49 protein-coding genes (1 of these 49 running past the window's edge) are annotated in these 49,824 nt (G+C 69.8%); 30 read left to right on the forward strand and 19 right to left on the reverse strand.

The genetic code is table 11. The features are described from left to right. A protein-coding gene (locus KIT86_RS03935) for an FAD-dependent monooxygenase (RefSeq protein ID WP_297395217.1) crosses the window boundary here: on the reverse strand, positions 1-392 show its start. 1,213 nt of this gene lie to the left of the window's left edge; 392 of the gene's 1,605 nt are visible here — the first part of the coding sequence; it begins with the start codon at positions 390-392; the stop codon falls past the left edge of the window. A 17-nt stretch (positions 393-409) separates the two neighbouring features. Further along, positions 410-1,405 (reverse strand): tripartite tricarboxylate transporter substrate binding protein, encoded by a 996-nt coding sequence (locus KIT86_RS03940; protein ID WP_297395219.1) that lies wholly within the window; start codon positions 1,403-1,405, stop codon positions 410-412. Between the two features lie 65 nt (positions 1,406-1,470). On the opposite strand from KIT86_RS03940, the gene KIT86_RS03945 reads away from it, so the two are divergent. Next, entirely contained in the window at positions 1,471-2,397 is a 927-nt protein-coding gene (locus tag KIT86_RS03945) for a LysR family transcriptional regulator (RefSeq protein ID WP_297395221.1), read from the forward strand. Here KIT86_RS03945 and KIT86_RS03950 read toward each other — a convergent pair. Continuing rightward, complete coding sequence (locus KIT86_RS03950; RefSeq protein ID WP_297395223.1) at positions 2,394-3,338, reverse strand: LysR family transcriptional regulator; 945 nt, start codon at positions 3,336-3,338, stop codon at positions 2,394-2,396. The genes KIT86_RS03945 and KIT86_RS03950 overlap by 4 nt on opposite strands. Before the next feature lie 108 nt (positions 3,339-3,446). On the opposite strand from KIT86_RS03950, the gene KIT86_RS03955 reads away from it, so the two are divergent. The 8 genes from KIT86_RS03955 to KIT86_RS03990 are packed head-to-tail and all read left to right on the forward strand — an operon-like array spanning position 3,447 to position 13,112. After that, positions 3,447-4,409: a tripartite tricarboxylate transporter substrate binding protein gene (locus KIT86_RS03955; RefSeq protein WP_297395225.1), complete on the forward strand. Its 963-nt coding sequence runs from the start codon at positions 3,447-3,449 to the stop codon at positions 4,407-4,409. A gap of 2 nt (positions 4,410-4,411) precedes the next feature. Then, on the forward strand, positions 4,412-5,857 hold the full coding sequence (locus KIT86_RS03960) for an NAD-dependent succinate-semialdehyde dehydrogenase (RefSeq protein ID WP_297395226.1): 1,446 nt from the start codon (positions 4,412-4,414) through the stop codon (positions 5,855-5,857). Continuing rightward, the gene (gene mdlC, locus KIT86_RS03965) at positions 5,854-7,443 is read left to right on the forward strand and encodes a benzoylformate decarboxylase (RefSeq protein WP_297395228.1); all 1,590 of its coding nucleotides are present in this window, start codon (positions 5,854-5,856) and stop codon (positions 7,441-7,443) included. The genes KIT86_RS03960 and mdlC overlap by 4 nt, the downstream gene beginning before the upstream one ends. A 25-nt stretch (positions 7,444-7,468) precedes the next feature. Then, the gene (locus KIT86_RS03970) at positions 7,469-8,449 is read left to right on the forward strand and encodes a tripartite tricarboxylate transporter substrate binding protein (protein ID WP_297395229.1); all 981 of its coding nucleotides are present in this window, start codon (positions 7,469-7,471) and stop codon (positions 8,447-8,449) included. Further along, entirely contained in the window at positions 8,446-9,168 is a 723-nt protein-coding gene (locus tag KIT86_RS03975) for an aspartate/glutamate racemase family protein (RefSeq protein ID WP_297395230.1), read from the forward strand. The genes KIT86_RS03970 and KIT86_RS03975 overlap by 4 nt, the downstream gene beginning before the upstream one ends. A gap of 26 nt (positions 9,169-9,194) precedes the next feature. Continuing rightward, complete coding sequence (locus KIT86_RS03980; RefSeq protein ID WP_297395232.1) at positions 9,195-10,319, forward strand: mandelate racemase/muconate lactonizing enzyme family protein; 1,125 nt, start codon at positions 9,195-9,197, stop codon at positions 10,317-10,319. Between the two features lie 4 nt (positions 10,320-10,323). Further along, positions 10,324-11,463, forward strand: coding sequence for an alpha-hydroxy acid oxidase (locus KIT86_RS03985; RefSeq protein ID WP_297395233.1), 1,140 nt, complete (start codon positions 10,324-10,326; stop codon positions 11,461-11,463). Beyond that, the gene (locus tag KIT86_RS03990) at positions 11,460-13,112 is read left to right on the forward strand and encodes an FAD-dependent oxidoreductase (RefSeq protein ID WP_297395235.1); all 1,653 of its coding nucleotides are present in this window, start codon (positions 11,460-11,462) and stop codon (positions 13,110-13,112) included. Before KIT86_RS03985 ends, KIT86_RS03990 begins: the two co-directional genes overlap by 4 nt. A 101-nt stretch (positions 13,113-13,213) precedes the next feature. On the opposite strand, the gene KIT86_RS03995 is transcribed toward KIT86_RS03990, so the two are convergent. Then, the gene (locus KIT86_RS03995) at positions 13,214-13,912 is read right to left on the reverse strand and encodes a hypothetical protein (RefSeq protein ID WP_297395236.1); all 699 of its coding nucleotides are present in this window, start codon (positions 13,910-13,912) and stop codon (positions 13,214-13,216) included. 179 nt (positions 13,913-14,091) lie between these two features. On the opposite strand from KIT86_RS03995, the gene KIT86_RS04000 reads away from it, so the two are divergent. Further along, positions 14,092-14,571, forward strand: coding sequence for a MarR family transcriptional regulator (locus KIT86_RS04000; RefSeq protein ID WP_297395238.1), 480 nt, complete (start codon positions 14,092-14,094; stop codon positions 14,569-14,571). Positions 14,572-14,635: 64 nt separating this feature from the next. Next, positions 14,636-15,676 carry an aromatic ring-hydroxylating dioxygenase subunit alpha gene (locus KIT86_RS04005; RefSeq protein ID WP_297395239.1) on the forward strand — a complete coding sequence of 347 codons (1,041 nt, stop codon included), beginning with the start codon at positions 14,636-14,638 and terminating at the stop codon, positions 15,674-15,676. Between the two features lie 22 nt (positions 15,677-15,698). On the opposite strand, the gene KIT86_RS04010 is transcribed toward KIT86_RS04005, so the two are convergent. Further along, positions 15,699-16,247, reverse strand: a complete 549-nt coding sequence (locus KIT86_RS04010; RefSeq protein ID WP_297395240.1) for a hypothetical protein — start codon at positions 16,245-16,247, stop codon at positions 15,699-15,701. Beyond that, complete coding sequence (gene atpE / locus KIT86_RS04015) at positions 16,247-16,486, reverse strand: F0F1 ATP synthase subunit C (RefSeq protein ID WP_291119650.1); 240 nt, start codon at positions 16,484-16,486, stop codon at positions 16,247-16,249. Before atpE ends, KIT86_RS04010 begins: the two co-directional genes overlap by 1 nt. Before the next feature lie 263 nt (positions 16,487-16,749). Between atpE and KIT86_RS04020 the strand changes: the two genes are divergently transcribed. Continuing rightward, a complete protein-coding gene (locus KIT86_RS04020; RefSeq protein WP_297395242.1) occupies positions 16,750-18,168 on the forward strand; it encodes a HAMP domain-containing sensor histidine kinase in 1,419 nt (472 codons plus the stop codon). Positions 18,169-18,183: 15 nt separating this feature from the next. Here KIT86_RS04020 and KIT86_RS04025 read toward each other — a convergent pair whose 3' ends face one another. Genes KIT86_RS04025 through KIT86_RS04035 form a run of 3 tightly spaced genes read right to left on the reverse strand, consistent with a single transcriptional unit; the run spans position 18,184 to position 20,375 of the window. After that, positions 18,184-18,627, reverse strand: a complete 444-nt coding sequence (locus tag KIT86_RS04025; protein ID WP_297395244.1) for a MarR family winged helix-turn-helix transcriptional regulator — start codon at positions 18,625-18,627, stop codon at positions 18,184-18,186. Between the two features lie 6 nt (positions 18,628-18,633). Then, positions 18,634-19,581, reverse strand: a complete 948-nt coding sequence (locus KIT86_RS04030; protein ID WP_297395246.1) for an alpha/beta hydrolase — start codon at positions 19,579-19,581, stop codon at positions 18,634-18,636. Positions 19,582-19,607: 26 nt separating this feature from the next. Next, positions 19,608-20,375 (reverse strand): SDR family oxidoreductase, encoded by a 768-nt coding sequence (locus tag KIT86_RS04035; protein WP_297395248.1) that lies wholly within the window; start codon positions 20,373-20,375, stop codon positions 19,608-19,610. A gap of 143 nt (positions 20,376-20,518) precedes the next feature. Between KIT86_RS04035 and KIT86_RS04040 the strand changes: the two genes are divergently transcribed. The 4 genes from KIT86_RS04040 to KIT86_RS04055 all read left to right on the forward strand — a co-directional run bounded on the left by KIT86_RS04040 (position 20,519) and on the right by KIT86_RS04055 (position 24,396). Further along, entirely contained in the window at positions 20,519-22,129 is a 1,611-nt protein-coding gene (locus tag KIT86_RS04040; RefSeq protein ID WP_297395250.1) for an NAD(P)/FAD-dependent oxidoreductase, read from the forward strand. A 54-nt stretch (positions 22,130-22,183) separates the two neighbouring features. Beyond that, complete coding sequence (locus KIT86_RS04045; protein WP_297395252.1) at positions 22,184-23,227, forward strand: TRAP transporter substrate-binding protein; 1,044 nt, start codon at positions 22,184-22,186, stop codon at positions 23,225-23,227. Positions 23,228-23,332: 105 nt separating this feature from the next. Then, positions 23,333-23,764 (forward strand): hypothetical protein, encoded by a 432-nt coding sequence (locus tag KIT86_RS04050; protein ID WP_297395253.1) that lies wholly within the window; start codon positions 23,333-23,335, stop codon positions 23,762-23,764. 113 nt (positions 23,765-23,877) lie between these two features. Then, positions 23,878-24,396: a hypothetical protein gene (locus KIT86_RS04055; protein ID WP_297395254.1), complete on the forward strand. Its 519-nt coding sequence runs from the start codon at positions 23,878-23,880 to the stop codon at positions 24,394-24,396. 14 nt (positions 24,397-24,410) lie between these two features. Here KIT86_RS04055 and KIT86_RS04060 read toward each other — a convergent pair whose 3' ends face one another. Further along, positions 24,411-25,838, reverse strand: a complete 1,428-nt coding sequence (locus KIT86_RS04060) for a phosphatidylserine/phosphatidylglycerophosphate/cardiolipin synthase family protein (RefSeq protein ID WP_297395256.1) — start codon at positions 25,836-25,838, stop codon at positions 24,411-24,413. A 259-nt stretch (positions 25,839-26,097) separates the two neighbouring features. On the opposite strand from KIT86_RS04060, the gene KIT86_RS04065 reads away from it, so the two are divergent. After that, positions 26,098-26,973, forward strand: coding sequence for a hypothetical protein (locus tag KIT86_RS04065; RefSeq protein ID WP_297395258.1), 876 nt, complete (start codon positions 26,098-26,100; stop codon positions 26,971-26,973). 21 nt (positions 26,974-26,994) lie between these two features. Here KIT86_RS04065 and garD read toward each other — a convergent pair whose 3' ends face one another. Then, positions 26,995-28,581, reverse strand: a complete 1,587-nt coding sequence (gene garD, locus KIT86_RS04070) for a galactarate dehydratase (protein ID WP_297395260.1) — start codon at positions 28,579-28,581, stop codon at positions 26,995-26,997. 87 nt (positions 28,582-28,668) lie between these two features. On the opposite strand from garD, the gene KIT86_RS04075 reads away from it, so the two are divergent. The 5 genes from KIT86_RS04075 to glxR all read left to right on the forward strand — a co-directional run bounded on the left by KIT86_RS04075 (position 28,669) and on the right by glxR (position 34,108). Continuing rightward, the gene (locus KIT86_RS04075; RefSeq protein ID WP_297395262.1) at positions 28,669-29,703 is read left to right on the forward strand and encodes a LacI family DNA-binding transcriptional regulator; all 1,035 of its coding nucleotides are present in this window, start codon (positions 28,669-28,671) and stop codon (positions 29,701-29,703) included. Between the two features lie 236 nt (positions 29,704-29,939). Then, positions 29,940-30,890 (forward strand): tripartite tricarboxylate transporter substrate binding protein, encoded by a 951-nt coding sequence (locus tag KIT86_RS04080; protein ID WP_297395263.1) that lies wholly within the window; start codon positions 29,940-29,942, stop codon positions 30,888-30,890. A 129-nt stretch (positions 30,891-31,019) separates the two neighbouring features. After that, entirely contained in the window at positions 31,020-32,360 is a 1,341-nt protein-coding gene (gudD, locus tag KIT86_RS04085) for a glucarate dehydratase (protein WP_297395265.1), read from the forward strand. 39 nt (positions 32,361-32,399) lie between these two features. Further along, positions 32,400-33,188 carry an aldolase/citrate lyase family protein gene (locus KIT86_RS04090; protein ID WP_297395266.1) on the forward strand — a complete coding sequence of 263 codons (789 nt, stop codon included), beginning with the start codon at positions 32,400-32,402 and terminating at the stop codon, positions 33,186-33,188. Positions 33,189-33,223: 35 nt separating this feature from the next. Then, on the forward strand, positions 33,224-34,108 hold the full coding sequence (glxR, locus tag KIT86_RS04095; RefSeq protein ID WP_297395267.1) for a 2-hydroxy-3-oxopropionate reductase: 885 nt from the start codon (positions 33,224-33,226) through the stop codon (positions 34,106-34,108). A 14-nt stretch (positions 34,109-34,122) separates the two neighbouring features. On the opposite strand, the gene KIT86_RS04100 is transcribed toward glxR, so the two are convergent. Together KIT86_RS04100 and KIT86_RS04105 are read right to left on the reverse strand one after the other, a co-directional pair. Next, positions 34,123-35,085 carry an MBL fold metallo-hydrolase gene (locus KIT86_RS04100; protein WP_297395269.1) on the reverse strand — a complete coding sequence of 321 codons (963 nt, stop codon included), beginning with the start codon at positions 35,083-35,085 and terminating at the stop codon, positions 34,123-34,125. Between the two features lie 2 nt (positions 35,086-35,087). Beyond that, complete coding sequence (locus KIT86_RS04105) at positions 35,088-36,074, reverse strand: tripartite tricarboxylate transporter substrate binding protein (protein WP_297395271.1); 987 nt, start codon at positions 36,072-36,074, stop codon at positions 35,088-35,090. A gap of 110 nt (positions 36,075-36,184) precedes the next feature. Here KIT86_RS04105 and KIT86_RS04110 point away from each other — a divergent pair, with 110 nt between their 5' ends. Then, positions 36,185-37,423 carry a LysR family transcriptional regulator gene (locus KIT86_RS04110; RefSeq protein WP_297395273.1) on the forward strand — a complete coding sequence of 413 codons (1,239 nt, stop codon included), beginning with the start codon at positions 36,185-36,187 and terminating at the stop codon, positions 37,421-37,423. 15 nt (positions 37,424-37,438) lie between these two features. On the opposite strand, the gene KIT86_RS04115 is transcribed toward KIT86_RS04110, so the two are convergent. Genes KIT86_RS04115 through KIT86_RS04125 form a run of 3 tightly spaced genes read right to left on the reverse strand, consistent with a single transcriptional unit; the run spans position 37,439 to position 40,361 of the window. Beyond that, on the reverse strand, positions 37,439-38,515 hold the full coding sequence (locus KIT86_RS04115; RefSeq protein ID WP_297395275.1) for a histidinol-phosphate transaminase: 1,077 nt from the start codon (positions 38,513-38,515) through the stop codon (positions 37,439-37,441). Further along, positions 38,512-39,318 (reverse strand): trypsin-like peptidase domain-containing protein, encoded by an 807-nt coding sequence (locus KIT86_RS04120; RefSeq protein ID WP_297395277.1) that lies wholly within the window; start codon positions 39,316-39,318, stop codon positions 38,512-38,514. The genes KIT86_RS04115 and KIT86_RS04120 overlap by 4 nt, the downstream gene beginning before the upstream one ends. Then, complete coding sequence (locus KIT86_RS04125; RefSeq protein ID WP_297395278.1) at positions 39,315-40,361, reverse strand: PHB depolymerase family esterase; 1,047 nt, start codon at positions 40,359-40,361, stop codon at positions 39,315-39,317. Before KIT86_RS04125 ends, KIT86_RS04120 begins: the two co-directional genes overlap by 4 nt. A gap of 314 nt (positions 40,362-40,675) precedes the next feature. On the opposite strand from KIT86_RS04125, the gene KIT86_RS04130 reads away from it, so the two are divergent. From KIT86_RS04130 to KIT86_RS04150, 5 genes are all read left to right on the forward strand, one after another. Then, positions 40,676-41,641 (forward strand): ABC transporter substrate-binding protein, encoded by a 966-nt coding sequence (locus KIT86_RS04130; protein ID WP_297395280.1) that lies wholly within the window; start codon positions 40,676-40,678, stop codon positions 41,639-41,641. Then, the gene (locus KIT86_RS04135; RefSeq protein WP_297395281.1) at positions 41,638-44,289 is read left to right on the forward strand and encodes a PAS domain S-box protein; all 2,652 of its coding nucleotides are present in this window, start codon (positions 41,638-41,640) and stop codon (positions 44,287-44,289) included. The genes KIT86_RS04130 and KIT86_RS04135 overlap by 4 nt, the downstream gene beginning before the upstream one ends. Beyond that, complete coding sequence (locus KIT86_RS04140; protein ID WP_297395282.1) at positions 44,286-44,717, forward strand: response regulator; 432 nt, start codon at positions 44,286-44,288, stop codon at positions 44,715-44,717. The genes KIT86_RS04135 and KIT86_RS04140 overlap by 4 nt, the downstream gene beginning before the upstream one ends. Before the next feature lie 25 nt (positions 44,718-44,742). Then, entirely contained in the window at positions 44,743-45,189 is a 447-nt protein-coding gene (locus tag KIT86_RS04145) for a universal stress protein (protein WP_297395284.1), read from the forward strand. A 98-nt stretch (positions 45,190-45,287) separates the two neighbouring features. Continuing rightward, entirely contained in the window at positions 45,288-46,373 is a 1,086-nt protein-coding gene (locus KIT86_RS04150; RefSeq protein WP_297395286.1) for a hypothetical protein, read from the forward strand. A gap of 4 nt (positions 46,374-46,377) precedes the next feature. Here the strand turns inward: KIT86_RS04150 and KIT86_RS04155 are convergent, their stop codons facing one another. The 3 genes from KIT86_RS04155 to KIT86_RS04165 form a co-directional block, all read right to left on the reverse strand. After that, positions 46,378-47,079, reverse strand: a complete 702-nt coding sequence (locus tag KIT86_RS04155) for a helix-turn-helix transcriptional regulator (RefSeq protein WP_297395287.1) — start codon at positions 47,077-47,079, stop codon at positions 46,378-46,380. 248 nt (positions 47,080-47,327) lie between these two features. Continuing rightward, positions 47,328-48,230: a c-type cytochrome gene (locus KIT86_RS04160; RefSeq protein ID WP_297395289.1), complete on the reverse strand. Its 903-nt coding sequence runs from the start codon at positions 48,228-48,230 to the stop codon at positions 47,328-47,330. Between the two features lie 57 nt (positions 48,231-48,287). After that, positions 48,288-48,863: a DUF2889 domain-containing protein gene (locus tag KIT86_RS04165; RefSeq protein ID WP_297395290.1), complete on the reverse strand. Its 576-nt coding sequence runs from the start codon at positions 48,861-48,863 to the stop codon at positions 48,288-48,290. A gap of 101 nt (positions 48,864-48,964) precedes the next feature. On the opposite strand from KIT86_RS04165, the gene KIT86_RS04170 reads away from it, so the two are divergent. Further along, a complete protein-coding gene (locus tag KIT86_RS04170; RefSeq protein WP_297395292.1) occupies positions 48,965-49,474 on the forward strand; it encodes a cupin domain-containing protein in 510 nt (169 codons plus the stop codon). A gap of 130 nt (positions 49,475-49,604) precedes the next feature. Continuing rightward, on the forward strand, positions 49,605-49,824 hold a 220-nt coding region (locus KIT86_RS04175; protein WP_297395294.1), incomplete at its 3' end, for a hypothetical protein.

Here is a 49,824-nt window from a genome sequence, read left to right on the forward strand (position 1 = left end):
GGCAGTTGCGCGACGCGGCGGCGCAGCACGGCCTCGGTGGCGTACTGCGGCAGCCGCTCGTTGGTGGTGAAGTAGTACGATTTGACGAGGTCGCGCTGCAGCCAGTCATAGTGCGGGCCCAGCAGGGTGCCATAGGCCGTCAGGCCACCAATGCCGTATTCGGGGGGAATGGTGCGCGCGGCGCGCAGTGCCTGCTCCGCGCCCCAGGCATGGAAGTGCTCCATGGTGCGCTGGGTCAGGTTCTGGCCCTTGGGGATCGGCTGCGGCTGCGGGTAGCGCTCCACCACCACGCAGCGCACACCGCGCTGGCCCAGCTCGATCGCCAGGCCCATGCCCACCGGTCCGCCACCGACGATGACCACCTCGGTGTCGAACGTGTTGTCGTTGCTCATGTTCAATGGGTGCTTTCTCAGTCGGCGGTGATGCCCTGGGCCTTGATCAGGCTGGCCCAGCGTTGGGCGTCGGTCGCCATCAATTGCTGGAACGCTTCCGGGGTGGAATGGGCAGGCGTCATGCCCTGGGTTTCAAAGGCGGTCGCGATCGCGGGTTGCGCGAGGATGTCGCGCAGTTCCTTGTTCAGCTGATCGATCAGCGGGCGCGGTGTGCCCGCGGGCGCCAGCACGCCGTACCACATGTCCACGTTCAGGTTGCCCAGGTTTAGGCTGCTGAGCGGCGGCACGTCGGGCAGCAGCGGGTTCGCCTGGCTGGAGCTGATGGCCAGCGCCTTGAGCTTGCCCGCCTTGATGTGTTGCAGCGCCACGTGGATGGGCAGGAACATGAGCTCGATCTGCCCGCCCAGCAGGTCGGTCACGGCCGGTGCCGTGCCCCGGTAGCCGATGTGGGTGATGGAAATTTTGGCGCGGTTCTTCAGCAACTCCATCGCCAGGTGGTGCGGTGTGCCGGCGCCGGGCGAGCCGTAGTTGAGAGCGCCCGGGCGCGCGCGGGCGCGGTCGAGCAAGTCTTTGAGCGAATCGATCCTGGTGTTGGGATGGGTCACCAGCAACAGCTGGCCCCAGCTCGTGAGCGAGACGGCCGCCAGGTCCTTCACCGGGTTGAAGCCCGCGTTCGGGTACAGCGCGGCGTTCATCACCAGCGTGTTGACGCTCACCAGCAGCGTGCTGCCGTCCGGTGTGGCGCGAACCACCTCCTGGGTGCCGATGTTGCCGGAGGCGCCGGCCTTGTTCTCGACGAAGAATGGCCGCTTCAGGCGCTCGGCCAGCTGGGGTGCGATCTGGCGCGCGATCAGGTCGATGCCGGTGCCCGGGGTGAAGGGCACCACCAGGCGCACCGGCCCGTTCGCGGGGGCCTGGGCCTGCACGAAAGGCGCGGCCACTGTGGCCAGGCCACCGAGCACGAGGCGTCGTCGAAAAGGGGAGCGGGGAAGAAGCGTGGAAAGGCGGTTCATGGTGTTGTCTCCATTGGTGAGGGAGAATTAAAGCAACACCTTTGACATTCATCAAACGGAAGATTTTGAAGAACTCTTCAAGAAAACTGATCAATGTAGGCAGCCGGCAACTCCAGGCCTTCCTCGAGGTCGCGCGCCTGCGCAGCTTTGCCAAGGCGGCCGAACAGGTGCACCTGTCGCCCTCGGGCATGAGCATGCTGGTCAAGGAGCTGGAAGACCAGGTAGGCGCACGCCTGTTCGACCGTACCACGCGCTCGGTCACGCTCACCGACGCCGGGCGGCGGCTGCAGCCGGTGGCCGAGCGCATCGTTGCCGAGCTGCGCGCCATCGACGATGTGATCGGCGGCACGGAAGCGGCGGTGCGCTCGCGCATCGACGTGGCGGCCACACCCATGGTCTCGGCCAGCCTGCTGCCGGAGGTCATCAGCGCCTTCAACCAGAGCCATCCGCAGGTGCAGATCCACCTGGCGGATGTGGACGTGAGCGTGGTGCGGCAGCGCATCCTCGAGGGCGAGGCCGACATCGGCCTGGGCTTTTTCATCAAGCCCGCTGTGGGCCTGCAGCGCCAGCCGCTGTGCAAGTTCCGGCTGATGCGCATCAGCCCGCCGGGCAAGGGCGCTGGCGGCCTGGGCCCCAGCCAGATGTGGAGCAGCCTGGCGGAGCTGCCACTCATCAGTCTGCCGGTCGACAACCCGATCCAGGCGGTGATTGAGAAGCACCTCGCACGCCTTGGGCGCGCGCACGAGGAGCGCCCGCGCATGAACCTGATCGGCACCCTGATCGCCATGGTGCGCGCCGGCCGTGGCCATGCCATCGTGCCGTCCTTCGCCCTGGAGGACTGCCTGCGCCAGGGGCTCAAGGTGTCCATGCTCAGCAACCCCACGGTGCACATCGAGCTGCATGTGGTATCGCTGCGCGGCACGCAGCCTAAGCTGGCGGCCAAGGCCTTCGCCTCGGCCGTGCGCAATGCCGCGTCGCGCCTGCCGGGCTAGGCCCGGCCTTTGCCGCGCGTGGTGCGCGCCGGTCGCCGCGCCACCTCGCGCAGCGCTTCCAGCAGGCCGTCGACCGCCGCGAAACCGCATGCGTCCTTGCGCCAGTACATGGTCATGGCGCTGGGCGTCTCCAGCAGCAGCGGCAGGCGCTTGAGCATCTTCCAGCGCTCCGGCAGCTCGATCGCGCGCTCGGAGACCACGGCCACCATGTCGCTCTCGGCCACCAGGGCGATGGTGGCGAGCAGGGAGTTGGACTGCACGCTCGCAGGGGGGATGGTGCGGCCAGCAGCCGAGAGCGCCGATTCGAGCAGGTCGCGCGCAGGGATGTCGCGCGTCCAGACCACCCAGCGCTGGGCCAGCAGGTGCGACCACTGCAGCGACTTGCGCTGCGCCAGCGGGTGGTCCGGGCGCACCGCGAAATGCAACCGCTCCTCGTAGAGCACCTCCGAGGCGAGGCTCGGGTCGTGGTACTTGGTCGCCGGGCGGCCGACCGCGATGTCGATCTCGCGTTGCGTGAGTTGCTGGAACAGGCGGTCCATCGGCGCCTCGACCAGTTCCACGCTCGCGTTGGGCATGCGGGCCAGCAAGGCCAGCACCGCCTGCGGCACCACGCCTGCGATGGTGGCGCCCGAGGCACCGATCACCGCGCGCCCGCTGCCGCCGTCGCGCAGCGCGGCCATCTCGTCCCGCGCGCGGTCGAGTTCGTTGCCGATGTGCACCGCGAACTCGCGCAGGATCAGGCCATGGGCGGTGGGCCGAAGCCCGCGCGCGTGCCGCTCGAAGAGGGTCAGTCCGATGTCGGCCTCCAGCTCCTTGAGCCACTTCGAGAGCGCCGGCTGCGTCATGTGCAGCCGCTCGGCGGAGTGGCTGATGTTCTGCGTCTGCGCCAGGCTCACGAGGATCTGCAGGTGCCGCAGGCGCAATCGGTTCGTCCAGTCCATGGGCCGTCCTGCTATGTTCGAAATGTGATGGATCAGAGCAATTCATCATTTTACGTGGCATGGCATCGGCCAAATACTCGAAGCCTTCCAAGAACAGGAGACAAGACCATGATTCGCCGAACCCTTCTGGCCTGCGCCGCGCTGTCTGCCTTCGCCGTGGCGGCGCAACCCCAGGACACCTACCCGTCCAAGCCCATCAAGTTCATCGTGGGCTATTCGCCCGGTGGCTCCAACGACATCCTCGCGCGCATCGTCGCCAAGCGCCTGGGCGACAGCCTGGGCCAGCCGGTGGTGGTGGAAAACCGCCCCAGCACGGGCGCGATCGTGGGGGCGGTGGTGACCAAGCAGGCGCCTGCTGACGGCTACACGCTGATGATTGGCGCCAGCGGCCCGCTGGTGATCAATGCCGCCACGTACTCCAACCTGCCGTACTCGCCACAGAGAGACTTCATTCCGATCTCCACCATCGCGACCTTTCCGCTGATCGTCTCGGTCAAGGCCGACTCGCCCTTCAAGTCCATGCCCGACCTGGTGAAGTACACCAAGGAGAACCCGCAGCTCTCCAACTACGCCTCCAGCGCCTCCACTTTCCAGCTCGCCACCGAGCTGCTCAAGGAGCGCACCGGCATCCAGTCGCAGCACGTACCCTACAAAGGCAGCGGCGACTCGATGAAATCCGTGGCCGGCGGTGAGACCACGTTCAGCATGCTCGATCCCGGCCCGGCGGCCGGTGCGATCAACGGCAAGCTGGTGCGCGGCCTGGCGGTGTCGTCCGACGCGCGCAACCCGTCGTTCCCCGACATCCCCACGCTGAAAGAGCAGGGCATCGACCTGAGCATCCAGTTCTGGATCGGGCTGTTCGCCCCGGCCGGCACGCCCGCGCCCATTGTGAAGCTGCTCGAGCGCGAGGTGGCCAAGGCGGTGCAGCACCCGGAGACGCTCAAGAGCATGGCCCAGTTGGGCCTGACGCCGGCCTCCACTACCTCGGAAGCCTTCGCGCGCCAGATCGCGCAGGAGATTCCTGCCTGGACCGAGGTTGCCCGCAAGAACAACATCCGAGCCGATCAGTGAGCATGAACGAGGCCCTATATCGCGCGCCGCGCCTGTTCATCGGCGGGCAGTGGCGAGCCGGCAGCGCCGAGACCCGCAGCCCGGTCATCAACCCGGCGACCGAGGCCGTGCTCGACGAACTCACGCACGCCTCGGCGCGCGACCTCGATGACGCGCTCGTCGCCGTGGCGCAGGGCTTCAAGGTCTGGCGCGCCACGCCGGCGGCGGCACGCCAGCGCGTGCTGTTGCAAGGGGTGCAGAACCTGCGCACGCAGCGCGAGACCATCGCGCACCTGCTCACGCTGGAGCAGGGCAAGCCTCTGGCCCAGGCGCGCCTGGAGGTGGACGTGGCCGCCGACATGGTGCAGTGGTACGCCGAGCAGGCCCGGCGCGTGTACGGCCGCATCCTGCCAGCGCCGCAGCCGGGCGCGGACTACGAGGTGCGCAAAGAGCCCGTGGGCGCCTGTCTGCTGATGTCGCCCTGGAACGTGCCGGTGATCCTCGCAGCGCGCAAGCTCGGCGGCGCGCTGGCTGCGGGCTGCGCCTGCATCCTCAAGCCGGCCGAGGAAACGCCGGCCTCGGTGGCGAAGATGGTCGAGTGCTTCGTCGAAGCGGGTGCGCCCGATGGCGTGATCAACCTCGTCTTCGGCGTGCCCGCCTTCGTGTCCTCGCACCTCATCGCCTCGGATGTGATCCGCAAGGTCTCCTTCACCGGCTCGGTGGCGGTGGGGCAGGGCCTGGCCCGCCTGGCCGCGCCCGGCCTCAAGCGCCTGACGCTGGAGCTCGGCGGCCACTCGCCAGTGATCGTGTTCGACGACGCCGACGTGGACACCGTGGCGCGCCAGCTGGTCGCGGCCAAGTTCCGCAACGCCGGCCAGCTCTGCCACGCGCCCACGCGCTTCTTCGTGCAGCGCGGCGCCTACGCGCGCTTCGTGGATGCCTTCGCGGCCGCGGCCTCGCAACTGCGCGTGGGCGACGGCCTGGCCGACGGTACCGACATGGGGCCGCTGGCCAACGGCCGGCGCCTGAGCGCGATCCGCGAACTCGTGGCCCAGACGCGCTCCGAGGGCACGGTGGTCGCCGGCGGCGAGCGCGTGGGCGAGCAGGGCTATTTCCACCAGCCCACGGTCTTCGCCGACGTCAACGCTGATGCGAAAGCCATGCGCGAGGAGCCCTTCGGCCCGGTGGCACTGATCCGCGCCTTCGACACGCCCGCGCAGGCCATTGAGCTGGCCAACGCCACGCGCTACGGGCTGGGCTCCTACGTGTTCACCGACTCCGCGCGCCTGCAACGCCAGCTCATCAGCGACCTGGAGGTGGGCAGCGTGGCCATCAACAGCACCGTGGTCACGGTGGCCGAAGCGCCGTTTGGTGGCGTGCGCGACAGCGGCTACGGCTACGAGAGCGGCGAAGAGGGCCTCGACAGCTACCTCCACACCAAGTTCGTCAACCGCAGCTATTCCGCATGAGCCCCGCTTCCCCCACCCCTTTCACCGTGCGCGACGGCGTGTACGACGTGCTGCGCCAGTTCGGCGTGGACACCATCTTCGGCAACCCGGGCTCCACCGAGTTGCCCATGTTCCGCGATTTCCCCAGCGACATCCGGTACGTGCTGGGCCTGCAGGAAGCCGTTTGCGTGGGCATGGCCGATGGTTATGCGCAGGCCAGCGGCACGGTCGGCGTCGTCAACCTGCACTCGGCCGCCGGCGTGGGCCATGGCATGGGCAACCTCTACACCGCGTTCAAGAACCGCACGCCGCTGGTGGTCATCGCGGGTCAGCAGTCGCGCTCCATCCAGCCGCTGGATGCCTATCTGGCCTCCGAACGCGCCACCGAGCTGCCACAGCCTTATGTGAAGTGGAGCATCGAGCCCGCGCGCGCACAGGACGTGCCCCAGGCCATCGCCACCGCCTGCCGCCGCGCGCTGCAGGCGCCGTGTGGCCCGGTGCTGGTGTCCGTGCCCTCGGACGACTGGGACCAGCCCGCCGAACCGGTGGTGCACCGCGCCATGAGCCGGCGCACGGCGCCCGAGCCGCAGGCCATCGCCGCGCTGGCGCAGGCGCTTGCGGCCTGCGAGCGGCCGGTGTTCGTGGCTGGCGCGGAAGTGGATCGTGCCGGCGCCTGGGATGCCATCGTCGCCCTGGCCGAGCGCCATGGCGCCAGGGTGTTCAACGCGCCCATGTCGGCGCGCGCAGGATTTCCCGAAGACCACGCGCTTTTCCACGGCTTCCTGCCCGCGGTCAAGGCGCAGATCGTGCAGAAGCTCAACGGCCACGACCTCGTTTTGGTGATCGGCGCGCCGGTGTTCACCTACCACGTCGAAGGCGAGGGCCCGCACCTGCCCGAGGGTGCCACGCTGTGGCAACTCACCGAAGACCCCGATGCCGCCGCGCGTTCGCCCGTGGGCACGTCGGTGGTGGGCGACGTGGCGCTGGCGCTGCAGGCCCTGCAAGGCGCGCAGCCGCAGCGCGCGCGGGCCACGCCGCCGGCCTGGGTGCGCGAAGCCCGCGTCGAGCCCGGCACGCCGATCCAGGTGGCCTACCTGCTGCAGACCATTGCGGAACTGCGCTCGCCCGACGACGTGATCGTGGAGGAGGCGCCCACCGCCCGCGTGGTGATGCACCAGCACCTGCCCATCCTCAAGCCGCGCTCCTTCTTCACCATGGCCAGCGGTGGCCTGGGCCACAGCATGCCGGCGGCAGCCGGCATCGCCCTGGCCTGGCGCGAGCGCCGCGTCATCGCCGTCATCGGCGACGGCTCCAGCATGTACTCGATCCAGACCCTGTGGACCGCGGCGCAGCTGGGCCTGAACATCAGCTTCGTCGTGGTCAACAACCGCCGCTACGGTGCGATGAAGCGTTTTGGCGGCGTGCTCGGCTTCCCCGCCGGTGCCGTGCTGCCGGGTACGGACCTGCCGGGCATCGACTTCGTCGCGCTGGCCCTTGGGCACGGCGTGCCCGGTGAGCGCGTGGAGGACGCTGCCCAGTTGCACGCGGCATTGAAGTCAGCCTTCGCCTCGACGGGGCCCTCGCTCGTGGAAGTGCGGGTCGCCTGAACAACCCGAAACCGGAGACAAGACGATGAACCTTTCCATGCGCCGCCGAACCTTCGTGGGCGCGGCCGTCGCCGCCGCAGCCACACCCCTGGCCTTGGCCCAGGCCGGGCCCTACCCCAATCGGCCGATCCGCCTCTTCGTGGGTTACGCCGCCGGTGGCGCGGTGGACACCATGGCGCGCATCGTCGCGCAGCGCCTCACCACCGTGCTGGGCCAGTCGGTCGTGGTGGAGAACCGGGCCGGCTCGGCCGGGTTGCTGGCGGCCGACACCGTGGCCAAGTCACCAGCCGATGGCTACACGCTCCTGCATGGCGAAAGTGCGTTGCTCATCGCGCCGCAGTTGCAGAACCAGACGTCCTCGCTGGACCCGATCAAGGCGCTCGTGCCTGTCGCGGGCCTGTTCCAGTCGCGCCTGCTGCTGGTGGCGAACAACGCCGTGGCCGCCAGCAACCCGGCGGAGTTCCTCGCGCTGGTCAAGGCCAACCCGGGCCGTTTCACCTACGGCACCTCGGGCATCGGCACGGTGCACCACCTGGGCGTGGAGCTGTTCAAATCGCGCACCAGGACGCACCTGCTGCACATTCCTTACCGCGGCGCGTCGCAACTCGTCACCGACGTGATCAACGGCCAGCTGCAGTTCGGCGTGGTCAGCGCCGCGGCCGGCGTGCCGCAGGTGCGCAGCGGGCGGGTGAAGGCCGTCGCTATGTTCAGCTCGACCCGCCTGGCCGGTGCGGAAGACATCGGCACCTTGTCCGAGGTGGTGCCGGGCTTTCACGTGGCGCCCCGCCAGATGCTGCTGGCGCCGGCGGGCACGCCGCAGGCCGTCATCGACCGCCTCAGCGCCGCCGTGGGCGAGGTGCTGGCCACGCCCGAGGCGGCGAGCGCTGCCGCCGCTCAAGGTGTCACCACCGCCTACCTGGCGCCGGGCCCGCTGGCGGCCGACGTGAAGCGCGAGTACGCGGAGTGGGGCAAGGTCATCAAGGCCCAGGGCATCTCGGCCGAATGAGTGCGCTGCGCCCCCGCATCGGCCTGATCGTGCCGCCGGCCCATGGCCGCGTGCCACCCGATGCGCCCCATCTCTACGGCGAGCGCTTCGACTTCGTCGCGCGCGGCCTGGGCATCGACGGCGTCTCGCCCCGGGGCTTCGCGCCCGTGGTCGACCAGATCGTCGACCATGCACGCGCCCTGCGCGCCCAGGGTGCGCAGGCGATCTCGCTCATGGGCACCTCGCTCAGCTTCTACCAGGGACCGGCCTTCACCGACCAGCTGCGAGATACCCTGCAGCAGGCCACGGGCGTGCCCTGCACCACCATGAGCCACGCGGTCGTATCGGCGCTGCGCGCCCTGGGTGTGCAGCGCGTGGCGGTGGCCACCTCCTACATCGACGAGCTCAACCAGCGCCTGGTGGATTTCCTTGGGGCCTTGGGTTTCCAGGTCACCGCCATCGAAGGCCTGGGCATCGAGCCGGTCGGCGGCGCGGCCGAGGTGTCCACCGAGCGCCTGATGGCCCTGAGCCGCCAGGTGCATGCGAAGGCGCCCGGCGCGCAAGGCCTCTTCATGTCTTGCGGCGGCCTGCTCACGCTGGACGCCATCGCCGCGCTGGAGGACCAGCTCGGCATTCCCGCCATCGGCAGCTCGCCCTGCGGCTTCTGGGACGTGGTGCGGGCGGCGGGCGCAGACCCTCGCAGCCGCACCGCCGGCGGCCGTCTGTTCTCCATGGCCTGAGCGCCACCCCACCTCCCTTCTTCGCCATGAAAATCATCCGCATCACCGCCACCGCGCTGCACATCCCCTTCACGCTCGACGTGCCCGGCGGCGGCACGCACCAGGAAGCCCTGGGCTGCTGCGTCGTCGAAGTCGAGACCGACGAGGGCCTGATCGGCCACGGCCTGACCGCGATCACGCAGGAAAAGGTGGCCGAGTCCATCATCACCCACGTGCTCGCGCCGGCCCTCATCGGCACCGACCCGCTGGCGCACGAGGCGCGCTGGGAGCAGATGTACTGGCTCACCGCCTCGCGCGGCCAGACCGGCTACGCGCAGCACGCCATCGCGGCCATCGACGTGGCACTCTGGGACCTCAAGGGCAAGGCGCTCAGGCAGCCGATCTGGCGCCTGCTCGGCGCCGCGCGCAAGGAGCTCGACATCTACGCCACCTTCGGTTTCGAGTTCCTTGACATCGAAGGCCTGCGCGGTGCTGTCAAGTCCCTCGCCACCGAGGGCGTGGAGCATCTGAAGATGGTGGTTGGGTTTCGCGCGCTGCCGCGCCGCGAGAGCCGCAGCCTCATGGCCGTGATCCAGGAAGACGCGAAGCGCGTGCGTGCCGTGCGGGAAGCCGCAGGCGACGAGGTTTCGCTCTACATCGATGCCAATTGTGGCCTGGACGCCTACCACGCCGAGCGTCTGATCCGCCTGACCGCCGACTGCCACCTCGGCTTCTTCGAGGAACCGGTCACGCAGAACGACGTGCTGGCCATGGCCGACCTGCGCGCGCGCACCGGCATGCCGCTGACTTGCGGCCAGAACGAAGGCCTGGCCTACCGCTTCCGGGACTGGCTCATGGCGCGCAGTGTGGATTTCGTGCAGCCCAACGTGGTCATCACCGGCGGCTTCACGCAGTGCGTGCGCATCGCTGCGCTGGCCAATGCCTTCAACGTGTCCATCACCAGCGGCGGCGCCTACCCGCTGCACAACATGCATCTGCAGGCCGGCGTGGGCAACGGCACCAAGGTCGAGTGGCACCTGCCGGTGGTGGCCATGATGAAGCACCTCTACCGGGGCTTCCCCGAGCCCGTCGGCGGGCGCATCACCATGTCGGAAGCGCCCGGCCTGGGCTTCGACCTGATCCCCGGTGCCGTGCAGGCGCTGCGGGCCTGACGCCGTGATCCTGAACCTCGACGACTGCGAGGCGGCTGCACGCTCGCGCCTGCCGCGCGCGCTCTACGGCTTCGCCGCCAACGGCTCGGAACGCGGCGCCTCGGTGCGGGCCAATGCCCGTTCATTCGAGCGCTGGTCCTTTGTGCCGCGCACGCTGGTCGACGTGTCCTCGGTGAACCTGGCCACCAGCTTGTTCGGCACCCCGTTCGCCGCGCCCTTCGGCATCGCTCCCATGGGCGGTTGCGCGCTGTTCGCGCATCGTGCGGATCTCGCGCTGGCGCAGGGCGCGCGCGAGCGCGGCATCCCCTTCGTGCTCAGCGCCGCCTCCAGCGTGCCGCTGGAGCAGGTGATGCGGGCCGCACCTGGCAGCTGGTACCAGGGCTACCTCCCCGGCGACGAAACGCGCCTGGGCGCCTTGCTCGCGCGGTTGCGCAGTGCCCAGGTGGGCGTGCTCGTGATCACGGTGGACGTGCCCATCGCCTCCAACCGCGACCTCGACCGGCGCCAGGGCTTCACCATCCCGCTCAAGCCGCGCCTCTCGCTCGCCGTGGACGGCCTGCTTCACCCGCGCTGGCTGTGTGGCACCTTCGCGCGCACCCTGCTGGCCGACGGCATTCCGCGCCTGCCCAACTTCGGTGGCGAGGCCACCGGCCGGCCCATCATTGCCACCCCCACGGCCGCCGCCCGCTCGGACCGCGACCGCTTCACCTGGGCCCACGTGGCCTTCATTCGCCGCCATTGGGGCGGAGCGCTGGTCATCAAGGGCGTGCTCAGCGCCGACGACGCGCGCCTGGCCCGGGAGGCCGGCGTGGACGGCCTCATCGTGTCCAACCACGGCGGGCGCCAGCTCGATGGCGCGGCCGCGCCGCTGGATGTGCTGCCCGAGGTGCTGGAGGCGGCTGGCGGGCTGCCCGTGTGCCTGGACGGCGGCATCCGGCGTGGAACCGACGTGCTCAAGGCCCTCGCGCTGGGCGCGCGCCTGGTCTTCATGGGCCGGCCGATGCTCTATGCCGCCTCGGTCGGTGGGCAGGCCGGCGTCGAGCAGGCCATCGGCCTCCTGCAGAGCGAGATCAAGACCAGCCTGGCCTTGCTGGGCTGCACCCGCATCGGCGAATTGCGACCCTTTCATCTTCGCACCGCATGAACACGCATCATCTCCCCCAACAAGCCCAGGTGCTGATCGTGGGCGGTGGCCCGGTCGGCCTCACACTCGCCATCGACCTGGCGCAGCGCGGCATCGACGTGCTGCTCGTGGAGCAGAGGCCCCAGGGCGAACGGCCCGAGGCCAAATGCAACCACGTCTCGGCGCGCTCCATGGAAATCTTCCGCCGCCTCGGGCTGGCCCAAACCCTGCGCGACACCGGGCTGCCGGCCGACCACCCCGCCGACGTGGCCTATCGGATCACCTTCACCGGCGACGAACTCTCGCGCATCCCCATTCCCTCGCGGCGCGACCGCTACACCGCCACCCAGGGCCCCGACACCGGATGGCCCACGCCCGAGCCGCCGCACCGCATCAACCAGATCTACCTGGAGCCGGTGCTGATGGACCACGCACGCGCCACGCCCGGTGTGCGCATCCTCGCGCACACCCGCGTCGAGGACTTCGCGCAGGACGGGCAGGGCGTGAGCGCGCAAGCCACGGACCTCGACAGCGGCGCCACGCTCACCCTGCGCTGCGAGTTCCTCATCGGCTGCGATGGCGGCCGCTCCCGCGTGCGCAAGGCGATCGGCGCCACGCTGCAAGGCGTGGACGTGGTGCAGCGCGTGCAGTCCACCTTTCTGCGCGCGCCCGACCTGCTGCGGCGTGCCCGGCACCCGCCAGCCTGGGCCACCTTCTCGTACAACCCACGCCGCAGTGGCAATGTGTACGCCATCGACGGCATCGAAACCTTCGTGCTGCACAACTACCTGCGTCCGGGCGAGACCGACTTCGAGTCGGTGGACCGCGACGCCTCGATCCGCACCATCCTCGGCGTGGGGGCCGACTTCAAGTACGAGGTGATTTCCAAGGAAGACTGGATCGGCCGCCGCCTGGTGGCCGACAAACTGCGCGAGCGGCGCGTCTTCATCTGCGGCGACGCCGCGCACCTCTGGGTGCCGATGGCCGGTTATGGCATGAACGCCGGCATCGCCGACGCGATGAACCTCTCCTGGCTGCTGGCGGGCCACCTTCAGGGCTGGGCCGGGCCGCGTGCGCTCGATGCCCACGAAGCCGAGCGCCTGCCTATCACCGAGCAGGTGTCGCGCTTCGCCATGAACCACGCCATCGCGCTGCAGAAGGAGCGCGAGAGCGTGCCCGCCGACCTGGAGGCCCAGGGCACGGCTGGCGAGGCCTTGCGCGCTGCGGCCGGCAAGGCCCTGTACGACCTCAACGTCAAGCAGTACTGCTGCGCGGGCCTGAACTTTGGCTACTTCTACGACGCTTCACCCTTGATCGTTCCCGACGGCGAAAGCCCGCCCGGCTACACCATGGACACGTTCACCCCGTCCACCGTGCCGGGCTGCCGCACGCCGCACGTGTGGCTGGACGATGGGCGTTCGCTGTACGACGCGATGGGCGACGGCTTCGCGTTGCTGCGCGCCGACCCGCAGGCCGATGCCAGCCCCTTGCTCGACGCCGCGCGGCAACGCGGCCTGCCGCTGCGCGTGGTGGACCTGGTTTCGGCCGAGGCTGAGAGCCTGTACCGGCACCGGTGGGTGCTCTCTCGGCCCGACCAGCATGTGGCCTGGCGCGGTGACGCACTGCCGGCCGATCCCCTGGCGCTGATCGATCGGGTGCGCGGCGCCTGAAGGTGGCCGAGCCGGCTGCGCTGCAGCCCCTTTTTCTGCCCGTGCGGGTCCTTTCAACACCCCCCGGTCGGTGCCCACGCGGACGGGACCAGCCCGGCACCTCACCGGCCCTCTTGGCCGCGTGCCAGCGCTTCCCCGGTCTGTCGCGAGCGCCCTGGCAGATGCCGGGCACCGGCAAGGGCCGGGCCGGGGCGGGTTTCGAGCGAGAAGGGGATGGTGTCCACGAAGTCCTGCTGGACCTTGGGCGCCAGCGCGCTGCCGCCGAGCAGCACCTGGATGTACTTGACGTAGGACTCGCGCACGGTTTCCGCGAACAGGCCCGACCACGCCCGGAAGATGATGTCCTTCTCCAGCGGGGCGAGTTCGATCGCGTCCTGCAGCGCGCCTTCGAGGCAATGGGCGTAGCGCACCGCGTCGAACGCGCTGGCCGCGAGCTCGAACTCCCGTTGCGCCTGTTGCAGGATGCGTTCGAGCGCCGCCGCCTCGTCGCGCGTGTTGGCGCTGATGCGTTTGCACAGGCGGTGCACGTTGTTGGAGCGCACGGGCGACGAGGGCGGGCCTTGCAGTTCGTGGAGGAACAGGGTCGCGAAGCGGTTGCCGATCAGGCTCTGGCGCATCAGCAGGCGCAGCGCGAGCTGTCGCTCGATGGGCAGGTCCCGGGCGCGCGGCTCGCTGTTCGCGTAGACGAACAGCAAGACCTTGCGGAGGTAGTCGCTGACCAGCAGCGGCGCATCGTGGGTCGCGAAGTCGGCCAGCAGGGTGCGCATGTCGGGTGGGTACAAGGCGGCGGTGGCTTGCATGGTGGTCGCTCCGAGGCAGGGTGGGGGCCATCTTCGTACCGTGGGGGGTATGCCGATCGCCACCCTCATCAAGTGCGCCACGGCCGGCACGAAGTGGGGCGGCCGGGGCATGAGCGGCCGCTGCCGGGGTGACAATGAGCGGTGCTTCCACCGCTTGGCCGCTCCAACACCGCTTCACCATGCCCGCTTCGTCCCGCACCCCCCGCACCCAGGCCGTTGCCGCCGTTCATGACCACCCGCAGGCCACGCTGGGGCTGCACGAACCGGGGCACCTGTTCCGGCGTGCCCACCAGCATTCGGTGTCGTGTTTCAACGCGGTGTTCGGGCGGGCCGTCACGCCGTTGCAGTACGCGGCCTTGCGGGTGTTGCAGGAGCATCCGGGCATCGACCAGGTGACGCTGGCCGCGGCGATCGCGCTGGACACCTCCACCACCGCCGAAATCGCGGTGCGCCTGGAGCGCGACGGCTGGATCGTGCGCGAGCTGGGCGCGCGGCGACAGCGCCGGCTGGCACTCACCGCCGAAGGGCAGCGCGTGATCAACGAGATGTTGCAGTCCGAGGCGGTGCTGGCCGACCGCATCCTCGCCACGCTCGACGCCAGCGAGCGCGAGGTGCTCATGGGCCTGATGCACAAGCTGCTGGGCAAGACCCCCGCCTGAACCTGGTTGACGAGCCGCCCCGGCTTGGGCTACCATCTGATTCAGTGTACTGAATGAAGGAGACATGATGAGCTGGATGCGCAATGCCTGGTACGTGGGCGCCACCTCGGCGGAAGTGGGCGATGCCCCGCTGGGCCGGCGCCTGCTGGGGGCCCGCGTGGCCTTTTTTCGCGACGCGCAGGGCCGTGTGCAGGCGGTGGAGGATTTCTGCCCGCACCGGGGCGCGGCGCTGTCGCTGGGCCGGGTGTGCAAGGGCGAGCTGGTGTGCGGCTACCACGGCCTGGTGATGGGCGGCGACGGCGTGACGCGCTCGATGCCGGGCCAGCGCGTGGCGGCGTTTCCGCGCATCCAGCGCTTCGCGGTGGAGGAGCGCTGCGGTTTCATCTGGATCTGGGCGGGCGAGGCCGACCAGGCCGATCCTTCGACCATCCCGGTGCTCGAATGGCACGACAACCCGGACTGGGCCTACGGCGGCGGCCTGTTCCACATCAAGGCCGACTACCGCCTGATGATCGACAACCTGATGGACCTCACGCACGAGACCTACGTGCACTCGACCAGCATCGGCCAGCAGGAGATCGACGAGACGCCCTGCACCACACGCCGCGAGGGCGCGACGGTGGTGACCAGCCGCTTCATGGAGAACATCGAGGCACCGCCGTTCTGGCTGGATGCGCTGCGCGCCATTGGTGTGGAGGGCAGCCCCAAGGTCGACCGCTGGCAGATCTGCCGCTTCTCGCCGCCCAGCCATGTGCTGATCGAGGTGGGGGTGGCGCTGGCCGGGCACGGCGGTTATGACGCACCGGACGACAAGAAGGTCTACAGCGTGGTCACGGACTTCATCACGCCCGAGGCCGACGGCTCCATGTGGTATTTCTGGGGCATGGCGCGCCGTTTCCGCCCGCAGGACGAGGCCCTCACCGACCGCATCCGCGCCGGGCAGCACGGCATTTTTTCCGAAGACCTCGAAGTGCTGGAGCGCCAGCAGCAGAACCTGGAGGCTTTCGCGCAGCGCAAGTTGCTCAAGCTCAACATCGACGCGGGTGGCGTGCAGGCGCGGCGCGTGATCGACGAGCACATCGCCAAGGAAGCCGTGCCGGCCTGAGGGAGGCGGGTCCGCGCGCCGCTCAGCGCGGCGGGCGGCGGCCGTAGGCGGCCTGCGCCATCTGCAGGGTGGCGATCAGGGTGCGGATCAGCCACAGCGCCAGCCGTTGGAGCCAGGGTCCGGAGGGCGCGGGCGGCGGCACGGCCACCACGGCCTGGTGCATGTCCAGCCGTTCCCAGCCCAGGGCCGCGAGCGCCTGGCGCTCGGCCGGGCTCGGCTGCGGGCTGTCGGCCAGCACCACCTCCAGCGTGCGCGCGCCCTGGGCGTGCAGCGCGGTGGCCAGGGGCACCAGGTCGGTGCGCGCGGGCTGCCAGTAGACCCGCTCGCGCGCGCGCCGCACGGTGTCGAACACGATGACGGCGTGGCCCGCCGCCGGCAGGGCGGCGGCCCAGTCGCCTTCCCGCACCACGGCGTCGGCCAGGCGCGAGGGCATGCGCAGAAAGCGGTGCGTGGTCAGCACCGTCACCGCGTCGTACCGGGGGTCGCCCAGCGCGGCGCGCAAGGCGGCCCCACCGGCGCCGCCACCCGCGCCGATCACCACCACATGGCGGGTGGGCGGGGCGGCGCGCATCAGGCGAACGGCGCCGCCAGGGCGAACCACACGCCCAGCGCCACCGAGATGATGAAAGCGCCGTCCAGCAGGCCGGCGAGCAGGAAGACCTTGGGTTGCAGGGCCTCCATCATCTCGGGCTGCCGGGCCGAGGCCTCCAGGTACTTGCTGGCCATCACGCCGATGCCGATGCAGGAACCGAGGGCGCCCAGGCCGATCATGTGGCCCACGGCGAGGGGGAGTTGGCTGAGGTCTGACATGTGAAACACCTTTCTGTTGGGACTGGCTTCACTGTGACGGATGGGCGACATGAAATCCATGACGCAGGAGGTCATGGCGCTACGATCGTCTCTTTCTTCAGCCCCCCCGCGGACTTGACCATCATGCACCGACTGGCGCCCTGTGAGGGGATCGGGATCGGCCCTCGCGCCGCGGGGCCGGCTGCCCTACACTGCGCGGACGGCGCCCGGACGAGGCGGGCGCCAAGCATGCCGAGCCCAAGCGCATCACGGAGGAGGCCGTCGTGACCCACCCGGTCCTGAGTTTCTTCAGCGACATCCGCATCCTGTCCGCCATCCTGATCGCGATGCTGGGCATGACCTTTCTTTCGCACGCCAGCCCCCGCTCATGGCCGTATGTGAAATGGCTGGCGGGTTCGGCGCTGGTATTCGGTGTCACGCAAGGGCTGCTGGTGTCGGCCGATGCGCTGGGATGGATCTCGGGCGAGGTCGCCGGCCCGGTGGGCTCCGCGATGGGCCTGGGCGCCATGGCCGCTCTGCTGGCGGGCCTGCAGGCCTGCTTCAGCCCGGGCGGCACGCCGCCGTCGCGCGTGTTCGCGGCCGTGCTGGTGGGGGCCCCCGTGCTGGTGGTCGCCATGAGTGGCCTGATGGACGGCTGGGCCTTCGCCGGGCCGGCGGCGATCGCGCTGATCTTCACGGCGGCGGCCTGCTGGCTGGCCTGGTTGTGGACGCGCGATGGCTGGGGTGGTCAGCTGGTGCTGGCCGTGCTGTGCCTGGGCTACCCGGTGCTGTTCGTCGTGGCCATGCTCTCCGACATGAGCCTGCTGCAGTTCCGCCAGGTCACGCCGCTGCCGGTGAGCATTGCCTATGTGTTCGTGATGACCCTGATCCTGCAGCGCGACTCGCTGATCCTGGCGCGCGAGCTGCGCGAGCGTGTGCGGGCCGAGCAGGCCCTGCAGCAGCTCACCGATTCCCTGGAGGAGATCGTGCGCAGCCGAACGCGCCAGCTCGAAGAGATCATCCAGGGCCTGCGCTCGTTCGCGGGCATGGTGTCGCACGACCTGCGTGGCCCCCTGCGCAACGCCGCCGGCCTGGCCGACATGGCGCTGGAGGACTACCGCGCGGGCAACACGGCCGCGGCAGAGCGCTCGCTGGAGCTGATCCGCCGCGAGGCGCAGCGCGCCACCGACATGGTCAACGACCTGCTCACGCTGGCCAGGGTGGACCAGGGGCCGCCCAGCCCCGAGGCCGTGGACATGCAGGCCCTGCTGCGCGAATGCCTGCAGTCGCTGGCCGTGCAATTCCCGCAGGCGCCCGAGGCGGTGCAGGCCGCGCCGCTGCCGGTGGTGCAGGCCGATGCGGGCCTGATGCGCCACGTGCTGATGAACCTGCTGGGCAATGCGCTGAAGTTCGGTGCCGAGCGGCGCGACCTGCACATCGCGCTCGACGCCCGCGAGGAGGGCGGTTTCTGGCGCTTTTCGGTGGCGGACAACGGCCCGGGCTTCGACCCCGACAAGAGCGGTGAACTGTTCAAGCCGTTTTCCCGGCTGGACGAGCGCCAGGCCGGCGGCACGGGCCTGGGGCTCACGGTGGTCAAGCGCGCGGTGGAGCGCCACGGCGGCACCGTGGGCGCGTGGTCTTCGCCTGGTGAAGGCGCGGCCTTCTGGTGGACCCTGCCGGTGAGGGCCGCCGCTCAGGGCTGAACGCGCTGATCGCCCTCAGCGGCCCACGCGCTGCACGCCTTCGAGGTTGCCGAGCATGCGTTTGAGCAGGGTGATGACCTGCGCGCGTTCGGCCGCGCTGAAGCCTTCCAGCAAGGCCTCCTCGCGCGCCATGGCCAGGCGGAACACCGCGTTGTGCAGCTTGTTGCCGGGCGGCGTCACGTGGTATTCGATCTTGCGCAGGCCCTGGGGCCGGGGTTCGAGCCAGCCGTTCTCCACCATAAAGGCGATCGACCGGCTCACCGCGCCCTTGTCCAGGCCCATCAGCTCACACGCCTTGGAGGCGGTGGACCAGGGGTAGATCTTGAAATACGACAGGATGCGCCACTCGGTCACGCCGATGCCGAACTTCTCGTTGTAGAGGCTGGACGCGCTGCTGGACACCCGGTTGGACAACCACAGCAGCAGGCCGGGGACGTAGGTATCGAGATCGAGTTGCATGGGCTTTCAGGGGCGGTGGTCGTCGTCTGGCGCCGCCAGGCTTTGCACGATGCGGTCGAAGGCCCGGGCGGCATTCGGAGAATAGTGGATCATGGACAGAAAGGCGTGCAGCAGGCCCGGGCAGCGCACGGTCTCGCAGTCCACGCCCGCGGCCGCCAGGCGCTCGCCGTAGGCCTCGCCTTCGTCGCGCAGCGGGTCGCACTCGGCGGTGAAGATGCGCGCAGGCGGAAGGCCGGCGAGGTCGCTGGCCTGCAGCGGCGAGGCATCGGGGTGGCGCCGCGCCGCCACGTCGGGGCAGTAGTGGTCCCAGAACCAGCGCAAGTCGTCCGCGCTCAGCAGGTGGCCCTGCGCGAACTCGCGGTAGCTGGCGGTGTCGAAGCCGGCGTCGGTCACCGGGTAGACCAGCACCTGCAGATCCACCGGCCGCGCGCCCTGCCACCCGCGCAGGCGCCGCGTGGCCACGGTGGCCAACGTGGCACCGGCGCTGTCGCCCATGGCGATCAGGCGCCGCAGCGGCCGCCCCAGCCACGGCGTGCCGGCCTGGCCGGCGTGCAGCAGCGCGGCGATGGCGTCGTCCACCGGGCCCGGGTGCGGGCTCTCGGGGGCCAGGCGGTAGTCCACCGACAGCACGGCCGCGTGGGTGCGCGCTGCCAGCGTGGCGGTGAACGGGTCGTGGTCGGCCACCGAGCCCAGCACCCAGCCGCCGCCGTGGAAATACACGATCAGGTCGCCGTTGGCGTCGTCGGGCACGTACAGGCGCGCGGGCAACGCAGGGCCCTGGGGCGTGGGCAGGGTGAGGTCCTGCACCCGGGCCACCGGCAGGCCCTCGCCGAAGAGGCTCTTCATCAGCGTGGGGAAGGCGCGCGCCTCCGGGGCGGTGCAGGCGGAGAAGGGCTTGCGGCCGGCGGCGCGAACGCGTTCGAGCAGGTCGAGGGTGGGAGCGTCGAAGTTCATGGAAGCAGGGTTCAAGAAAGAAAGGTTCAACCGTTGATCACGCCGCCGTCGACGGTGATCACCTGGCCGGTCACGTAGGACGCGGCCTCGCTGCACAGGAAGCCGACCACGCCGGCCACGTCTTGCGGCGTGCCCAGGCGCTGCAGCGGAATCTCGGCCAGCCGCTGTTCGCCGTGCTGCGCGATCAGGTCGTCGGTCATGCGCGTGCGGATCAGGCCTGGCGAGACCGCATTGACCAGGATCTCGGGCGCGAAGTCGCGCGAGAAGGCGCGCACCAGACCGACGATACCGCCTTTGGCCGCCGCGTAGGCGGCGCGGCCCGCGGTGCCGCGCTGGAAGGCGCGCGAGGTGGAGAACACCATGCGAGACGGCGTCTGGCGGTCGCGCGCGGCGCGAAAGGCCAGGGCCATGTCGTAGGCGGTGGTGAGGTTGCTGGCGAGGGCGCGGTCCCAGCCGGAGCGGTCGGTGGGGTCGAGCCGGTCGGTCTCGAACAGGCCGGCCATGTGCACCAGCGCAAACGGCGCGCGGCCGCCTTCGTCGATGGCGCGCGCGCAGGCCGAGGCATCGCTCAGGCCACTGAGGCTGGTGCTCACCGCGGCCTCGCCACCGAGCGAGCGCCGCGCGCCGTCCAGCCGCGCGGCATCCACGTCGATCAGATGCACCGAGGCGCCAGCGGCCAGAAAGTGGCGGGCGCAGGCCATGCCGATGCCGCCCGCGCCACCGGTGATGAGCACGTGCCGGCCGGTGAATCCGGTCGGCGCCGGGCCGGGGCTGCTTGTGTCGGAGGAAACCATGCGGGGATTGGATGGATATCAGGTTGATGGGTCAACCTATGGTAAACCCTTGCAGTCTATGTGTTGACATGTCAACCTACTGCGATCATAGTCCGACCCGTGCCGCGATTCGCGGCGGTGGCTTCAAGACGGAAAGTGCAACGATGGTGGATACGGTGAGTCGTCTGGACATGCTGGTGGTCGGCGCGGGTTTCTCGGGCATCTACCAGCTCTACAAGGCCCGCGAGATGGGGCTGTCGGTGCGCGTGATGGAGGCCGGTGACGGCGTGGGCGGCACCTGGTTCTGGAACCGCTATCCGGGCGCGCGCTGCGACGTGGAGAGCCTGGACTACTCGTACTCCTTCAGCCGCGAGCTGGAAGAGGAATGGGTGTGGAGCGAGCGCTACGCGCCGCAGGCCGAGATCCTGCGCTACATCGAACACGTGGTGGACCGCTTCGGCCTGCGCGACGGCATCCAGCTCAACGCGCGGGTGGCCAGCGCGGTGTTTGACGACGAGCGCCTGCTCTGGACGGTGCGCACCGAAGCGGGCGATGTGGTGGAGTGCAACTACCTCGTCATGGCCACCGGCGGCCTGTCGATCCCGCAGCGCCCGCAGCTGCCCGGGCTGGCGGATTTCCAGGGCCGGTGGTACCACAGCGCCCAGTGGCCCAAGGAGGGCGTGGACTTCACGGGCCAGCGCGTGGCCCTCATCGGCACGGGCTCCAGCGGGGTTCAGATGGTGCCGGTGATTGCGGAGCAGGCCGCGCGGCTCACGGTGTTCCAGCGCACCGCCAATTTCAGCGTGCCAGCGCACAACGTGCCCTTCACCGAAACCGCGCTGGCGGCCGCCAAAGCCCGATACCCGGACCGCCGCGCCATGGGGCGCGAAGCGATCACCGGCCAGTTCCTCAACGCCAACACCAAGACCGCCGCCGAGATGACCGAGGAGGAGCAGCGCGCGGAGCTCGAGTACCGCTGGAGGGGCGCGGGGGGCGGCTTCCGCATGCTGCGCACGTTTGCCGACCAGATGAGCAACCTCGAGACCAACCGCATGGTGGCCGAGTTCGCGCGCAGCCGCATCCGCAGTGTGGTGAAAGACCCGCGCAAGGCCGAGCTGCTGTGCCCCAAGGACGAACTGCCTTTTGGCGGCAAGCGCCTGTGCGTGGACTCGCACTACTACGAGACCTTCAACCGCGAGCATGTGGACATCGTCGATGCCGCGGCCCACCCGATCGTCGAGGCCACCGCCCGCGGGCTGCGCACCGACGAGCGCGAGTACGAGGTGGACGCCATCGTCTTTGCCACGGGTTTCGACGCGATGAGCGGCGCGCTCAAGGCGATCGATATCCGTGGCGCGAGCGGCGTGCGGCTGCGCGACAAATGGGCGCACGGCCCCACCTCCTACCTGGGCCTGGGCATCGCCGGTTTCCCCAACATGTTCGTGGTGGCCGGCCCGGGCAGCCCTTCGGTGCTGAGCAACATGGTGCATTCGATCGAGACCCACGTCGACTGGATCGCGAAGCTGCTGCAGCAGGCCCGCTCGGCCGGCGTGCGCCGCATCGAGGCCACGCAGGCCGCCGAAGATGCCTGGGTGCGCCGCTGCGCGCAAGAGGCCGACAAGACGCTCTATCCGCGAGCGAACTCCTGGTACATGGGCGCCAACATCCCCGGCAAGCCCCGGGTGTTCATGGCCTTTGTCGCCGGTGTGCCGCTGTACCGCCGGATCATCGAAGACGTCGCCGCCCGGAATTACCAGGGGTTCGAGATGGCCTGAGCCACAGGCCGCCACCCCACCCGCCTCCCCACCCATCCACCCGAGAGAGACACCATGATTCCACGCAGAACCCTGCTCCAGTCCGCCGCCGCCCTGATCGCGGCCCCCGCCATCGTGGCGCGGGCGCAATCGCCCATCACCCTGCGCTTCCAGACCTTTGTGCCGGCCACGTCCAACGTGTACTCGCGCGTGCTGGTGCCCTGGATGAACAAGGTCGAGAAGGAGTCGAACGGGCGGCTGAAGTTCGAGCATTACGCGGCGATGCAGATGGGCGGCGCGCCAGCCCAGCTCTTCGACCAGGCCCGCGAAGGCGTGGTGGACATGGTGTGGTCGCTCGCGGGTTACACGCCCAACCGCTTCCCGCGCGCCGAGGTTTTCGAACTGCCGTTCTTCACCTACGACGGCGAAGGCTCATCCAAGGCGGCCTGGGAGTACATGACCACCTATTGCGCCGACGAGCTCAAGGAAGTGAAGGTGCTGACCTTCCACACCCACGGGCTGAACGTGCTGCACATGAAGAACAAGCTGATCACCAAGGCGGCCGACTTCAAGGGCCTGAAGGTGCGCGGTCCCTCGCGCAAGGCGACGCAGATCCTCAGCGCGGTCGGTGCCATTGCGGTGGGCATGCCGCTGCCGCAGATCCCGGACTCGCTCTCCAAGGGGGTGATCGACGGCGCCATCATTCCCTGGGACACCGTGCCTGCGGCCAAGCTCGACGAGCTGACGAAGTTCCACACCGAGTTCGCCAAGGGCATGCCAGGCTTCAACAACAGCATCCAGTACATGGTGATGAACAAGGCACGCTACGAAAACCTGGCGCCCGACCTCAGGCAGATCATCGACCGCAACTCGGGCCTGGAGGCCTCGGGCCAGTTCGGCCGCGTGATCGCCGAAGCCGACCCGGTGGTGCGCAAGGGCGCGATCGACAAGGGCAACACGGTGCATGTGATGGGCAAGACCGAGACCGAGGAGTTCATCCGGCTCACCGCGCCCATCACCGACGAATGGGTGGCCGACATGGACAAGCGCGGGTTTGACGGCAGGAAGCTGTTGCAGGGCGGCCGCGACCTGATCAACAAGTACAAGCCCAAGGCCTGAGCGCCCGCGTGCGTCGCCGCAGAAGGCCCGCCCAGCGCGGGCCTTTGTCGTGCGCCACGCAGGGGTGCTATGGTCGCGCGTTTTTCAACGCTGAAAGGACGCCGGATGCTGGCCCGCCGATTTGCCTGGACCCTGCTGCTCGTGCCCTTGCTGCTGGCGGGCTGTGGCAAGACCGATCCCCAGACGGCGCTCGAAGCGGCGGTGCAGGCGCTGCAGGACAACCTCGAAGCGAAAAAGAGCGGCGCGGTGATGGACCAGCTGCACCCGAACTTCCAGGCCGGCGAGGGCATGGACCGCGAATGGGCGAAGCGCACCATGGCGCTGATGTTCCTGCGCTATGCCCACATCAGGATCGTTGCCGTCACGCGCAGCAGCCGCATCGACACCGGCAGCTCGCAGGTCGGCCACACCGAGGCCCAGGTGGTGGTGACGGGGGCACAGGGGCTCATTCCCGAGCGGGCCGAGCCCTATGCCATCCGGCTGCAATGGCGGCTGGACGGCAGCGACTGGAAGCTGATCGAGCTGCAATGGGAGTGAATGTCCGAGGCCAGGGTCGGACTGGGCCTACAGACGCTGCGGGTGGCCCTTCCTAGCATGGTGCAAGCCAAGGGCGATGCCCCCGCACCGCCCTGCTCACAGGAGGTCACACCATGCACGCATCGACACATCGACACACCCACGGCTGGATCGCCGCAGCGGCCCTGGCCGTCTGCTTGCCCGCCGCCTGGGCCGCCGGCCCCGACAAGGCCGCCATTGAAGCCGCCTACCAGCGAGACCGCGCCGCCTGCCAGGCCCTGAGCCCCACGCAGGACCGCACCAGCTGCCTGCGCGACGCCGGCGCGCACCGCGCACAGGCCTTGCGCTCGGGCATCCGAGGCGGCACGTCGCCGCAGGATCTCGAACGCAACGCGCTGCAGCGCTGCCAGAAGCACACCGGCGAACAGCGCACGATCTGCGAGCGCATGGCGCGCGGCGAGGGTGCGGTGTCCGGGTCCGTCGAGGGCGGCGGCACGATCCGTGAGCTGGTCACGCAGGAGACCTTGCCGGCGCCGCCGCCGCCGCCCCAGGCCCCGGCCCCCATGCTGTCGCAGCCGCTGCCCCCCGCGACGCCGTCGCTGCAACCGGCTGCGCCGCCCTTGCCGCCGGCCAGCCCCACGATGCCGCGCTGAGGCTCAGCTCGGCTTCAGAGCCAGTACTCCCACATGCGCGCGAAGAACTCTTTGGCGCGCAGGTTCAGGCCGCGCCGCTGCCATGCATCGAGCGTGACCTGTTTCGAGCCCGCCAGGTCGGCGTCGAACAGCCGCTGAAGCTGGGCGCTGAACTCGGCGCCCAGCACCACCGCGTTGAGCTCGTAGTTGTGCAGGAAGCTGCGCCAATCCAGGTTGGTCGATCCAATGGTGGACCACACACCATCGACCGATCCGGTCTTGGTGTGCAGGATCACGCCCTGGCGCTCGTAGATCTTCACGCCCGCCTTGAGCAGGCGCGTGTAGTAGTTGCGGCCGGCGTGGAAGATCAGCCACGAATCGGTCTTGCCCGGCAGGATCAGCTTCACGTCCACACCGCGGCGGGCCGCGTCCTCGAGTGCGCTCAACAGCTGCGGGTCGGGCGCGAAGTACGCGTTGGTCAGGTAGACCGTGGTCTCCGCGCTGGCGATGGCCGAGAGCAGCGTGGCGTAGATGGCGCTGTAGTTGTCTTTGGGTGAGCTGCCGATGGCGCGCACCACGTCCGAGCCGGCGCGGGTTGGCGTGGGGTAGTAGTTGAGCGCGGCCATGGGCTCGCCTTTCTGGGCGGCCCAGGTCTCCAGGAACAGCTTCTGGAACTCCGCCACCACCGGGCCTTGCAGCTGCACGTGGGTGTCGCGCCAGGGGATGCCGTCGATATCGCTTTTTTTCTCGCCCGCCTTGCCGCTGCTGCTGGACCCCATCGACAGCGAGCCGCTGGAATACACGCCGCTGATGTTGATGCCGCCCAGGAAGGCGATGCGGCCGTCCACGATCAGCAGCTTGCGGTGGTCGCGCTCGTTGAGCTCCCACTCCTTGCGCGCCTGCGCGGGATTGATCGGGTTGAACTCCAGCACCTTGACGCCCACGTCGGTCAGGCGCTTGAAGAACTCGTCGGGCGTGCCGAGCGTGCCCACGCTGTCGTGGATCAGGTGCACCTGCACCCCTTGCTGTTGCTTGGCGATCAGCGCATTCGCAAACTTCTGCCCCACCTCGTCGTCGTCGAGGATGTAGGTTTCCAGGTGGATGTGGTCCTTGGCCGTGTCGATGGCCGCGAGCATCGCCTTGTAGGTGGCTGGGCCGTCTTCCAGCAGATCCACCTTGTTGCCGGCGGTCAGCGGGCTGCCGACGATGGCCTCTTCGAGCGCGAGGTGCCGCGAGAGCACGTCGCTGCCTTGCCCGCCGGCGCGCAGGCGCTCCAGGATCGCGCGGCTGCGCTCGGCCGACAGCGGGCCTTGCGACCCTTCCAGGCGCACGGGGGGCGGGCGGCGGTCCAGGTCGGGCACCACGCGGGGCAGGCTCTTGCAGCCCACCAGGCCGAGCGCGAGCAGCAGGCCCGCGGCCACACCCAGGGTCTTCCGCCACGGGGCGTGGGGCTGTTGCAACATGCTTTGAATCTCTTTTGTGACTTTGTTGGGAGCTGGGGCGGGCATGGAGCGTGGGCGAGTTGTAACGAATGGTATGGTCAGCGCATTGACATTTTGCAGAGTGTTCACCATGTTGCGTCACCTTTCTTCCGCCCGTTGGATGTCCTTGTGTTCCGCTGTGCTGTTGGCCGCTTGCGGCGGGAGCGGGGGCGGAGCGGGCGCGCCCACAGGTGGGGGGGCGGCGCCCTCGACCACGCTGTCGATCAGTCCTTCGTCGTTGGTGCTGTCGGTCAAAGACACCGCGAGGTCCCCAACCCTCACCGGCAAGCCCCGCAAGTTCACGATCACGAACACCGGGACCGCGCCTGCACTGGCCGTGATCTACGCCGTTGCCACGGGCAGCCCGGCCCTGCCAACGGACACGACGACGCTATCGAACTGCACGACGCTTGCGCCCGGAGCCAGCTGCACGATCACGGTGACACCCGGCGCGACACCGTCGTCCGCCCGAGGCGACCGCACTCCGGTACCAGTCACACTGAGCGTGGGCGGCAGCAACACCAACCTTCTCTCGCCGACGGTGCAGGTGGTCGGTTACGCGAATGTGTATCAAGGTGGCTATGTGTTTGCCATTGACGACACCACCCCCGATACCGGTAGTGTGGGCGGCAAGGTGGCTTCACTGGACGACGCGGGGGGAGCCCCCGCGCCGACGAAGCCGTGGAGCACGACCAACGACGTCGTCGCCAGCACGAGCCTCACGGATGGCCAGGCGAACACCGCCGCGATCCTGGCCCAATACACGGGATCTGAACTGCCTTCCAACTACGCAGCAGGCCTCTGCAGCACTTCTTCCAATGGGGGCGTATCGGGTTGGTATTTGCCAGCCATCTGCGAAATGGGACACGACGAGGCCGCCGCTGGCACGGGTTGTGGTTCTGCCGCTTCGCCTCTCGTCGAGAACATGCAGTCGAACCTCGTGGCCGATGGCACGCTGACAGGGTTGCCTCCACGCTACTGGAGTTCAACTCAATCCTCAATGACGAATGCCTGGCAACAGGAATTTGCGATCGGTCTGGCCAGCGGCACGCAGACGCCCGGAGCAAAAGCGGGCGACTTGACGCCGGTGCGCTGCGCCCGCGCGCTGACTTACTAAGCTCACACGGCCAGCCGGTGCTCAAGTCACCGGCGCAGGGTTGAACAGCACCAGCGCGTTGTGCAGCTTCCAGCGCTCGGCCCAGGTTTTCTGGCGGCCGCTGGCCACGTCGAGCATGAGGTGGAACAGCGCCCAGCCCACGTCCTCGATGCTGGCCGTGCCATCGGCGATCGTGCCGGCGTTGAGGTCCATCAGATCGTGCCAGCGCCGCGCCAGCTCGCTGCGCGTGGCCACCTTGATCACCGGCACCGGCGCCAGGCCATAGGGCGTGCCACGCCCGGTGGTGAACACGTGCAGGTTCATGCCGGCGGCCAGCTGCAGCGTGCCGCAGATGAAGTCGCTCGCGGGCGTGGCGGCGTAGGTCAGGCCCTTGGCCTTGAGCTTCTCGCCGGGTGAGAGCACGTTGCTGATCGGCGCGCTGCCCGACTTCACGATCGAGCCCATGGCCTTTTCCACGATGTTGGACAGGCCACCCTTCTTGTTGCCCGGCGTGGTGTTGGCGCTGCGGTCCACGCTGCCGCGCTTGAGGTAAGCGTCGTACCAGGCCATCTCGCGCACCATGGCCTGGGCCACCTCGGGCGTGGTGGCGCGCGCGGTGAGCTGGGCGATGCCGTCGCGCACCTCGGTGGTCTCGGAGAACATCACGCTCGCGCCCGCTCGCACCAGCAGGTCGGTGCAGAAGCCCACGGCCGGGTTGGCCGTGACGCCGGAAAACGCGTCGCTGCCGCCGCACTGCACCCCCACCACCAGCTCGCTCGCGGGCACGGTCACGCGCCGGCGGGCGTCGAGGCGTTTCAGGTGTTCCTCGGCCTGGCGCAGGATGGACTCGACCATGGACATGAAACCCACGTGCGCGTCGTCCTGCAGGCAGACGGTGTCCAGATCCCCGGCGCCGCTGCCGCGGGCGTTCTGGATCGGGATCGCATCGGCGGGAAACAGGCGCTCGGGTTGCAGCTTCTCGCAGCCCAGGCTGACCACCATCACCTCGCCGCCGAAGTTCGGGTTCAGGCTGATGTGGCGCAGCGTGCGGATGGGAATGGCCGCGTCGGGCGCGTCGATGGCCACGCCGCAGCCATAGCCATGCTCCAGCGCCACCACATCGTCCACGTTCGGGTACCTGGGCAGCAGCTCGGCCTTGATGCGCTGCACCGCGAAGTCGGTCACGCCGGCCACGCATTGCACCGTCTGCGTGATGGCCAGGATGTTGCGCGTGCCGACCGAGCCGTCCGCGTTCCGATAGCCCTCGAAGGTGTAGCCCTCCAGCGGGGGCAGGGGCTCGGGCTGGACGGTGGCCATCGGCAGGTCCTCCAGGCCGCGCGGCTCGGGCATCTGCAGCAGGCGCTCGTTCACCCAGCTGCCAGCGGGAATGTCGTCCAGCGCGTGGCCGATGGGCACGCCGTAGCGCAGCACCGGCGCGCCGCGGGCCAGGTCCACCAGCGCCACCTTGTGGCCTTGCGGCACCCGCTCGCGCAGCACCACGGCCGTGCCGGGCAGGGCGGTGCCGGCCGGCAGGCCGCCCACGTTGGCCACGATCGCCACGTTGTCGGCGGCGTGCATGCGGATGGTCAGCGGCACGACGGCCGGGGAGGAAGCCAGGGTCTCGGGCATGCGCATCTCCTATGATTCAGCGCGCATCGCTGGCCGTTTCGGGCTAGGATGTGATCAATTTGGTACCGGTACCATTCTAAGCCGCAAATGAAAGAAACCGACAACACCCGGCGTTCGCGCCGTGGCAGCGGGGCGATCACCCTGCGCGATGTGGCCAAGCTCGCGGGCGTGGCGCCCATCACGGCCTCGCGCGTGCTCAACACCCCGGAGCAGGTGTCGGTGGAGGTGCGCAAGAAGGTGCTGGACGCGGTGCAGAAGACGGGTTACGTGCCCAACCGCATGGCGGGCGGGCTGGCGTCCTCGCGCAGCCGGCTGATCGCGGCGGTGGTGCCCAGCACGGTGATGTCGGTCTTCATGGAGACCATCGAGTCGCTCAATGGCACGCTGTTCGATGCGGGTTATCAGCTGATGCTGGGCCAGTCGAGCTACTCGGCCAGCCGGGAGGAGTCGCTGCTGGAGGCGATCATCGGACGCCGGCCCGACGGCATTTTTCTCACGGGCGTATTGCACTCGGGCAAGGGCCGCACGCGTTTGCTGGCCTCGGGCATTCCGGTGGTGGAGACCTGGGACCTGACGCCCGCGCCGATCGACATGCTGGTGGGGTTCTCGCACGCCGACATTGGCCGCGAGGTGGCGAAGTTCCTCATTGGCAAGGGGCGGCGGCGCCTGGCCATGATCCGCGCGGACGACGAACGCGCGGACCGCCGCGCCAAGGCGTTTGCGGCCGAGGTGGCGCGCAGCGGCTTGGCCGAGGCGAAGGTGGAGGTGGTGGACGTGGGCGCATCGCGCACGATCAAGAGCGGGCGCGATGCCCTGACCCGCCTGCTGGCGCTCGACCCGGACGTCGACGCCGTGTTCTGCAGCTCGGACCTGCTGGCCTCGGGCGTGGTGACGCAGGCGCGGGTGCTGGGCATCGACATCCCGGGCCGCCTGGCGATCGTGGGTTTCGGCGATGTGCCGTTCGTGGCCGACATGGTGCCCGCGCTGAGCACGGTGCACATCAATGGCGCGGACATCGGCCGCATGGCGGCGCGCTGCCTGATCGACCGGGCCGAGGGGCGCGAGGTGGCCCAGCGGGTGGTGGACGTGGGGTTTTCCATCGTCGAGCGGGAAACCACCTGAGATCGCCCTTTCTCCGGTCGCCGGAGACCTTGCGGCGCTCGGCCCATGGGTGGGCCGGCATGGCCGCTCCCGCGCCCGCGAGGCCCAGGCACTGGCCAATCCCCATCCAGGCGCTCAACCAAAAAAACCGTTTGACGCGTCAATTTGGTACCGGTACCATTCGCCTCACCTGCATTTGGTACCGGTACCAAGTGGAGCCCTTCGTCACACGATTTCAACGACAGGAGACAAGACACATGAAGAAGCTGCTGTGCGCGCTTGGCGCGTCCATGACCCTGACCGCGGCCATGGCCTGGCCGGAGAAACCGGTCACGATCATCGTGCCCTTCCCCCCGGGCGGCTCCACCGACCTGATCGCCCGCACGCTGCAGCCCAAGCTGCAGGAGAAATTCGGCGGCACCTTCGTGGTCGACAACAAGGCCGGCGCCACCGGCACCATCGGCGCTGCGCAGGTGGTGCGCTCGGCGCCCGACGGCTACACCCTGCTCGTCGCCTCGCTAGGCCCTTACGTGATCGCGCCCCACCTCACCAAGGTGCCCTACGACGCGACGAAGGACATGGACTACATCAGCGTGGCGGTGCAGGCGCCCAACGTGCTCGTCGTGCCCGCCGCCTCGCCGCACAAGAGCATGGCCGACGTGCTCGCGTTCCAGAAGGCCAACCCGGGCAAGATGACCTTCGCGTCGTCCGGCAACGGCAGCAGTGACCACCTCACCGCCGAGCTTTACTGGCAGCAGACCAACACCACCGGCGTGCACGTGCCTTACAAGGGCGGCGGCCCCGTGATGACCGACCTGCTGGGCAATCAGGTGGACTCGTCCTTCATGAACATCAACACCGCCATGCCGCAGATCAAGGCCGGCAAGCTGCGCGCGCTCTCCATCACCAGCGCCCAGCGCTCGCCCCTGCTGCCGGACGTGCCCACGCTGCAGGAACTGGGCATCAAGGACGCCAATGTGTACTCCTGGCAGGCCGTCTCCGGCCCCAGGGGCATGCCGGCCGATCTGAAGAACAAGCTGCAGCTGGCCATCAAGGACGCGCTCAACGACCCCGCCATCAAGCCCAAGCTGCTGGAACTGGGTTTCGAGATCGTGGCCAACACGCCCGAGCAGTTCACCGCGTTTCAGGCCAGCGAGTTCGCGCGCTGGAAAAAGCTGATCGAAGCCAGGAACATCAAGGCCGATTGATCGGCCCATCCCCCGCCGCGCTGCGCGCGGCCCCCTTCCAGGGGGTGGCACCAGGGGCCCGGCCAGGCCGGTTCCTCGGTGTCTCTGGATGAGACATCGCCCTCCGGAAGCCCTTTCTCGATTGTTTTCATGCCGACCACCGCCTCATCCACCCCCCGCGTCACCGAACTGCGTGTCGTCCCTGTCGCCGGGCGCGACAGCATGTTGCTCAATCTGAGCGGCGCGCACGCGCCGTTCTTCACGCGCAACCTGCTCATCCTCACCGACAGCGCCGGGCGCACCGGTGTGGGCGAGGTGCCCGGTGGCGAGAAGATCCGCCAGACACTGGAGGACGCGCGCGAGCTGGTGGTGGGCCAGCCCCTGGGGGCGCACCAGACGGTGCTGCAGCGGTTGCAGACCCGCTTCGCCGACCGCGACGCGGGCGGGCGCGGGCTGCAGACGTTCGACCTGCGCACCACCATCCACGCCGTGACGGCGGTGGAATCGGCCCTGCTGGACCTGCTCGGCCAGCACCTGGAGGTGCCCGTGGCCGCGCTGCTTGGCGAAGGCCAGCAGCGCGACGCGGTGGAGATGCTGGGCTACCTGTTCTTCGTCGGCGACCGCCGCAAGACCGACTTGCCCTACGCCAGCGAACCCGATGCCGACAACGCCTGGAGCCGGCTGCGGCACGAGAGCGCGATGACGCCCGAGGCGGTGGTGCGCCTGGCCGAGGCCGCGCGCGAGCGCTACGGCTTCAACGACTTCAAGCTCAAGGGCGGCGTGTTGCGCGGCGAGCAGGAGGTGGAGGCCGTCACCGCGCTGCACGAGCGATTCCCGCAGGCGCGCGTCACGCTCGACCCCAACGGCGGCTGGCTGCTCAAGGACGCGATCCGCCTCATGCGCGACATGCGGGGCGTGGTCGCCTACGCCGAGGACCCCTGCGGCGCGGAAGACGGTTTCTCGGGCCGCGAGGTGATGGCCGAGTTCCGCCGCGCCACCGGCCTGCCCACGGCCACCAACATGATCGCCACCGACTGGCGCCAGCTCAGCCATGCGCTGGCGCTGCAGAGCGTGGACATCCCGCTGGCCGACCCCCACTTCTGGACCATGGCCGGCAGCGTGCGCGTGGCGCAGACCTGCCGCGACTGGGGCCTGACCTGGGGCTCGCACTCCAACAACCATTTCGACGTGTCGCTCGCCATGTTCACCCACGTCGGCGCGGCCGCGCCCGGCAAGGTCACCGCGATCGACACGCACTGGATCTGGCAGGACGGCCAGCGCCTCACGAAGGAGCCGCTCAAGATCGTGGGCGGCCATGTGCAGGTGCCGAAGAAGCCCGGCCTGGGCGTCGAGCTCGACATGGCCGAGGTGGAGAAGGCCCATCGGCTCTACATGGAGCACGGCCTGGGCGCGCGCGACGACGCGATCGCCATGCAGTTCCTGATTCCGAACTGGACCTTCAACCCCAAGCGGGCGGCGCTGGACCGCTGACAATCCCCCCGAACCCATTTCTCAACAAGAAGGAACCTGATGAGACCCAACCGTCTGCGTGAAATCTGGGCCCGCGGCGGCGCGGTGGCCAATGGCTGGCTGGCCATCCCCAACAGCTTCTCCGCCGAGACCATGGCGCACCAGGGGTGGGACTCGCTCACCATCGACCTGCAGCACGGTGTGGTGGACTACCAGGCGATGGTCGGGATGCTGCAGGCCATTTCCACCACCGACACCGTGCCCGTGGTGCGCGTGCCGTGGCTGGAGCCCGGCATCCTCATGAAGACGCTGGACGCCGGTGCCTACGCCGTCATCTGTCCCATGGTCAACAGCCGGGCGGACGCCGAGAAACTGGTGGCCTACACCCACTACGCGCCGCGCGGCACGCGCAGCTTCGGCCCGGTGCGCGCGCTGCTCTACGGTGGCGCCGACTACCCCAGGCACGCGAACGACACCATCGTCACCTTCGCCATGATCGAGACCGCGCAGGCGCTGGAGAACCTGGAGGAGATCCTCTCCACGCCCGGTCTGGACGCGATCTACATCGGCCCCTCGGACCTCTCGCTGGCGCTGGGCTGCAACCCCACTTTCGACGACCTCGATCCCAAGGCCGCCGCCGCGGTGGAGCACATCCTGGCGCGCGCCAAGGCGCACGGCCTGGTCGCGGGCATCCACAACGGGTCGCCCGAAGCGGCCGCGCGCCGCATCGCCATGGGTTTCCAGTTCGTCACCATCAGCTCGGACGCGCGCCTGATCGCCGCTGGTTCGCAGCAGGTGCTCGCCACGCTGCGCGCCTCGCAGCCCAAGGCCGCGCCCGAAGGCTACTGACCCCTTTTTTCCACCTACCGCAGAAAGAGCCTCTCATGAAGATCGGATTCATCGGCCTGGGCATCATGGGCACGCCCATGGCGCTGCACCTCGTCAACGCCGGCCACACGCTGTACGTGCACACACGCAGCCAGGTGCCCGAAGCCATCCAGGCCGCCGGCGGCGTGCGCTGCGAGAACGCCGCTGCCGTGGCGAAAGAGGCCGAGGTGATCTTCACCATGGTGCCCGACACGCCCGATGTGGAGACCGTGCTGTTCGGCGAGAACGGTGTCGCGCAAGGGCTCAGCAAGGGCAAGGTGGTGGTCGACATGAGCTCGATCTCGCCCATGGCCACGAAAGCGTTCGCGAAGAAGATCAATGCACTCGGCTGCGACTACATCGACGCGCCGGTCTCCGGCGGCGAAGTCGGCGCCAAGGCCGGTTCGCTCACCATCATGTGCGGTGGCGACGAGGCGGTGTTCGAACGGGTGCGCCCGCTGCTCGAGCTGATGGGCAAGAACATCACCCTGGTCGGTGGCAACGGCGACGGCCAGACCACCAAGGTGGCCAACCAGATCATCGTCGCGCTCAACATCGCGGCGGTGAGCGAGGCCCTGGTCTTCGCCAGCAAGGCCGGCGCCGATCCGGCCAAGGTGCGCCAGGCCCTCATGGGCGGCTTCGCGGCCAGCCGCATCCTGGAGGTGCATGGCGAGCGCATGATCAAGCGCACCTTCAACCCCGGCTTTCGCATCAAGCTGCACCAGAAGGACCTGAACCTCGCGCTGCAAGGTGCGAAGGAACTCGGCGTGGGCCTGCCGCAGACCGCCAACGCCGCGCAGCTCATGAGCGCCTGCGCGGCCAATGGCCTGGCCGACCTCGATCACTCCGCCCTGGTGAAAGCGCTGGAGCTGATGGCGAACCACGAGGTCGCCAAGGGCTGAAGCCGCCCTGGTGGCTACGCCGATTCGAAGGCGTAGCCGCTGCCCACCTCCCGTATGCGGCCGAAGGCCGGGAAGGGGAAGTGGTACCCGCCCACGATGCCCTGGTCGGCCGCCGCGCGCGCCAGGGCCGCGCGGCGCGAGGCGCGGGCGAGTTCGGGGTCCATGTCGAACTGCACCTGCCAGTCCGGGTTGCGCGTGAACAGCGCGGGGTAGTGCGCCGCGTCGGCCAGGTAGGTGAAGTTCGCGCTCGAACCGCGCAGCGAGAACAGCGTGTGCCCCGGTGAATGGCCATAGGCGGCGATGCTGTCCACCGCGCCCAGCAACCGCTCCCCTGGGGTGAAGCGCTGCAGCTTGTCGGCCGGGTAGCCGTCCAGCACGCGCCGCGCGTTCACAAACCCGGCTTTGGCCGCCGGCGGCGCTGCCTCCAGCCGCTTCGGGTCCATCCAGAAGTCGTATTCGGGCGTGGGCACGAGCACCGTGGCATTCGGGTACACGAGGCTGCCGTCCTTGCGGCGCAGGCCGCTCACGTGGTCGCCGTGCAGGTGGCTCAGCAGGACCACGTCGATGTCCGCGGGGCTCAGGCCGGCACCGCGCAGGTTGTCCAGCAGCCGGCCGGTCTGGGCGGGCCCGTTGTCGGCGAAACCCGTGTCGATGAGGCAGCGCTTGCCGCCCACCACCAGCAGGAACGCGTTGTACGGCACGTCGATGTGCTCGGTCGGCAACTGCTGGGAGGCCAGCACGGCCTTCACCTGTTCCAGTGGCGCGTTGCGCACGAACTCTTCGCCCAGGGGGCGGCGCACCACGCCGTCGTTGAGCGCGATCACCTCGGCCGAGCCGAGCGAGAAGCGCCGCCAGCCCTGGGCGGGCAACGGGGCGGTGCCGAGGTTGCCCGCGCTCTGCGACCAGGCCGAGCCGAAGGCGAGCGCGGTGGAACTTGCCGCACCCCAGAGAAGAAAGTCGCGCCGGGTCGAGGCCATGGTCAGTCCGCCTTCACGTTGCCGCGCTGGATCACTTTGGCCCAGCGGGGAATCTCGCGCGCGATGAGCTGCGCGAAGGCCTGTGGCGTGGTGGGCGTGGGCACCGCGCCTTCGATCGCCAGGGCTCGGGCCACCTCGGGCGAGGTGAGCGCCTTGTTGATCTCGCTGTTGTAGAGCGCGATCAGCGGCGCGGGCAGGCCCGCGGGTGCGACGATGCCGTACCACTGGTCCGCATCGAAGCCGGGGTAGCCGCTTTCGGCGACCGTGGGCACGTCGGGCAGGGCCGGCATGCGCTGCGGGCTGGACACCGCCAGCGGCCGCAGCCGGCCGCTGCGGATGTGGGCGATCAGGGCCGGCGAGCCGGTGAAGATCGCCTCCACCTGGCCGCCCAGCACGTCGCTCACCGCTGGCGCCGCGCCCCGGTACGGGATGTGCGGCATGAAGATGCCCGCTTCCTGCTTGAGGTACTCGAAGGTGATGTGGGCCGCGCTGCCGTTGCCGCCGGACGAGTAGTTGAGCCGGCCCGGCTCGGCCTTGGCCTTGGCGATGAAGGCCTTGAAGTCGGTGGCGGGGAATTTCTCGTTGACCACCAGCACGTTGGGCACGCGCGCCACCAGCGCCAGCGGCGCAAAGCTCTTGACCGGGTCGTAGGGCAGCTTCGGGTAGATCGACGGGTTGATCGCCAGCGTGCCGATGTGGCCCATCATGATGGTGGCGCCGTCCGGCGCCATGCGCGCGACCTCGCCCGCGCCCACCGAGCCGGCGGCGCCGCCCTTGTTCTCGATCACCACCGTGATGCCCAGCTGCGTGGCCAGGCGCGCGCCGATGGCGCGTCCGAGGATGTCGGTGGAGCCGCCCGGTGGAAACGGCACCACCAGCTTGATGGTCTTGGGCAGGGAAGCCTGCGCCTGAACGTGGCCAACGGCCAGGCCGGCGGCGCTGGCCAGCACCAGCTGGCGGCGGGTGATGCGGGGGAGGGGAAAGGTCATGAGATTCTGCTTATAGGAAAACGGTTGGAAACGCCGTCCAGTGTCGCGGCTTGGCAAGGCTGGCGCAACTGCAATATGCTTGGCCCGAGTTGCATTCTTCTTATGGCAGCATGGACCCCAACGACGACGGAGTGACCCGATTGCGCGCCCTGCGCACGGTGGAGGCCGCCCACGAAGGCGGCAGCGCGGCCGTGGCCGCGCAGACCCTGCATGTCTCCCCCTCGACCGTCTCGCGCACCATCCAGCAGACCGAGCAGGCCTTGCGCGTGGAACTGTTCGATCGCGGGGCGCGGGGCATGGTGTGCACCACCGCCGGGCTGGCCGTGGTGCGCGGCTGCGCGGCGGTGCGCGCCGAGCTGGTGCTCAGCGCCTCGGAAGGCCCGCTGCAGGACCCCTGCCCGCAGCCGTTGCGGCGCCAGGTGGAGAGCCTGTTTCGCGTGCTCACGGTGCCGATGCTGCGCTGCTTCGTGGCCTGCGCCGAGCTGACCAACGAAACGCAGGCCGCGCGTTCGCTGGGCCTGTCGCAGCCGGCGGTCAGCCAGCAGTTGCGCTCGCTGCACCAGGCCTATGGCCGTGCGCTGATGCAGCGCACCCAGCGTGGGCTGCGCCTCACGCGCGACGGCGAGCGCATGCTCGCGCCGCTCAAGCGCGTGCTCAACATCCTGCGCGTGCTCCAGGAGCAGATGTCCGCCTACCGGGGCGAGGCCACGGGGCGCCTGCACCTGGGCGTGCTGCCCATGGCCAGCACCTCGCTGGCGCCGCGCGCCCTGGCCGGGCTGCTGCAGCGCATGCCCAAGGTGGTGGTGACCGTGAGCGATGGCACCTACGACGCCATGGCCCGCCAGCTCAAGACCGGGGACCTGGACATGATCCTCGGCCCCTTGCGCGGCGACATGGTGGCGCCCGAGCTGGAAGAGCGAGAGCTGTTCCGGGAGTCGCTGATCGCGGTGGTGCGCCAGGGCCATGCGCTGGCCTCGGCGGGGCGGCTGCGCTCGCTGCGCCAGTTGCGAAGCCAGGCCTGGATCGCACCGCTGGCGAACACGCCCGCCCATGCCGCCTTCGAGCGCGCGTTCCGCGCTGCCCGCGAGCCGCTGCCGCAGGTGGCGTTCCACGCCAACAGCCCGCCGCTGGTGCGCGCACTGCTGATGAAGAGCGACCACATCGCGCTGATGTCGCCGCTGCAGGTGCAGGAAGACCTGGCCAGCGGCGCGCTCGTGCGCGTGCCGGTGACGCTGCACGACGTGGATCGGCGCATCGGCATCACCGTGCGGCGCGCGTTCGCCTGGCCGCCGTCTTGCGTCTACCTCTGGGAACTGCTCAAGGCGCCAACGCCGCTGCAGGGCCCGTGAGCGGCCCGTGCCGCCTCAGTCCTTCAGCCCGGCCGCGCGCAGGAACGCGTCGTTTTCCGCCACCGTGCCCACGGTCACGCGAAAGCAGCCCTGCAGGCCGTGCAGGCGGTCTTGCCGGCGCACCAGCACGCCGCCCGCGAGCAGTTGCGCATGCGCCTGGGCCGCATCGGGCGTGCGCACGAGCAGGAAGTTGGCGTGCGAGGGCAGGGGCCGCCAGCTCGGGTGAGCCTGCAAGGCGGTGAACAGGCGCTCGCGTTCGCGCAGGGTGTGCGCCACGCGCTCCTTCACGTAGCCGGGGTGCTCCAGCGCCACCTGGGCGCACACCGTCTGCAGCACCGACACGCCAAACGGCGGCACCAGCTTGCGCAGCTGGCGGGCCACGCCCTCGCCGGCCAGTGCGTAGCCCATGCGCAGGCCGGCCAGGCCCCAGGCTTTGGAGAGCGTGCGCAGCAGCACCACATGCGGGTGCCGGCGCGCGAGGTCGCGCGCGTCGTGTTCGGTGAAGTGGTGGTAGGCCTCGTCGATGACCAGCAGCCAGCCGTTGGCGCTGGCCTGCGCGAGCCGATCGAGTTCGTCGAGCTCGCACAGCGAGCCCGTGGGCGCGTGTGGCCGCGGCAAGTAAATCACCCCCTTGGGCGTGAGGCCGGCGCCGGTGCCGAGGGCGGCGATCACCGCGTCCACCTCGATCGAGGTGTCCTCGCGCAGCGGCACCTCGGTCAGGGTGGCGCCGAGCAGCTCGGCGTCCAGCCCGTAGAGCGCGAAATTGGGTTTGACGGTGACGACGCGGCCGCCGCCCAGGGCGCTGAGCTGGATCAGCAGGGCGATCAGCACGTTGCTGCCGGTGGTGACCACCGTGCCTTCGGGCGACCAGCCGTCGTGCCGCGCCACGGCTTCGCACAGGGCTTCGGCGTTGAGGTCGGTGTAACGGTGCCAGGGCAACTGGCGCAGGCGTTCGAGCGCCAGGTCCTTGAGTTCGGGAGGGAAGTCGGCGAAGGACTCGTTCTGGTCGAGCTTGATGGGCGCCGTGACCGGGGAGAAGGGGTAGTCGGGGCTGGCGATGACGGCGGGGCGGACGGGCAGCGGCGGGTTCATTCGGCGGGAGCGGTTTCGGTCAGGGTGAGCAGGATGTCGGCGTACCAGGCGCAATTCAGGCCGAGCGACTCGTCGAGCACGAGGTCGCGGTTGCCCATGTCCATGCGCGAGGAGTGCACGCCCAGCAGTTTCCAGGGCAGGGCGGCGGTTTGCGGGGTGGGTTGCGGCTCGCGCATCACAACCGCCGCGCCGCTGGTGCCCCGGTGGGTGCGCGCATCGGTCAGGAAGAAGCCCTGCGCCTGGAAGCGGATGCCGAAGGGCGAGGCGATGGCCGCGTGGCGCAGCACCGGCAGGTGGTGCACCACGTCGTGGAAGCCCAGCGGAAAGCCCACCACCATCAGCGAGGTGTCGGCCGGCACGGCGTTGAAGGCGGTCTGCAGGTGCGCTGGCGTGAAGGCGCGCACCACGGCCTGGGCGGGAAAGGCGCTGCGGTCGAGTTCGATCACCGCCACGTCGATCTCGCCGCCGCTGTCTTCGCCCTGGCGCCACACGGCCAGGCCGTCCACGTACAAGGGCACCGAGAAGCCGGTGGCCACCGTGAGGTTGACCGCGTCCATGTGCAAGCCGATCTCGATGCGGTCGGGGCGGTGGTCGGTGGCTTCGTCGATCAGCACATGGCGGCTGGTGACGAGGTAGAGCCGCTCGTCGCGCTCGAAGAAGAACCCGCTGGCGTTGGTCAGCGGATGGGTGCCCACGAAGGTGGAAACCTGGGGCGCGGCCAGGAACAGCGGGTCCACCTGCACGGGGGCGGGGGCGGGCGCCTTGGCGACGGCTTGGGAGGCGGTGCGGGTGGTTTTCGTCATCGGCCCAGTGTGGCAGGTTTCGCGGGCGTTCCCCCGCCGGGTGTCCGGCGGAACTGGCGCGCGACAAAGGCCCATGCCATGCGCGAGGCGTCGGGGCCGAGGGCGTCGCTGTAGGGCTGGCTGGCCGTGCCGCCGCTCCACGCGTGGCCCAGCCGGGGCACTTCCACCAGGCTGACCAGGGCACGTCCCCGGTGCTGGAAATCGGTCACCCGCATGGGGTGTCGCTGGCCGCGCTGCCGCTCGCGGGGCGTGCCGGCGCTGGCGCCCAGCTGCCCCGCCCACAGCCGCGCCACGGCCGCACCGTTGCTGGGCGATACCACGGCGTCGCTGCCGCCCTGGATCACCAGCAGGGGCGGCCAGGGCTTGGCCGCGGGGCCGGCGGGGGCTGCGTCGGGCGCCGACAGACGGCGCCCTCGCATGGCGGCAAGCGCGGTGGCGGTGGACTCCGCCACCCCCGGGGCCACGCCCGAATGCATCACCACAGCCTGGAAGCGGGTGGGCTCGCGCGTGGCGAGCAGCGCGGCCATGCCAGCGCCCGCCGAGAGGCCGACCACGGCGATGCGCGCGGGGTCCGCCGCGTACAGCAGGACGACCTGGTCGATCGCAGAGAGGATGAGCGAGGCTTCGGCCTGGGCGCGTCCGCTGCGCGTGTCGTACCAGTTCCAGCAGCGCTGCGGGTGGGCCAGGTGGTCCTGCTCGGGGTAGAGCACCAGAAAACCTTCGCGGCGTGCCAGGGCATTCATGCGGGTGCTGGCGGCGAAGCCGGCGCTGTCCTGGCCGCAGCCGTGCAGCATCACCAGCAACGGCACTTTCTCGCCCACCGGCAGGGACGGAGGGCGGTAGAGCCGGTAGCGCCGCGCGCCACCAGGGCCCAGGGCCAGCCCGGGCAACCAGTCGCCCGGGCCGGTGGCCACGCCGCGCGCGGTCGCCCGGGCGCGCACGGCCTTGGCGGCGCGGGGCGCGCGGGTGGTGGCACGCGCCATCGCGCGCAGGTTGCGGTTGAAGGCCTTGACCCAGGCCGATGCGGAACGCCGGCGTGCCACGCGCGCTCAGCCCGTGCGGCGCGGCCCGCGCGCCGGGTCGGGGTGCAGGACAGCCGCAGCCCGTGCCCCCTTCGGATGCGCTCGGCCCCCACGGGCTTCGTGCGGGAGCAGGACGGGTCGGTGGATCATGTGCAGTGGGGGTGGGAAAGCGCGCAAAAGTTCAGTTTTGCGGCCAGTCGCGGCGCCCGGCGGTCCGAAACCGCCCTTGATGGTGACAGAATGGTTTCATGGATGGGATGCGAGGCAATTCAGGGCTCGAAGGGGGGCCCGATGGACACGGTGTCCTCGGGTGGCGGTCGCGTGTCCGCGCGGCCGTGTGTTGGATCGCCTGCGCAGGCGCGCTGGTGGGCCTCATGGCCTGCAGCGAGCCGCCGCAGCCGCCGCTGGTGGTCGGTCTCAACACCTGGGTGGGCTACGACCCGCTGGTGCTCGCGCGCGATCGCGGCCTGGCCGATGCCCGGCAGCTCAAGGTGGTGGAGCTCATCTCCAGCGCGGAGGCGCTGCGCCATCTGCGCAACGGCTTGCTGGACGCGGCCGGGCTCACCATGGACGAGGCCCTGCGCCTGGTCGACAGCGGTTTCGACGTGCGCATCATCGCGCTGCTGGACACCTCGGCCGGTGCCGACGTCGTGGTGGCCGCCCCGCGCATCACCAGCCTGCAGAAGCTGCGCGGCGAGAGCATCGCGGTGGAAGACGCCACCGTGGGCACGCTGGTGCTCGAACGCCTGCTGCGCAAAGCCCACCTGCGGCGAGAAGACGTGACCGTCGTGCGCATGGACGCCACCCAGCATCAGACCGCATTGCTGAGCGACCGCGTGGCCGCCGCGGTGAGTTTCGCGCCGATCGCCGGGCCGATCCAGGCCCTGGGCTATCGGGCCATCTTCGACAGCCGCCAGATGCCCGGTGAGATCGTCGACGTGCTGGTGGTGCGCAGCGAGGTGCTGCGCCAGCGCCCGCAGGCGGTGGACGCGCTGTTGGCGGCCTGGGCCGCCGGCCTCAACGTGATGCGGCTGGACCCCGGCGGCGCGGCCACCTCGCTCGCGCCTGGTGCCGACCTGACGCCCGCGCAGTACCAGGCGGTGATGGGCGGGCTGCGCTTTTATTCGCCCGAGGAATCCCTGGCCATGCTCACCGGCCACCCGGCCCCGCTGGAACGGCAGGGCGAGGGCGTGGCCCGCCTGCTGATGGAGCTGGGGCTGCTGCGCTCGCCGCCCAACTGGGCCGCACTGATCGACACCGCTGCGGCGCTGCGCGCGCCGGCCTCCGGTCCCCTGCCATGAAGCCGGTGGCCCGCCTGCTCTCGCTTCCGGCGCGCTGGCTGGCGCCCTTTCTGCTGGCGGCCTTCGCCCTCACGACCACGGGCGTGAACCTGTTGCTGGAGTGGCGCGAGGTCGATCAGCAGGTGACCGACAACGAGACGCGGCGCCTGCGCGAACGCCTTGGGGTCGAGCAGAGCCGGCTGAGCGCCCAGACCGGCAATCCCAACTCGCTGCTGGTGCGCCGGCTGGTGGGCGGGCTGGGCCTGTACAGCGGCATGCAGCACGCCTATCTGATCGACGCCCGGGGCACGGTGCTGGCGTCGCTGATGCGCGCCGACATCGGCCTGCCTTTCGTCGATCTCCAAGGCCTGTACCCCGAACTCGCCGGGGTGAAGCCCCTGCTGGCCGAACCCATGGCCGGGGCCACCTTGCAGGTGGCCCGCCCGGCCGGATCGGCGCTGCTGTTCGGGCGGGCGGCGCTGGAGCCGGGGCACGAGTTGCTCACCGTGGTCGACCTGAGCCAACCCATGGCCGTGCGCTTCGCCGGCATGCGCACGCAGGTGATGCGCGAGGGCCTGGTCCTGCTGGCGCTGGTGGGGCTGCTCGCGCTGCTGCTGCACTGGGTCTGGTTCCGGCGCGCCGAGCAACTGGCCCGCGCGCTCACGGCCATGGGCGAGGGCCAGTTGCAGGCGCGCACCGGGCTGCAGGGGCGCGACGAGCTTGCGCTGATCGGCGCGGCCGCCGACCGCATGGCCGAGCGCCTGCAGGCCAGCCACGCGCAGCTGCAGCGCATGAACGACGTGGTGGACCGCTCGCCGCTGGTGGTGATCGAGTGGTACAACGTGGTCGGCTGTCCCATCCACTACGTGAGCCCCTCGATCGCCCAGTGGGGCTATGCACCCGAGCCGCTGCTGCAGGGCCGCATGACCTACGACGACCTGATCCACCCCGACGACGTGGACCAGGTCAACGCCGAGATCGAGGGCTACCTCCAGCACGGCCCGGACGCCTACCGCCAGGAGTACCGCCTGCGCTGCGCCGACGGCCGCTGGATCTGGATCGACGACCGCAGCGCGCTCACCCGCAACGCCCAGGGCGAAGTCACGGCCATCAGCGGGGTGCTGCTGGACATCACGGTGCAGAAGGAAGCGCAGATCGCGCAACGCGAGCAGGCCGAGTTCCAGCGGCTGTTCTACGAGTTGCCGCTGATCGGCATGGCGATCTCTTCGCCCCACAGCACCCGGTGGCTGCAAGTCAACGACCGGTTGTGCCAGATCCTGGGTTATTCCCGCGAGGCGCTCCTGCAACGCACCTGGTCGGACATGACCCCGGCACCCGACCTGGAGCGCAACCTTGCGCTGCTCGATCGCATGAAGGCGGGCCTGACCGACAGCTACCAGATGCACAAGCGCTTCAGGCGCAGCGACGGCAGCCTCGTGCACACGGAGATCCACGTGCGAGCGGTGCGCGAGCCCGATGGCGCGCTCAAGCATCTGTTCTCCATCGTGCAGGACGTCACCGAGCGGCTGCAGACCAGCCAGGCGCTGAACGACCAGAAAGGCCTGCTGGAGCAAGCCGAGGCCATGGCGGGCCTGGGCAGCTGGCTGTACGACTCGCAGACCAAACACATCTGGTGGTCGCGCCAGATGTACCGCAACATCGGCCGCGACATGGCGCTGGGCCCGCCGCCCACCCTCAAGGACTACCTTGACTGCCTGCACCCGGACGACCGCGAACGCGTGGCGCGTTTCATGAGCGCCATGCCGAGCAACCGGGGCCGCCTGCACGCCGAGTTCCGCCGCCACCCCTCGCTCGGGCCCGAGCGCTGGTTCCGCGGCGGCGTCGAGTGCCGTGTCCTCGCGGAGAACGCCGGCCACCACTACAGCGGCACGCTGCTGGACATCACCCAGATCAAGCAGGCGCAGATGAACCTGGAGCGCATCAACGCCCGGCTGGAACAGCGCGTGGCCGAGCGCACCGAGCAGCTCAGCGCGGCCAACCGCGAGCTCGAAGCGTTCTCGTACACCGTCTCGCACGACCTGAAGGCGCCATTGCGCGGCATCGACGGCTACAGCCAGCTGCTGCTGGAGGAGCACAGCGAGCGGCTGGACGAAGAGGGCCGGCAGTTCATTGGCCGCATCCGGCGCGGCGTGCAGCAGATGGGCGCGCTGATCTCGGACCTGCTGGACTATTCGCGCATGGAGCGCCGCACCATGGAGCACCAGGCCGTGGAACTGGGCCCGCTGCTGGACCTGGTGCTCGAAGGGCACGCCGCCGACATCCAGGCGGCCCGCACCGAGGTGAGCCTGCAGCTCGAACCCATGACCTTGCAACTCGACCGCGAGGGTCTGGCGGTGGTGCTGCGCAACCTGGTTGGCAACGCCATCAAGTTCAGCCAGGCCCGCCAGCCACCCCGGGTGGAGATCGGCTCGCGCAGCGAGGCGGGGCGGCGCATCCTCTGGGTGCGCGACAACGGCGTGGGCTTCGACATGAAGTACCACGACCGCATCTTCGGCATCTTCCAGCGCCTGCAGCGCGCCGAGGACTACGCCGGCACCGGCGTGGGCCTGGCGCTGGTGGCCAAGGCGATGCAGCGCATGGGCGGGCGCGTGTGGGCCGAAAGCGCGCCGGGCCAGGGCGCCACGTTCTTTCTGGAGTTCCCGCCATGATCGCCGTCAAGCCCCAGCCGCCCATCCTGCTGGTGGAGGACAACCCGATGGACATGGACCTCACCCTGCGGGCCTTCAACAAGCGCAAGTTCTCCAGCACCATCCACGTGGCGCGCGACGGCGAGGAGGCGCTGGCCTGGATGGCCCGCTGGGAGGCGGGCGAAGGCCTGCCCTCGGTGATCCTGCTCGACCTCAACCTGCCGCGCGTGCATGGCCTGGACGTGCTGCAGCAGCTCAAGGACCATCCCCGCTTTCGCCGCATTCCTGTGGTGATATTGACATCGTCGCGGGAGGACAGCGACCTGAAGTCCGCCTACGATCTCGGGGTGAGCTCGTACATCGAGAAACCGGTGAGCTTCAGCAAGTTCATCGAGGTGGCCGAGCGCATTGAGCTGTACTGGTGCGTGCTCAACGAGCGGCCCTATTGACCACACACCCAGGAATGGAGCGACCATGCTGAAAATTCTGATCCCCGTCGACGGTTCCTCGCACGCCCTGCGGGCTGTGCACCACGCACTGCAGCTCGTGGGCGCGGGCCTGAAGGCGCGCTTCGTCGTGGCGAACGTGCAGGAGGCGGCCAACCTCTACGAACTGGTGGTCGCGCACGATCCAGCGGTGCTGCAGCAGGTGAGCGAGGCCGCCGGGCGCGATCTCGTGCGCCCGGCGGTCGCCCTGCTCAGCGCCGCAGGGCTGCAGGTCGAGTCGGCCGTGGCCAGCGGCGACCCGGCCCACCGCCTGGCCGAGATCCTGGAGGCCCACGGCTGCGACGCCGTCATCATGAGCACGCGCGGCGGCGGTCTGCGCTCGGCCGTGCTGGGCTCGGTGTCGCAGGACATGGTGCAGCGCTCGCCGGTGCCCGTGACCCTGGTGAAGGTGCCTGAGGACGCGACGCCCGACTGACGCCTGCGGCAGCACCGCATCGAGGAGCCGGCCCAGGCCGGCTCTTCGCTCGTTCAACGATCGCCTATCGGTTTTTCTCCCCTTTCCCCTCTCTGCCTGTGACCCTCCTGTTTGCCGCCCCCGATGCTTCCGGCGCACTTCGCTTTATCGGCGAAGTCGAGCGCGGGGCCGTCTGCGGCTGTTCGTGCCCGGTGTGTGGCAGTGCGCTGGTGGCGCGCCAGGGCGCTGCCAACGAGTGGCACTTTGCGCACGAGGCCTCGCAGGAGCGGCCCGAATGCGAGACCGCGGCAGACCGCATGTTGCGCCGTCTCATGGTCGAGCACGTGCAGACCCGTGGCGAGGCCGGGGGGCTTTCGCTGCCACCGTACCAGCAGCGGGTGGCGATCGTGCGCGCGCTGATCAACGTGCACGAAGACGTGCAATGGGGTGCCCAGGCCATGGGCGGCCTGCAATGGCGGGCCGAAGCGGCGCCTGACGAACCGGTGGCGCAGGCGCGGCTCGACACCGGCGCGGACCTGCACCTGTTCGTGATGGTCGGCGAGGGCCAGCTCCCGCCGCCCCAGACCGGCTGCGCGCAGCTGGTGTTTCGCTGCCGCCTGCCCCCGGGCTCGGTGTTGCGCGATCGCCAGGCGGCCGAGCAGTACCTCGCGCAGCACGGCGAGCTTGCCTGGGCCCACCACCCGGACACGCTGGGCCTGGTCGCTGCCGCGCAGGCCCGGCTGGAGGCGCGCAGCCGCCAGATCTACGCCAACTGGCTTGCCATGGCCGACGCCGCCGGCGGCCCGGCCACCGTCGTCGATGCCCGCCCGCCGCCGCTGTTCTACGGGCCGAGCACACGGCCCGATCCGAGGCAGGCGCCGCGTTACGCCTGCGCGCCCGCGCACGCGCCGAACGTCAGCTTCACGCTCTACCGGCTGTCGCCCACCGAAGCCTGGCTGCTCTACCTGCTCGAGCGCGTGGGCCCGCTCGACTGGCGCACGGCCACCGAGAAGTTTTACGCGCTGGCCCCATACCCCGGTCCTTTCGACGGTTGGGCCCAGGCCTTGCCGCCGAGCGTGGGTGTGGCCGATCTGGACGTGGGCGTCGTGCGCTGCACGGGTTTCCTGGACGCGGTCACCTACCTCTCGCGGCGCGCGCATTCCACCCGCAGCGGGCGCAATCCGCTGGCCTTCGAGGCCGTTTGAGGGCTCAGGCGGGTCGGCCGGCCGCCGCTTCCAGCCGGGGCAGCAGCTCGCGCTGCCCCTTGGCCGTGAGCGCCAATGCCCGGCCGGTGCCGCGTTGCAGCCAGCCTTGCCGGGTGAGGTGCTGGAGGATGTCGTCCGCGAGCTGGCCCGCCAGGTGGTCGCGCCGCTCCGACCAGTCCAGGCAGGGGTAGGCGAAGCGGCGGCTGGTGCGCGGTGGCTCGGGCTGCAGGTCCAGCTGCCCCGACAGCCAGCGATGGCCGGCGTCGGTCAGGGCATAGCCCTCCGCCTGGGTGCTCAATGCCTCGCGGGCTTGCAGGGCATCGTGCAGCAGAATGCCCAGACGCCCTGCCAGGTGGCCGTAGCAGCAGCGCGCATAGCGCAGCCGCTGGCGTTCGGGGTGGGCCCAGGCCTGGTCGTGCACGTCGCGCTCGGCCACCAGGGCCAGCGCTTCGAGGGCGTGGGCGACGTCGGCGTCGGCCAGCCGGTAGTAGCGGTGGCGCCCGCGCGGTTCGCAGACCACGAAGCGCGCCTCCAGCAGCCGGGTGAGGTGGCCGCTGGCGGTGGCGGGGGTGACCGAGGCGGCCTTGGCGAGTTCGCCGGCGCTGGCGAACTCGCCGTTCATGAGGTAGGACAGCATGCGCGAGCGCGCCGGGTCGGCCACCATGGCGGCCACGCGGGCGAGGCGAGGTTCGTGCGGGGCGTTCATGGGGCCAGCGTAACGCAGTGCGGGACGCGCAAACCCTCTCACGTTTCGGTGCGGGCCAAAACGTGAGCAAGGTGCGTCAGGCGCCTTGTCCCCCTTCCTGCGGCACGGTCCTCGCGGTCTCGGGCAGTTCATCGCGGTTGACATCGATCTTGCGCCCGGCGGGCAGGCGCGCGCGCGTCAACGCTTGCACATCCAGCGGGGCGCAACGGGGCGCAACGGGGCGCTTGCGAGGTGAAGGCGAGAGAACCTCAGCCCTTGGGCCGAGCTGGCAAGGTCTTCAGATAGAGATAGAGCGCGTTGAGATCGGTATCGCTCATGGCCCGCAGCGACTCGAAGGGCATGACCTGCACCGCCTGGCCGTCCGGGCGTTGCCCGCTGCGGAACATCTTCGCCAGGGACGCCGCGTCCGGGTAGCGCGCCATCGCGCTGTCTTCGCCCGGCGTCAGGTTGGCGGCAGCGGGCCAGTCGGGCGGGCCACCGGGCACCTTGCCGCCCGCCAGGCCGGCGCCGTGGCAGCCGATGCACATGTTGGCCACGTAGGCACCGTGTTCGACCGTCACGCCCTCGGGCACCGGCTGCTGAGGTGGCAGGGTGTGGTCGATGCGGGACGCGGCATCGGGGATCGCGCCCAGGCCGTAGAGCACGCGCACCGGCAGCGGCAAGTCCACGATGGCGCCATGGCCGGCCGTGGGGGGCAGCGAGCGCACATAGGCCACGAGCGAGGCCAGGTCGGCGTCGGTGAATCGGTTGTAGTCTTCGCTGGGCATCACCATCAGCGGGCGGCCTTGCGGGCTCACCCCGTGGCGGATGCTGCGCACCCAGTCCTGCGGCTGGTACGCGGCCACCACCCCCTGCGCGCCGGTGGTGATGTTGGGGCCCGCGATGCGCATGCCCTTGCCATCGTCGAGGAACATGCGGCCAGCGCCGTTGGCGCCGTGGCAGTCCACGCAGCCGCGCGAGGCATAGAGGTACCTGCCGCGTTCGATCGACGCCGCATCGTCGCGCAGCGCCACCGCCGGCACCGCGACTTCCACGCGGCGTTGCATCTTCTGCTGCGCCAGGTACAGGCCCAGCCCCACCAGCAAGGCGGCCAGGACGACCAGCGCCCCGAGCACACCGAGCACCCCACGCATCCACGTCTTTCTCGCCATCGCGCTGCTCCTCGTTGCGCTGCCCAGCACAGGCCATGCCGCGCCCGCGCGCGGCGGCTAGGGCAAGGTGGTGCCGGTGGGCCTGGCCGGCGCCTGCCAGCGGAAGAACATCGGGTACACACGCTCCACCACCGGCCCGTTGAAGTCCCAGCCCACGCACTGGCCCAGGTGCGCGGGCGGGCGGCCGTCGCCCTTGGGCGCGAATGCGCCCGCGTCTGCGCAGGTCTGGAAAGCCGCCGTGGCGAGATTGAACAGCAATTCGCGCAGGTGCGTGCAGCCCTGGACGTCGCCCAGGTGACGCTGGATGGTCTGGCGCCAGCCGCGCCCGAGCACCTCGCCCACCATGCGCTGCAATTGGGGCATCGCCTGCGGGCAGGGGCTGTGCGGGAAGGCGTCCATGGCCACGTCGACGGCGTGGATCACCATGCTGTCGTCGAAGGTGACGCGCAGGCGCATGTGATGGATGGGCTCGCCCGCCAGCCAGCGGCCTTCGTCGTGGATGTCGATGTCGTGGGGCTTGCTGTCGTGCAGTTCACCCTCGACCTCCCACAGGCCGTCGTCGCGCCGAAAGCCCTGGTAGGTGACGCGCCGGGTGTGCATGGGCGTGCGGGGAGCGGGAGTGGGCAGGGGCAAGACAGGTTCTCCGGACAATGGGGGGGGCAGGCCCGCATTTTCCCGCCAGGCGCGTGCCCGCGCTTGCTGGCACACTGAAGACCCGACCAGGAGACCCGAACATGGCCCACGAGCATCCCCACGCGCCCCATGGACACGATCACCGCCCCGATCCGGCCTGGAAGCACGACGGCGTGCGCGTGGTCCCGGGCAACCAGCTCGATGGCAACGTGCCCTCCACCCCGGGCATGGACCGCAAGGCCGCCATCAACTTCGCGCGCGTGGGCGCGCAGAAGCTCTGGGCCGGCACCGTCACCATCCACCCCGACGCCAAGACCGGTGCCCACCACCACGGCCCGCTGGAGAGCGTGATCTACGTGGTGCGTGGCCGGGCCCGCATGCGCTGGGGCGAACAGCTGGAGTTCACCGCCGAGGCCGGCCCGGGGGACTTCATCTATGTGCCGCCGTACGTGCCGCACCAGGAGATCAATGCCAGCGCCACTGAGGTGCTGGAGTGCGTGCTGTGCCGCAGCGACGGGCAGGCGGTGGCGGTGAACCTGGACATCGAGCCGGTGGAAAAACCCGAGCAGGTGCTCTGGGTGGACCCGACGCACCCCACCGGGGGCGTGTAGGCCCACCGCCCGTCCGTCGGCCATGGGCGCCGCAGGGCGAAGAAAGTTCTCAAGTTCGGGCGCCCCTGGCCGAAAACCCGGCTAGAACACCGGGCCTGTTTCGCCCGGTGGCCGCCGTGAGGGGTAGCCCATGCTCAACGTTTCTAGCACCACCGCCGTTGCCTGGCCGACGCCGGTTTCCACCGCCGTCGCGCCGGTGTCGCCGGTTGCCGCCGTGCAGCCCGTGCAGGCGGGAGGCAACGAAGGCAAGGCCCAGAGCGGCTCCGGCCGCGAAGGCCGCGCCGCCACCCCGCCGCAGGCCCTGGCCGGCCGATGGGGCGCGGAGGGCGGCGCCACCGCGGCGCAGGACA

Source organism: Hydrogenophaga sp., assembly GCF_026125825.1.
In the GTDB taxonomy this organism is placed as follows: Bacteria; Pseudomonadota; Gammaproteobacteria; order Burkholderiales; family Burkholderiaceae_C; genus Hydrogenophaga.

Bases quoted from the DNA above. Each gene is read 5' to 3' on its own strand.
- KIT86_RS03940 (WP_297395219.1), bottom strand. From the start codon at position 1,405: ATGAACCGCCTTTCCACGCTTCTTCCCCGCTCCCCTTTTCGACGACGC.
- KIT86_RS03950 (WP_297395223.1), bottom strand. From the start codon at position 3,338: ATGGACTGGACGAACCGATTGCGCCTGCGGCACCTGCAGATCCTCGTG.
- KIT86_RS03955 (WP_297395225.1), top strand. From the start codon at position 3,447: ATGATTCGCCGAACCCTTCTGGCCTGCGCCGCGCTGTCTGCCTTCGCC.
- KIT86_RS03960 (WP_297395226.1), top strand. From the start codon at position 4,412: ATGAACGAGGCCCTATATCGCGCGCCGCGCCTGTTCATCGGCGGGCAG.
- mdlC (WP_297395228.1), top strand. From the start codon at position 5,854: ATGAGCCCCGCTTCCCCCACCCCTTTCACCGTGCGCGACGGCGTGTAC.
- KIT86_RS03970 (WP_297395229.1), top strand. From the start codon at position 7,469: ATGAACCTTTCCATGCGCCGCCGAACCTTCGTGGGCGCGGCCGTCGCC.
- KIT86_RS03975 (WP_297395230.1), top strand. From the start codon at position 8,446: ATGAGTGCGCTGCGCCCCCGCATCGGCCTGATCGTGCCGCCGGCCCAT.
- KIT86_RS03980 (WP_297395232.1), top strand. From the start codon at position 9,195: ATGAAAATCATCCGCATCACCGCCACCGCGCTGCACATCCCCTTCACG.
- KIT86_RS03990 (WP_297395235.1), top strand. From the start codon at position 11,460: ATGAACACGCATCATCTCCCCCAACAAGCCCAGGTGCTGATCGTGGGC.
- KIT86_RS03995 (WP_297395236.1), bottom strand. From the start codon at position 13,912: ATGCAAGCCACCGCCGCCTTGTACCCACCCGACATGCGCACCCTGCTG.
- KIT86_RS04000 (WP_297395238.1), top strand. From the start codon at position 14,092: ATGCCCGCTTCGTCCCGCACCCCCCGCACCCAGGCCGTTGCCGCCGTT.
- KIT86_RS04005 (WP_297395239.1), top strand. From the start codon at position 14,636: ATGATGAGCTGGATGCGCAATGCCTGGTACGTGGGCGCCACCTCGGCG.
- KIT86_RS04010 (WP_297395240.1), bottom strand. From the start codon at position 16,247: ATGCGCGCCGCCCCGCCCACCCGCCATGTGGTGGTGATCGGCGCGGGT.
- atpE (WP_291119650.1), bottom strand. From the start codon at position 16,486: ATGTCAGACCTCAGCCAACTCCCCCTCGCCGTGGGCCACATGATCGGC.
- KIT86_RS04025 (WP_297395244.1), bottom strand. From the start codon at position 18,627: ATGCAACTCGATCTCGATACCTACGTCCCCGGCCTGCTGCTGTGGTTG.
- KIT86_RS04030 (WP_297395246.1), bottom strand. From the start codon at position 19,581: ATGAACTTCGACGCTCCCACCCTCGACCTGCTCGAACGCGTTCGCGCC.
- KIT86_RS04035 (WP_297395248.1), bottom strand. From the start codon at position 20,375: ATGGTTTCCTCCGACACAAGCAGCCCCGGCCCGGCGCCGACCGGATTC.
- KIT86_RS04040 (WP_297395250.1), top strand. From the start codon at position 20,519: ATGGTGGATACGGTGAGTCGTCTGGACATGCTGGTGGTCGGCGCGGGT.
- KIT86_RS04045 (WP_297395252.1), top strand. From the start codon at position 22,184: ATGATTCCACGCAGAACCCTGCTCCAGTCCGCCGCCGCCCTGATCGCG.
- KIT86_RS04050 (WP_297395253.1), top strand. From the start codon at position 23,333: ATGCTGGCCCGCCGATTTGCCTGGACCCTGCTGCTCGTGCCCTTGCTG.
- KIT86_RS04055 (WP_297395254.1), top strand. From the start codon at position 23,878: ATGCACGCATCGACACATCGACACACCCACGGCTGGATCGCCGCAGCG.
- KIT86_RS04060 (WP_297395256.1), bottom strand. From the start codon at position 25,838: ATGTTGCAACAGCCCCACGCCCCGTGGCGGAAGACCCTGGGTGTGGCC.
- garD (WP_297395260.1), bottom strand. From the start codon at position 28,581: ATGCCCGAGACCCTGGCTTCCTCCCCGGCCGTCGTGCCGCTGACCATC.
- KIT86_RS04075 (WP_297395262.1), top strand. From the start codon at position 28,669: ATGAAAGAAACCGACAACACCCGGCGTTCGCGCCGTGGCAGCGGGGCG.
- KIT86_RS04080 (WP_297395263.1), top strand. From the start codon at position 29,940: ATGAAGAAGCTGCTGTGCGCGCTTGGCGCGTCCATGACCCTGACCGCG.
- gudD (WP_297395265.1), top strand. From the start codon at position 31,020: ATGCCGACCACCGCCTCATCCACCCCCCGCGTCACCGAACTGCGTGTC.
- KIT86_RS04090 (WP_297395266.1), top strand. From the start codon at position 32,400: ATGAGACCCAACCGTCTGCGTGAAATCTGGGCCCGCGGCGGCGCGGTG.
- glxR (WP_297395267.1), top strand. From the start codon at position 33,224: ATGAAGATCGGATTCATCGGCCTGGGCATCATGGGCACGCCCATGGCG.
- KIT86_RS04100 (WP_297395269.1), bottom strand. From the start codon at position 35,085: ATGGCCTCGACCCGGCGCGACTTTCTTCTCTGGGGTGCGGCAAGTTCC.
- KIT86_RS04105 (WP_297395271.1), bottom strand. From the start codon at position 36,074: ATGACCTTTCCCCTCCCCCGCATCACCCGCCGCCAGCTGGTGCTGGCC.
- KIT86_RS04110 (WP_297395273.1), top strand. From the start codon at position 36,185: ATGGACCCCAACGACGACGGAGTGACCCGATTGCGCGCCCTGCGCACG.
- KIT86_RS04115 (WP_297395275.1), bottom strand. From the start codon at position 38,515: ATGAACCCGCCGCTGCCCGTCCGCCCCGCCGTCATCGCCAGCCCCGAC.
- KIT86_RS04120 (WP_297395277.1), bottom strand. From the start codon at position 39,318: ATGACGAAAACCACCCGCACCGCCTCCCAAGCCGTCGCCAAGGCGCCC.
- KIT86_RS04135 (WP_297395281.1), top strand. From the start codon at position 41,638: ATGAAGCCGGTGGCCCGCCTGCTCTCGCTTCCGGCGCGCTGGCTGGCG.
- KIT86_RS04140 (WP_297395282.1), top strand. From the start codon at position 44,286: ATGATCGCCGTCAAGCCCCAGCCGCCCATCCTGCTGGTGGAGGACAAC.
- KIT86_RS04145 (WP_297395284.1), top strand. From the start codon at position 44,743: ATGCTGAAAATTCTGATCCCCGTCGACGGTTCCTCGCACGCCCTGCGG.
- KIT86_RS04155 (WP_297395287.1), bottom strand. From the start codon at position 47,079: ATGAACGCCCCGCACGAACCTCGCCTCGCCCGCGTGGCCGCCATGGTG.
- KIT86_RS04160 (WP_297395289.1), bottom strand. From the start codon at position 48,230: ATGGCGAGAAAGACGTGGATGCGTGGGGTGCTCGGTGTGCTCGGGGCG.
- KIT86_RS04170 (WP_297395292.1), top strand. From the start codon at position 48,965: ATGGCCCACGAGCATCCCCACGCGCCCCATGGACACGATCACCGCCCC.